Source organism: Ensifer sp. NPDC090286, assembly GCF_044769565.1.
GTDB lineage: Bacteria > Pseudomonadota > Alphaproteobacteria > Rhizobiales > Rhizobiaceae > Ensifer.
In genome coordinates, this window is the sequence record NZ_JBIVYF010000002.1 from 631,738 (window position 1) to 687,740 (window position 56,003).

Consider the following 56,003-nt stretch of genomic DNA (forward strand, 5'->3'; position numbering starts at 1 on the left):
GGTCTGGCAGTGGACGCCTTTTGTCATCCTGATGCTGCTCGCCGGATTGCAGACGCTGCCTGACGATGTCTATGAGGCGGCGGCTCTCGAGAACGCCACGCCGTGGCAGCAGTTCCGCGACATCACCTTCCCGATGCTGTTGCCGATCTCGGTCGCCGTCGTCTTCATCCGGCTGATCGAGAGCTACAAGATCATCGACACGGTCTTCGTCATGACCGGCGGCGGCCCCGGGATCTCGACCGAGACGCTGACGCTCTTTGCCTATCAGGAAGGCTTCAAGAAGTTCAATCTCGGCTACACATCGGCGCTTTCCTTCCTGTTCCTGATCGTCATCACCGTCATCGGCCTCGTCTATCTGGCGATCCTCAAGCCCTATCTGGAGAAGCACAAATGAGCGTGCGCACTCTCAAGGGAAAACGGCGCTGGCTGGCGCTCGGCGGCTGCCTCGTCTGGCTCGCCATCACCTTCTTTCCGCTCTACTGGGTGCTGATCACCTCGTTCAAGACGCCGATCGCCGTCGTCGGCGGACCGACCTATCTGCCCTTCGTCGATTTCGAGCCGAGTCTCACGGCCTGGAGCGAGCTTCTGTCCGGCCAGCGCGGCCAGTTCTTCAGCACCTTCTGGGCATCGACGATCATCGGTCTTTCGGCATCGATCGCCGCCACCTTCATCGGGGCGATGGCGGCCTATGCGCTGGTGCGCTTCACCTTCCGCTTCAAGCTGCTCTCGGCGCTGATCTTCGTGGCCATCGCCTTTGGCGGCTTCCTTCTCGGTCGCCACGTACTTGGCTACGGCCAGGGCATTTCGCTGATCTACTCTTTCGTCGCGGCACTGGCGCTTGCGATCATTTCCAGCCGTTTCCGTCTGCCCGGACCGGAACTCGGCAACAACGACATCGTCTTCTGGTTCGTCAGCCAGCGCATGTTCCCGCCGATCGTCGCGGCCTTCGCGCTCTACCTGATGTACACGGAGATGGGCAAACTCGGCTTCAAGCTGGTCGACAGCTATATCGGCCTCACCTTCGCCTACATCGCCTTCTCGCTGCCGATCGTCATCTGGCTGATGCGCGACTTCTTCGAGGCGCTGCCGATCGAGGTCGAGGAAGCCGCGATGGTCGACAATGTGCCGTCCTGGCGGATCTTCTTCGGGATCGTCTTGCCGATGTCGAAGCCGGGGCTGATCGCCACCTTCATGATCACGCTCGCCTTCGTCTGGAACGAGTTCCTGTTTGCGCTGTTCCTGACCAATTCCAAGTGGCAGACGCTGCCCATTCTCGTTGCCGGCCAGAACAGCCAGCGTGGCGACGAGTGGTGGGCGATATCCGCTGCCGCGCTTGTCGCCATCATCCCGATGATGGTCATGGCCGGGCTTTTGAGCCGGCTCATGCGCTCCGGCCTGCTTCTTGGAGCGATCAAGTAATCAACCGCTTTGGCATGAATTCATTCAACAGGAGGATAGAATGAGGAAATTGCTACTGGCATCTGCATCGCTTGCCGCGCTCGCGTTGGGGAGCGCGGGAACGGTGCTCGCCGCCTGCGATCCGGATTACACCGGCGTCGAACTGACGGCGACCACACAGACCGGCCCCTACATCGCCTCGGCGCTGCAGCTTGCGGCCAAGGGCTGGGAAGAAAAGACCTGCGGCAAGGTCAAGGTCGTCGAGTTCCCGTGGTCGGAACTCTATCCGAAGATCGTGACGTCGCTGACGTCGGGCGAAGACGCCTTCGACGTCATCGCCTTTGCCCCGGCCTGGGCGCCCGACTTTACCGACTTCCTGTCGGAAATGCCGGCCGACATGCAAAAGGGTGCCGACTGGGACGATATCGCCCCTGTCTACCGCGAACAGCTGATGGTCTGGAACGGCAAGGTGCTGTCGCAGACGATGGACGGCGATGCCCATACCTATAGCTACCGCATCGACCTCTTCGAGAATGCCGACAACCAGAAGGCCTTCAAGGCGAAGTACGGTTACGACCTGGCGCCGCCGAAGACCTGGAAGCAGTATCTCGACATCGCCGAATACTTCAACCAGCCGACCAACAACCTCTGGGGCACGGCCGAAGCCTTCCGCCGCGGCGGCCAGCAGTTCTGGTTCCTGTTCAGCCATGTCGCCGGCTATACCAGCCACCCGGACAATCCGGGCGCCATGTTCTTCAATCCGGAGACGATGGATGCACAGGTCAACAATCCCGGCTGGGTTCGTGGCCTGGAGGAATACATCCGCGCCTCCAAGCTTGCGCCGCCGAACGCGCTGAACTTCTCCTTCGGCGAGGTCAATGCTGCCTTTGCCGGTGGCCAGGTGGCGGAATCGATCGGCTGGGGCGACACCGGCGTCATCGGCGCCGACCCGAAGCAGTCGAAGGTGGCCGGCAATGTCGGCTCGGCGTCGTTGCCGGGATCGGACGAGATCTGGAACTACAAGACCAAGAAGTGGGACAAGTTCGACCACGTCGTCCAGACCTCGTTCATGGCCTTCGGCGGCTGGCAGGCGGCAGTTCCCGCAACCTCGACCAAGCAAGAGGCAGCGTGGAACTACATCCAGTACCTGACGAGCCCGGCGGTCTCCGGTCAGGCGGCGATCACCGGCGGCACCGGGGTCAACCCCTATCGCATCTCGCACACGACCAATCTCGATCTCTGGTCGAAGATCTTCTCCGAGCGTGAAGCGAAGGAGTATCTCGGCGCGCAGAAGGAGGCGGTGACCGCCAAGAACATCGCGCTCGACATGCGTCTGCCCGGCTACTTCTCCTACACCGAAGTGCTGGAAATCGAGCTCTCCAAGGCGCTGGCCGGCGAAGTGACGCCGCAACAGGCGCTCGATAGCGTCGCCGAGCAGTGGAACAAGCTGACCGACGAGTTCGGCCGCGACAAGCAGCTCGCCGCCTATCGCGCGTCGATGGGCTTGCCGCAGCAATAACAGGACCGCGCCCGCCCCGAGACGATCGGGGCGGGCTCCAATTTTCCCGGACGAGACCGGGCACCGTCAGCATCAGAGGCTACAGCATGTCACAGGTCCGATTGCAGCAGATCACCAAGTCCTTCGGGAGCGTCACCGTCATTCCGCCGCTCGATCTCGACATTGCCGACCGCGAGTTCGTGGTGCTTGTCGGTCCTTCCGGCTGCGGCAAGACGACGACGCTCCGGATGATAGCCGGCCTTGAGACGGCAACCTCGGGTTCGATCCGGATCGGCGACCGCGACGTGACAGACCTTAGGCCGGGCCTGCGCAACTGCTCCATGGTGTTTCAGAACTACGCGCTCTATCCGCACATGACGGTCGCCGAGAACATCGGCTACGGCATGAAGGTGCGCGGCACGCCGAAGGCGGAGATCGACAAGGCGGTGGCGGACGCCGCCCGCATCCTCAATCTCGGCGCCTATCTCGCGCGCAAGCCAAGCGCGCTGTCGGGCGGCCAGCGCCAGCGTGTCGCCATCGGCCGGGCGATCGTGCGCCAGCCGGATGTCTTTCTGTTCGACGAGCCCTTGTCCAATCTGGATGCCAAGTTGCGCATTGAAATGCGCACGGAAATCAAGCTGTTGCATCGGCGTCTTCAGACGACCGCCGTCTACGTCACGCACGACCAGGTGGAAGCGATGACCATGGCCGACCGCGTCGTCGTCATGAACCAGGGCCGCATTGAACAGGCGGCAGATCCGATCACGCTTTACGAACAGCCGGCCAATCTTTTCGTCGCGGCCTTCATTGGCGCGCCAAGCATGAATTTCCTCGAGGGGCGGCTGGAACGCGGCGATGGCGGGATGCAGTTCATCGCGGATGGCGATGTGGCGGTTGCTATCCCGGAAAGCCGTGCCGAAAAGCTCGGTGCATATGTTGGCAAGGCCGTCGTGCTCGGCATCCGGCCGGAACATACGATGGCGACGGACGCCAATGCGCCGACAGTCAGGCTGACCGTTCGCGATATCGAACCACTTGGCCCGCATACGCTGGCGCTCGGCCGGGTGGGGCCCGCAGCCTTCACGGCGCAGGTTCACGCCGCGTCACGCATCGGCCCCGAAGACCAGATCGCGGTGCCGATCGAGGCGGAGAAGATGCACTTTTTCCTGAAGGAAACCGGTGGGGCGATTGGCCGCTGACCGGGAAATGGCCGAAGGCGATGACGCCTCCGGCCTGCTGTCTTACTTCTTCTCGGCGCGTGCTGCGGCGAGGAAAGCGAGCTTTGCCGGCAGTTCCAGATGCTTGGAGAGTGCCACGCGCTCGGGCGTGTAATGATGCTCGACGTCGAGGCAGTTGACGGTGCCGAGCAGCTCGCCGCCGACGACGACCGGGATGTTGGCGACCGAGCCGCAGCCGAGCGACCAGATGGTTTCGTGGTCGCCGAAGACCTTCGAGATGTCGACGATGGTGTTGGCGACAAAGGTCTGGTGCGCCTTGTGCACGATGTCGAACCAGCTATCGTAGCGGATCGGCTTGGTGCCCGAGGTCGGATACTCCTCGGGATGCGAGGTGTAGGCGCGGCGGGCGACTTCATTGACCATGTCGACGGTCATGATGGTGAAGAGCTTGGCGCCGATCACCTGGCGGCTAAGCGTCTGCAATGCGGTCCATACCGTATCGGCATCGGTGGCTTTGGCAATCGCCGCGTCGAATTCCGCCAGCGCGGCAGCGATCTGTTCACTGTTCATGCTATGTCCTTGGGGTTACTCGATATCTTAGAAGGGGACGGACGAGAAATCGTCACTGTTGTCCCATCCTAGTTGGCATGCGCGGCGCTGATCTGCATCAGTTCACGCGAATAGGGATCCTTGAGGTCGCCGCGCTTGAGGTCGGCGACATCGGCAATCTCGACGATACGGCCCTGGCGCATGACGGCCAGGCGATCGCAGAGGAAGGAGACGACGGCCAGATTGTGGGTGACCATCAGGAAGGTGAGGTTCTGCTCGCGCCTGAGGCGCTTCAACAGGTTGAGGATTTCGGCCTGGACCGAGACGTCGAGCGCCGAGGTCGGCTCGTCGAGCAAAAGCACCTTCGGCTTCAGCATCAATGCACGGGCAATCGCGACGCGCTGGCGCTGGCCGCCCGAGAGCTGATGCGGGAAGCGGAAGCGAAACTTGCGGTCGAGGCCGACCGAGGTCATGACCTCTTCGATGCGCGCACTGCGGTCGCCGATTCCGTGGATCGTCAGCGCTTCGCCGAGCGTCGCGTCGACCGTCTTGCGCGGATGAAGCGAGCCGTAGGGATCCTGGAACACCATCTGGCACTGGCGCGAGAAGGCGCGGTCTATGCCATGGCCGCGTGGTGCGCCGAGCACGGTGATCTCGCCTGTCCACTCCGGCGCGAGGCCGGCGATGGCCTTCAGCACGGTCGACTTCCCCGAGCCGCTTTCGCCGACAAGGGCGAAGCTCTCGCCGTCGGCGATGTCGAGATTGACGTCGTGGGTGATCTGCACGTCGCCGTAGGAGATGTCGAGGTTTTTCAGAGAAAGCGCGGTCATGCCTTGGCCCATGCGCTGCGGTCGAGCACCGGCAGCTCGTCCCGTGTTTCATCAAGGCGCGGGATCGAGGCGATCAGCCCGCGCGTGTAGGGATGCTTTGCTGCCATCAGTTCGCCGGCCTTGCATTCCTCGACCACCTCGCCGGTGTTCATGACGAGGATGCGGTCGCAATAGCTGGAGACGAGGTTGAGGTCGTGGCTGATGAAGATCAGCCCCATGCCCTTGCGCTTCACCAGTTCGTCGATGATGTCGAGCACCTGCGCCTGGACGGAAACGTCGAGCGCCGAGGTCGGCTCGTCAGCGATCAGAAGGTCCGGCTCGGGGATCAGCATCATTGCGATCATCACGCGCTGGCCCATGCCGCCGGACACTTCGTGCGGATAGAGCTTGGCGACGCGTTCCGGATCGGCGATGCGCACCGATTCGAGCATGGCGAGCACGCGGTTGTTGACCTCGCGGCGCGGCAGCTTCTGGTGCGTCAGCAGCGCCTCAGCGATCTGCTCGCCGATGGTCATGACCGGGTTCAGCGAGAACTTCGGGTCTTGCATCACCATCGAGATGCGGGCGCCGCGGATGGCGCGCATCTGCCGCTCGGACTGCTTCAGGAGGTCGACACCGTCGAAGACGAGCTTGTCGGCTGTGACGCGACCCGGCGCCCGGATCAGTTGCAGGATGGAGCGGCCGGTCATCGACTTGCCGGAGCCGCTCTCGCCGACGATGCCGAGGCGCTCGCGGCCGAGGGTGAAGGAGATGCCGCGCACCACTTCGAGATCACCGCGGGGCGTCGGGAAGGTGACGCGCAGCTTTTCGACTTCGAGAAGATTGCTCATCAGCGTTGCTCCCCGCTCTTCGGGTCGAGCACGTCACGCAGGCCGTCGCCCAGGAAGCAGAAGCCGAGGCTGACGAGAATGATGGCAAAACCCGGCATGGTCGCAACCCACCACTGGTCGAGAATGAACGAGCGGCCGCGCGAGATCATCGCCCCCCATTCGGGAAGCGGCGGCTGGGCGCCAAGTCCGATGAAGCCGAGACCGGCGGCCGTCAGGATGATGCCGGCCATGTCGAGCGTGACGCGCACGATCATCGAGGAGGTGCAGAGTGGCAGCACATGGCCGAGATTGACGCGCAGGCTGGAGGCGCCGAGCAGGCGCACCGCCGAGATGAACTCGGAGTTCTTGAAGGTGAGCGTTTCGGCGCGCGCCACGCGGGCGTATCCGGGCCAGGAGGTGATCGCGATGGCGATGATCGCGTTCTCGATGCCGGGGCCGAGGGCTGCGACGAAGGCCAGCGCCAGGATGAGCTTCGGCAGCGACAGGAAGATGTCGGTGATGCCCATCAGGATACGGTCGACCCAGCCGCCGAAATAGCCGGCGGCAACGCCGATCACCAGGCCGGCAGGGGCTGCGAGCACGGCAACCAGCGTGACGATCGCGAGCGTGATGCGTGAACCGTAGACGACGCGGGACCAGATGTCGCGGCCGAGCTCGTCGGTTCCCATCCAGTGGGCAGCGCTCGGCGGCAGCAGGCGTTCGCCGAGCGACTGGCGCAGCGGATCATGGGTGGCAAGCCACGGCGCAAAGAGCGCGGTCAGAACCAGAACGAGGATGATGACGGCGCCGACGACGGCGAGCGGATTGCGCATCAGCGCGCCGAAGATGCGGTAGAAGCGCCCGAGGCGCGCCTGCATCGGCGAAGCGGGGCTGTCGTCGATCAGCCATTCACGAAGTGCGGTCATGGTCGCTCCTCCCTTAGCGTGCACGCGGATCGAGCACGCGGTAGAGCACGTCCGAAATCTTGTTGATGCCGATGAAGACCGCGCCGATGACGAGGGTCGAGCCGAGCACGGCCGCCATGTCGGCGTTGAGCAGGGCGACGGTCAGGTAGTTGCCGATGCCGGGCCAGGAGAAGATCGTCTCGATCATCACGGAGCCTTCGAGCAGGCCGGCATAGGAAAGCCCGATGACGGTGATCAACGGCACGCGGATCGGCCGGAAGGCATGGCGCCAGATGACGAGGCGCTCCGGCACGCCCTTGACCCGTGCGGTCGTCACATACTCCTGGCTCAGCTGGTCGAGCATGAAAGAGCGCGTCATACGGGCGATGTAGGCGAGCGAGAAGAAGCCGAGGCAGGAGGCCGGCAGGATCAGGTGCCAGACGGCGTTGCGGAAGATCTCCCATTCGCCGGCGATGATGCTGTCGATGAGGATCAGGCCGGTCACGGGCGACACCATGCCGTCGTAAAAGATATCGACACGGCCGGGCCCGCCGACCCATTTCAGCTTCGCGTAGAAGATCGCCAGGCCGACGAGACCTAGCCAGAAAGCGGGCACCGAATAGCCGAGCAGACCGATGACGCGGATGCCCTGGTCGAGCCAGGAGCCCCGGCGGGCGGCGGCAAAAACACCGAGCGGCACGCCGATGAGAACGCCGAGGATGATGCCGAGCGTCGCCATTTCGAGCGTCGCCGGGAAAACGCGGGCGAGGTCCTCGATCACGGGCTTGCCGGTCGAAACGGAGGTGCCGAAATTGCCGGTGGCGACATCGCCGACATAGCTGACGAACTGAGTGATGAGCGGCTGGTCGAGGCCCATTTCCTGGCGGACGCGCTCATAGACGGCGACGGGTGCGCGGTCGCCGACGACTGCCAGGACCGGGTCGATCGGGACAATGCGGCCGATGAAAAAGGTGATGGCGAGCAGGCCGAGGAAGGTTATCGCAAGCGTAACCAGGAAGCCCATGAACGAGAAAAGGCGCTGGCGTGCCCGGCTGGGCCGAGCGGCGCGTCGTACAGGCGCTGCTGCTGTGGTGCTGTTGTTTGCCACGTGGCGATTCCATCCCTCTTCGCTTGCGGTCTGAATTGTCGATACCGCAAAAATTCGCTTGGAGTATATAAATAAGTTTGCTTAAATCAAAAAAATTTTACTGGGCGGAAACGGGAGGAATAACCGCTGTGAGCGATCCGTCTGAGGATACGCAAGCCGCCTCGGGCAAATCGGCCGGGGCAGGGCAGCCGAAGGTGGGCGCGCTGGTGCGTGCGCGCCGCCGGCAGATGCATATGACATTGCAGGCGCTCAGCGATGCGGCCGGCGTTTCGGTCGGCTATCTCAGCCAGATCGAGCGCGATCTCGCCATGCCGTCACTCGGCACGCTGGCGCAAATAGCCCAAGGGCTCGGCGCCGAACTCAACCATTTCATCCTTGCCCCGGCGATCGACACAGGGCTCTCGCGTGCCGAAGGCCGCATGGTGTTTTCGGTCGGCGGCTCGCCCGTTTCCTACGAGCGCATCGGTGCGGATTTTGCCGGCAACCAGCTGTCGAGCTTTGTTATCACCATTCCGCCGGGGCATCGGTCCGAGGTCTTCAGCCACGAGGGCGAAGAGCTCGTCTACATGCTCGAAGGCGAAATCCTGTTCGGGCTCGACGGCGACGACACCATGCTTTCGCCCGGAGACGGTCTGCATTTTCGCGGCATCCAGCCGCATTACTGGTGGAACAAGACTGACAGGCCCGTGCGGCTGATATGGACCGGCACGCTGCCGCTCTTCCGCCTGCGCGCCCCCCAATCCAACGAGACCGGCGGGCCGCAATCGGCGCTGAAGCCGGCACCCACAAAAACCAAGCCTCATCGAAAATAGGAGAATGATGATGAGAATGTTCAAGGCCGCGGTCTTCGCGGCGTCCCTGATGATGAGCGTGGCGCCGGCCGCACTCGCCGAAACGCCAGCGGATGTGCTGGTCGTCGCCCAGAATATCGACGACATCGTCAGCATCGATCCGGCCGAGGCTTACGAGTTTTCCTCGGGCGAGTACGTTACCCAGACCTATGACCGCCTGGTGCAGTACGATGCGCCCGACGTGAAGAAGCTGGCGCCGGGTCTTGCCTCCGAATGGACGGCCGACGATGCCGCCAAGACGATCACCTTCACGCTGCGTGATGGCGTCACCTTCTCCTCGGGCAACCCGCTGCGCGGCGACGACGTCGTCTACTCCTTCAAGCGCGTCGTCGTTCTCAACAAGGCGCCGGCCTTCATTCTGACGCAGCTCGGCTGGACCCCTGAGAACATCGACAAGATGGTGACCGCCGACGGCAACAAGGTCACGATCAAGTACGAAGGCGACTTCTCGTCGGCCTTCGTGCTCAACGTTCTCGCCGCCCGCCCGGCTTCGGTCGTCGATGCGGAAACCGTCAAGGCCAACGAGGCTGACGGCGACTTCGGCAATGCCTGGCTGAAGGCCAATTCGGCTGGTTCGGGTCCGTTCGTTCTCAAGGCCTTCCGCGCCGGCGAACTCTTGAACCTTGCCAGCAACCCGAACTACTTCGGCGGCGCTCCGGCAATCAAGGGCGTCATCATCCGCCACGTGGCCGAAGCCGCGACCCAGCAGTTGATGCTGCAGACCGGCGACGTCGACATGGCGAAGAACCTGACGCCGGACCAGGTGTCGGGTCTCGAAGGCAAGGACGGCGTAAAGGTCGAATCCTACCCGCAGGCCGCCGTGCACTTCCTGTCGTTCAACCAGAAGGACGCAGCCCTGCAGCCGCCGGCCGTCTGGGAAGCTGCGCGTTACCTCGTCGATTACAAGGGCATGACCGACAGCTTCCTCAAGGGCCAGATGGATGTTCACCAGGCCTTCTGGCCGAAGGGCTTCCCGGGTTCGCTCGATGAAACGCCTTACAGCTACGACGTTGAAAAGGCGAAGAAGATCCTCGCCGATGCCGGCATCAAGACGCCGATCAAGGTGACCCTCGACGTCATCAACTCGACGCCGTTCACCGACATGGCGCAGTCGCTGCAGGCCTCGTTTGCCGAAGCCGGTATCAACTTCGAAATCGTCCCGGGCACCGGCAGCCAGGTCATCACCAAGTACCGCGCCCGCACGCATGAAGCCATGCTGCTCTATTGGGGCCCGGATTTCATGGACCCGCATTCGAACGCCAAGGCCTTCGCCTACAACGAAGACAATGCCGACGACAAGTACCAGTCGACGACCACCTGGCGTAACGGCTGGGCGGTTCCGGCCGAACTCAACGAGGCGACCAAGGCAGCCCTCAAGGAAGCCGATCCCGCCAAGCGCGACGCGCTTTACGTCGACCTGCAGCGCAAGGTGCAGGAAAAGTCGCCGATCGTGATCATGTTCCAGGCTGCGACCCAGGTCGCGATGAAGGACAAGGTTGAAGGCTACGTCAACGGCGCCACCTCCGACTTCGTCTTCTACCGCCTGGTGAAGAAGAACTGATCGGCCAGCGATCGCCCTTGCGCCGATGAGAAAAAGGCGCACATATCAAAACGCCCTGGGTCTTCCGGCCCGGGGCGACGTGTTTCTACCGATTGGTTTGATCAAGTTCTGGGAAGGTTTGCGAAATGGCGGATGTGAAGGTGAGAACGCGGGAAACCGGTGCGACGGCGGTCGTCGGCAAGACCGGCTTTCCGCATGTGACGTCGGTGACCGGCGGCGAACTCGATATCGTCACCGGCCCGTCGCAGGCCGGCTACGGCCCGCTCGACCTGCTCTATGCGTCGCTCGCAAGCTGCCTGGTGCTGAGCGCCCGCATTGCCGCCAGCCGATTTGGCGTGCTCGACCGGCTGACGGAAGTGAGCGCCAAGGTGACCGGCGAGAAGGCCTATGACGAGCCCTCCCGTGTGGCGAAGTTCAACATCGTCTTCGATATCAATGGCGATTTCGACGACACGGTCCGCCATGCGATCGCGGAAGCGGCCGAAAACGAAATCTGCACCGTCAGCAACACGATCCGCGGCAATCCGGAATTCGTCACGACGTTCGGCCACTGACCTTCGGGGTCTCCAGATCTAAAACAAAAAAAGGGCTGGCTGCCATTGGCAGCCCGCCCTTTTTTGATGCATCCACTGCTGAGACCCATTCAGGCCGGTTGCGGGGTGAGCGCCTCCGGTTGGCGCCGGCCGATGGTCAACACCAAGAGGGCTGCGACGATGCAGAGCATACCGGCCGCTATCAGGGCTGGCGTATAGGTCTCCAGCGACGTGCGGCTGGCCCCGGCGAGAAAGGTGGCGCTGGCGGCTCCGAGCTGATGACCGGTGAAAACCCAACCGAAGACAAGGGCGGCGCGCTCCGGTCCGAAGCGTTCGGCCGAGAGCTTCACGGTCGGCGGCACGGTCGCGACCCAATCCAGCCCGTAGAAGACCGCAAAGATCGACAGCGTGTAGATGTTGAAGCCGCTGAACGGCAGGAACATCAGCGACAGGCCGCGCAGACCATAGAACCAGAAGAGCAGCCAGCGGTTGTCGTAACGATCCGACAGCCAGCCGGAGCCGATGGTGCCGATCAGGTCGAACACGCCGATCAGTGCCAGCAGGCTTGCCGCGGCAACCGGGGCAATACCAACATCGCCGCAGATCGAAACCCAGTGGGTCTGGATCAGTCCGTTGGTGCTGAAGCCGCAGACGAAGAAGGTGGCAAACAGCACCCAGAAGGTGTTGGTCCTGGCGGCGTCGACGAGCGCCCGGATCGGTGCGATCAGCAGTTCCCCGAAGCTCTTCGCCTTTGGCGGTGTCGGAGCCATCTGCTTCGAGCCGAAGGGCGCAAGGCCGAGGTCGCCAGGGCGATCCTGCATGAAAAGCAGGACCAGCGTGAAGGCCGCAAGCAGGATAACGATGATCAGCGTCAGCGCCGAGCGCCACCCGATCGTTTCGGTGAGGGATGCAAGAAGCGGTAGGAAGACGAGTTGCCCGGTGGCGTTGCTGGCGGTCATCAGCCCGACGACGAGCCCGCGTCGCTTGTCGAACCAGCGCGTCGCGACCGTGGCCCCGAGCACAAGCGCCGTCATGCCGGTACCGACGCCGAGCACTACGCCCCAGATAGCGACCAGGTGCCAGAGTTCCGTCATGTAGAAGGAGGCGGCGATTCCGGAGATGATCAGGATCAGTGCCGTGGAGACGACCGGGCGCACGCCGAAATGGTTCATGAAGGATGCAGCGAACGGACCGAGCAGACCGAAAAGGCAAAGCCGGATGGCGAGCGCCAGCGAGATTTGCGCATTTGTCCAGCCGAATTCAGTCTCGAGCGGCTTGATCAGTACGCCGGCCGAGCCCATGGCGCCGGCGGTTGACAGCATGACCAGAAAGGTGACGGCGGCGACAGCCCAGCCGTAATGGATATTGCGTCTGGCAAGATAACGCGCAAGCGCCGGACCGAGCATCGTCGATTTCCTTCTGTCTATGTTTTCGGGCATGCGATAGCGCTGCGCGGGCGGTTGGGAGCGCAGGTCGCAGATTGAACCGTTGTTGGCAGTATTCTTCCGGTTCCGGGCAGCGCAGGCTGCCTGGATCATCCTGGCCAAAAGTCGCAGACTGCGACCAGAAAGTTGATCTGGAAACGAGGCGCTAAAGCGCCAGCAGCAGGTCCTCCAGCTGGGCGGTGGCGTCGGCTCCCAGCCGACCCTCGATCTCGTCCTGGGCGGCCTGCCAGAGCGGTGCGGCGTCAGCCAGTATCCGGTGGCCGCTCTCGGTCAATTCGACGATGGCCTCCCGCTGGTCCTTTCCGCTTCCCGTCGCGGCCAATCCCATTCCCTCCAACACCTTGACGTTGCGACTGACCGTTGATCGCTCGAGTTCGATCTTCCGGCCAAGCTCGGTCATCGAGATCGGTTCATCGCGCGCGATGTGCCGAAGCAGGCTGAACTGAGCAAGGTTGAGGCCAATCGGATGAAGTGCATCGTCATAGACGGATGTCACTCTCCGGGTGGCTTTGCGTAGGAGGGCACAGTAGCAACGAGACATTATGTGTGTATATACACGCAAATGATTGACGTCAAGCGTTCCGTGGCGCGAGGCACTGTTCGGAGCGATTAGCGGTTCAAGCGAAACTGAAGAACGTGGTTGGGATAAGCCTGGTCGCCGATGATGAAATGGGTTTCTCCTGCCCTCTCAAAACCGTTCGCGAGGTAGAAGGCCGTGGCCTTTTCATTTTCAGCGTTCACTGCCAGCCACGTGCTTGGCTGGTCAGTGTCCCGGCAGAATTGCAGGCCGGTTTTCAGGAGAGCTTTCCCGAGGCCGCGACCATGGTGGCGGGGTTGGACGTAGAGCGTCGTGATTTCCAGGTCGGAGGCGATGCCCACCGGCGCTTGCGAATTCGCCGACATGTGCAAGAAGCCGTCGATGCCGACGGCGTTCTGCGAAACCCAGACGGTCTCGTTGCCGTCGCGCAGGATCTCTTCGAAGCGCGCGGTGGTAAACTGCTCCAGCGCATAGTCGGCAAAGAATGCGTTGACGCCTTCCCTGATGTACGTGTGCAGCCAGACTTCCAGGCTGATCGCCGCAAGACTGGAGGCATCCGCCATGGTCGCGCGTCTGATCGTCGTCTCGTTCGTCATGCGGCTCTTCTCGGTCTCAATCGACGAAAGCTTCGAGTTCTTTGTCGAACTCGACCTCGACGACGTTGTTGAAGAGCGCCGTCGCTACCATGATGCCGGCGAAGGCGACGAGGTCGACCAGCGCCTTGGCGTTGTAGCGCGCCTTGAGGCCCGTCCAGATTTCCTCCGGAACGGCATTGCTGTCGGCGACGATCGCGCGACCGAAGGCGATCAGGCGCTGTTCGTCTTCGCTCGGCACGACCGTATGAAAATCGATGCCGGCATTGGCAAAGGCGCGGCGGAAGAAGCCCATGGCGATCGGCGACTTCATCGCTTCCGAGATGGAATGGGAGAGGAACCAGATCGCCCGGTCGTCGAGGGCCGGGCGCAGTTCCTCGCGCAACGTGAACCATTCCGCATAGATGCGGTGCGCGACCGGTGAATGCAGGAGCGTGCGCTTCATGTTGGTCATGCGGCCGCGTACGCGGACCTCCTCGTCATGCGCGGCGCGGATATCGTCGGAAGCGGTGTCGTAGTCGATCTGGGGGATATGGCTCATTATCATGCCTGTCTTGGTGGCGCGAGCTGCGCAGATGATGGTTAGAAGCGTTAGACGGTGCTGAGCAGGATGCTCGTTTCGCTGTTCGACACGCCGTCGACGTCGCGCACTTCGCGCAGGATGCGATCGAAATCGCTGAGGCTGTTGGCGCGGATTTCGGCGACCAGGTCCCAGCCGCCATTGGTGGTGTGCAGCGCATAGAGTTCGGGCAGGCCGCGCAGGTACTTGATCACCTTGGTGGTGTTGCGGCCGCTCACCTCGATCATCATGATCGCACGGATGGCGCGATCGTCATAATCCTGCCGCACGCGCAGGGTGAAGCCGAGCACCGCCCCGCTCTCGAGCAGCCGGTCGATGCGAGTCTGCACGGTCGCCCTCGATATGCCGAGCACGGCCGCGATCTTGGAGTAGGGCGCGCGGCCGTCTTCTCGCAGGAGCGAGATGAGCTGGTGATCGAGGTCATCGAAGATATGCATGAAAGATGTATATTACGATTGCGCAAATTGCTCAATATACCGTTCAATTTTGCGCAAGTTTAAAATTTCAACTCACTTCTTGCAAGCCTACGCTGACTTCATCGAATTTCTCCGATGGAGTTTTAAACGTGGTTCAGTATGTCGGTGTCGGCAACGTAATCGAGCTGGTCAAATCGATCGGCATTGAGACGTTCCTTGTGGGTCTTGCGGAATATATCGAGGACGATTTCCGCCGCTGGAACGCATTCGAGAAAACCCCGCGGCTTGCGAGCCACTCGAAGACGGGTGTCATCGAGCTGATGCCGACCTCCGATGGCGAGCATTACGGCTTCAAATACGTCAACGGCCACCCGAAAAACCCCAATGTCGGCCTGCAGACGGTGACCGCCTTCGGCGTTCTCTCCGATGTCAGCACCGGTTACCCCTGTCTCGTTTCCGAGATGACGATCATGACGGGCCTGCGCACGGCGGCGACATCGGCGCTGGCCGCGAAGTACCTCGCTCGTCCCGACGCCCGCTCGATGGCGATCATCGGTCTCGGTGCCCAGTCCGAATTCCAGGCGCTCGCCTTCCGCGCGCTGCTCGGCGTCAAGCGGCTGCAGGTTTTCGACATCGACAGCGAAGCGGCGACCAAGTTCTGCAACAACCTCGCGGATATGGACTTCGACATCGTCGTTGCAGCCACCGCGGAAGAAGCCGTTGCTGGCGCCGACATCATCACGACCGTCACGGCCGACAAGCGCAACGCCACGATCCTCTCCGACAACATGGTCGGCGCCGGCGTGCACATCAATGCGGTCGGTGGCGATTGCCCCGGCAAGACTGAACTGCAGGGCGATATCCTGCGTCGCGCCGAAGTCTTCGTCGAATATCCGGAGCAGACCCGTATCGAAGGCGAGATCCAGCAGATGGCGCCGGACTTCCCGGTCACCGAACTCTGGCAGGTGATTGCCGGCGAGGCCGAAGGCCGTCGCTCGAGCGCCCAGATCACCATCTTCGATTCCGTCGGCTTTGCCACCGAGGACTTCTCGGCGCTGCGTTTCCTGCGCGACAAGATCCAGGGCACCCCGTTCTATACCGAGCTCGACCTGACGACGCAGCCCGAGCATCCGCGCGATCTCTATGGCCTGTTCCGGCAGCAGCCGACGGCCCCCGTCGAGCGGAGCGCTGCGTAAGATGAAGAGACTGTCCGTACAGGCGCCGAAGGGCGTCGTGATGATCCGTCCGCACCATTTCGGCCCGAACCCGATGACGGCCGAGGACAACGCCTTCCAGGCAACCGACGCGGCGCGCCAGCCATCGGCAATCGCCAAGGAGGCTTATGACGAAGTCAGCCGCATGGCTGACGGGCTCGCCGACGCCGGCGTCGCGGTTCACCTTTTCGAAGACGAAACGACGACGCGTCCCGACTCGGTCTTCCCGAACAACTGGTTCTCGACCCACTCGGGCGGTCACGTCGCGATCTATCCGATGTATTCGGAAAGCCGCCAGAGCGAGCGCCGCGCCGACATCATCGAGATGCTGAAGAACGAGTATCGTGTTCAGGACGTGATCGACTATTCCGGCCTCGAAAAGGACGGCGTCTATCTCGAAGGCACCGGCGCCATGGTGCTCGACCACATCGGCCGCGTCGCCTATGCCGCCCGCTCCAACCGCACCAATGAAGTGGCGCTGGAACGTTTCTGCACCCACTTCAATTTCGAGCCGATGATCTTCGGCGCGGTCGATCGCCAGGGCAACTCGATCTACCACACCAACGTGCTGATGTGCATCGGCACCGAGTTCGCGCTGATCGGCACGAGCATGATCCCGGATGCGGCCCGCCGCCAGGAAATCTGCGCCCGCCTGGAAGAGACCGGCCGCCAGGTCATCGACCTGACGCTGGAGCAGATCGAAAACTTCGCCGGCAATGCCATCGAACTCGATGGGGCCGACGGCCGCGTCGTCGTCATGTCGGCCCGCGCACTCGCTTCGCTCCGCTCCGACCAGATCAAGGCGCTGGAGGTCTCGGCGCGTGTTCTCGCCTTCGACGTTCCGACCATCGAGCTTGCCGGCGGGTCCGTGCGCTGCATGCTCGCTGGCGTTCACCTGTCCCGTCGGGAAAACGTGAACAAGCAACCGCTTTACGCCGCCATGTCCGATCGCTAGAAGCACCTCATCCAAGCCAAAGGTATTACAAATGTCGCAGTCACGCCCTGTCTACCAGTTCAACAACATCATCGTGCGCACCCCGTCGAAGTCGGTCGTCAACGGCCTGCGTGCCGACGATCGCGGCAACCCGACCTTTGAGGGCGTGAAGGCTGAACACGACGCCTACATCGCGGCGATGAAGGATGCGGGCGTGAAGGTCACGGTGCTGCCGGCGCTCGAAGCCTTCCCGGACTCGATCTTCGTAGAGGATCCGGCGCTGGTCTTTACCGAAGGCGCGATCCTTTTGCGTCCGGGTGCTGAGACGCGCGTCAAGGAAACGCCGGAGATCGAGCCGACGCTGCGCGCCATGTTCGAGACCGTGCTCGACCTGCCGGGCGAAGGCTTTGCCGACGGCGGCGACGTGCTGACCACCCGCGAAAGCGTGATGATCGGCCTTTCGGCCCGCACCAACAAGGTCGGCGCCGAAGCCCTTCAGGCTTGCCTGACGAAGCTCGGCCGCAAGAGCGAGATCGTCGCGACGCCGGAAGGCGTGCTGCACTTCAAGACCGATTGCTCGCTGCTTGATGACGAGACCGTGCTGTCGACCGCGCGCCTTGCCAAGTCCGGTGCGTTTGAGCGTTTCAAGCAGGTGATCATTCCAGAGGGCGAAGAGCCTGCGGCGAACGCACTGCGCGTCAACGACGTCGTCATGGTCGGCTCGGACTTCCCGCGCACGATCGAGATGCTCGACAAGCTCGGCTACAAGGTCGTGCCCATGAAGACGACGGAGATCGGCAAGATCGACGCAGGTCTGTCCTGCATGTCGCTGCGCTGGTTCAGCAACACGCTCTGATCCGACGCAATCCCCGAGGAGGAACATTATGAAGACGTTGAAGACCGCCCTGTTCGCAGGGATCGCCCTTTCCATGGCTGCTGGCAGCGCCCTTGCCGAGGACACGCTGCGCCTCGGCATGACGCCGGAGCCTTACATGCCCTTCACCCAGGTCAACGCCGGCGGTGAGTGGGAGGGCCTGGAAGCCGATCTTTCCCGTGCGCTTTGCGAGAAGATGGCCGTCAAGTGCGACATCAACCAGATGGCCTGGGACGGACTGATCCCGTCGCTCAAGGAAAACAAGATCGACTTCATCATCGGCGCCTTCTCGATCACCGACGAGCGTCGTCAGGTCGTCGATTTCTCGGCCCCGTACTACACCGAGGGCACGTCTTTCGTCGGCTCCAAGGGTGATACCAGCGAGATCAAGACAATCGACGCGGCCGATGGTTCCGGCAAGATCATCGATCCGGCAAGCGTCGAGGGCAAGATCATCGGCGTGCAGGCGTCGAGCGTCCAGTCGGCCTATGTCACCAAGTACCTGACCGGCGCCGAAGCCAAGAGCTACGATACCGCCGACAATTCGGTCGCAGACCTCATTGCCGGCCGCGTCGACTACGTGCTGATCCCCGATCTCTATATCCAGACGTTCCTCAAGACGCCTGAGGGTGCGGACTACGAGGTCAAGGTCGAAGTGCCGAAGAACGTCACGCTCGGTGAAGGTGTCGCCTATGCCGTGCGCAAGGGCGATGCCGCAACGCTCGACAAGGTCAATGCCGGCCTTGCTGCCCTGGAAAAGGACGGCACGACGCAGAAGCTCGTCGACAAGTGGATCTTCGGCAAGAAGTGATCGCATGACTTGGAAGCCGGCGGCGGTCTTGGATCGCCGCCGGCCTCGATCGCCAAACCGGCCGCAGCGTCGGGGCACCATCGCAGCAGGCGCGACAGCATCTTCCCGACCTGAGGGCGGGCGGCGCCGGGGCTGACGAGACACTCGGGAACAGGTAACGACGGATGGACTATTACTGGCAATTGCTTGCCTGGGGCGGCGAGGGCTGGGGCGACGACTTCGCCTGGGGCCTGCTGATGACCTTGCAGGTATCCGTGGTCGCCTATGCGGTTGCGGTTCTCTTCGGTTTCCTCGGGGCTGCCGGTAAACTGTCGAAACACCGCGTCCCGCGGTTTCTCGCCGACATCTACACGACGGTCGTGCGCTCGCTTCCTGAGCTGCTCGTCATCCTGCTTCTCTATTTCTCGGTAGCAAGCGGCGCCGAACGGCTGTTGAAACACTTCGGCCTCGTTGCCGAGAGCTTCCAGTTCAGCCCGTTCTGGGCGGCCATCATCGCGCTCGCCTTCGTTTCCGGCGCCTTCATGACCGAGGTGCTGCGCTCCGCCTTCCTTTCGGTGCCGCCGGGCCAGATCGAGGCGGCGGTCTCGATCGGCATGTCCAGGCAGAAGATCTTCACCCGTATCGTCTTCCCGCAGATGATGCGCCACGCGGTTCCCGGCATGGGCAATCTCTGGCTGTCGATCACCAAGGAAAGCGCCATCATCAGCGTGCTCGGCTCCTTCAGCGAGCTGCTCTACACCGGCTATCGCGCTGCAGCCGGCACCAAGCAGTACATCTTTTTCTATGGGCTGACGGCCATCCTGTTCCTGGCGATCACGCTCGTTTCCGTGCTGGTGATCGCTCAGATCGAACGCCGCCTCAACCGGGGGCACCACTGATGGATACGATCTCCAACGTCCTCGGTTTTCTACCGGCGCTGCTCAAGGCCACTCCGCTGACGCTGCTGCTGACGGCCGTCGCCGGCGTCTTCGGTCTGGTCATCGGCACCCTCGTCGCGCTCGCCCGGCTTTCCGGCCGCCGTATCCTGTCGGTGCCGGCCTATGTTTTCACCTTCGCCTTCCGCGGCACGCCGCTGCTCGTGCAGATCTATCTGGTCTACTATGGCCTTGGGCAAGTCCTGCCCGGCACCTGGGTGCGCCACAGTTTCCTTTGGCCCTATCTGCGTGATGGCCTGTGGTATGCGATCTTTGCGCTCAGTCTCAACCAGGCGTCCTACAATGCCGAGGTTATCCGCGGCGCGATCAAGGCAATCCCGCGCGGACAGATCGAAGCGGCAAAATCGATCGGCATGCGCTCGTCGATGATCCTTCGCCGCATCACCCTGCCGCAGGCATTCCGCTCCTGCCTGCCGGTGCTGACGGGCGACCTGATCATCTTGCTGAAGACGACGTCGCTCGCCTCGACGATCACCGTGCTTGAGGTGATGGGCACCGCCCGCATCCTGCAGCGCCAGTCGCTGTTGACCTTCGAGCCGCTGATTGCCGCCGGCATCATCTATTTCACCGTCGTCTTCATCCTGACGCGCATCATGGGCGTCGTCGAGAAGCGGCTCACCCGCTACCGCACGGCGAAGGCATAAGAGGAGGCGCGCCAAGGCGCGCGAGAGGAACGAACATGGTCGCATCAGCGCTTTCGGTGAAGAACATTCACAAGAGCTTCGGGTCCGTCGAGGTGCTGAAAGGCGTCTCCTTCGAGGCAAAGTCCGGCGACGTCATCTCGCTGATCGGCAGCAGCGGCTCCGGCAAGAGCACGCTTCTGCGCTGCATCAACTATCTGGAGACGCCGGACGAGGGCGAGATCTCCGTCTCGGGCGAGGTGATCCGCACAGTCAAAGGCAAGGACGGCAAGTTCCATGCCGTCGACAAGCGACAGCTCGAACATATCCGCACCCGTCTCGGCATGGTGTTCCAGAGCTTCAATCTCTGGTCCCACAAGACCATCCTTGAAAATATCATCGAAGGGCCGATCCATGTGCTCGGCATGACGAAGAAGGATGCGATCGGCGAAGCCGAGCTCTTGATGGAAAAGGTCGGCATCACGCCGAAGCGCGATCACTATCCCAACCAGCTCTCCGGCGGCCAGCAGCAGCGCGCGGCAATCGCCCGGGCGCTGGCGATGAAGCCCGAGGTGATGCTTTTCGACGAGCCGACCTCGGCGCTCGATCCGGAACTCGTCAACGAGGTGCTGCTCGTCATCAAGAAGCTCGCCGAAGAGGGCCGCACCATGGTGATGGTCACCCATGAAATGTCACTCGCCCGTGATATCTCGAGTGAAGTGATCTTTCTGCATAAGGGACTGGTCGAAGAACGCGGCGCGCCCCAGCAGATGATGCGCGATCCGCAATCGGCGCGGCTGCGCCAGTTCCTGCAGATGGCTTGAGGAGGCCGAAATGCGCGACGCCAATTTTTCCGAATTCCTGCCCGAGCTCGTCGACATCCGCCACACGCTGCACGAAATGCCCGAGATCGGCCTTTCCGAGGTGAAGACCTCCGAGTTCGTCGCCGGCCTCTTGCAATCCTGGGGCTTCGAGGTCACCCGGGGTCTTGCGACAACCGGCATCGTTGCGACGCTGAAGCGCGGCAACAGCAACCGCGCCATCGGCTTTCGCGCCGATATGGACGCGCTGCCGATGCAGGAAGAGACCGGCCTTGCCTATCAGAGCAAGCATCCGGGCGCGATGCACGCCTGCGGCCATGACGGCCACACCAGCATGCTGCTCGGCGCGGCCTGGGCGCTGTCGAAGGACGAGAGCTTCAACGGCACGGTTCACCTGATCTTCCAGCCGGCCGAGGAGAATTTCGGCGGCGGCAAGCTGATGATCGAGGACGGCCTGTTCGAGCGTTTCCCTTGCGAACGGGTCTATGCGCTTCACAATTGGCCGGGCCTTCCGGTCGGCCAGTTCTCCAGCCGCGCCGGCGCCATGGCGGCATCGATCGACGTGCTGACGCTGACCATCAAGGGCAAGGGCGGCCACGGCGCGCAGCCGGAACTGACGGTCGACCCGGTCGTCGTCGGTTCCAGCGTCGTGATGGCGCTGCAGACGCTGGTCTCGCGCAACGTCTCGCCGCACCAGCCGTCCGTATTGACGGTCGGCTCGTTCCAGGCGGGTTCCGCTTCCAACATCATTCCGGATACTGCGGTGCTGGAAATCAGCATGCGCGCCATGGACCCTGTCGTCCGCAAGCAGTTGCAGGAGCGTGTCGAGCAGATCGCCCGCCTGCAAGCGGAAAGCTACAACGCCGAAGCCGTCTTCGACTGGCAGGTCGGCTATCCCGCGACGATCAACGATGCCGAGGCGGTCGAGGACGCGCGTGCGGTGATCGCCGACACGTTCGGCGCGGATGCCTATATCGAGTTGCCTGAGCCGCTGATGGGCAGCGAGGACTTCTCGTTCCTGCTGGAAAAGGTGCCGGGCGCCTATGTGCTGATCGGCAACGGCGACAGCAGCGGGCTGCACACTACCCGCTACGATTTCAACGACGACATTCTTGAGCGCGGTGCGACCTATTTCTACCAGCTCGCACGCGCAGCGCTCGTTTAAGCGCGCGGCGTCAAACGCCCGGCCGCTCAGGTGGCCGGGTGAAGGTCGCCGAAGACCGTCGGGATCAGCTCCGACACGGTCGGGTGGATATGAACCGCGTGCGTAATTGTCGTGTAGGGCTTGCCGGCATACATGACGTCGAGGATGCTCTGCACCGCCTCGTCGCCGCTCGTTCCGAGGATCGAGGCGCCGAGGATCTCCTTGCTTTCGGCGTCGACGATCACCTTCATGAAGCCTTCGGTTTCTCCCTTTTCCACGGCGCGGCCGACACGGGTCATCGGTCGCGTGCCGATGAGCAGCTTGCGCCCTGATTTGCGCGCCTCGGTTTCTGTCATGCCGGCGCGGCCAAGCGGCGGATCGATGAACAGGCCGTAGGTCGAAATGCGGTCGCTGACCTTCCGCGCCTCGCCGTCGAGCAGATTGGCGGCGATGATCTCGAAGTCGTTATAGGCGGTGTGGGTGAAGGCGCCACGGCCGTTGCAGTCGCCCATCGCGAAAATATGCGAGACGTTGGTTCTGAGCGTCTCGTCGACTTCGACATAGCCGCGAGCGTCGGTCTTGACGCCGGCGCGGTTAAGATCGAGATCGTCGGTGTTCGGCCGGCGGCCGGTCGCGAGCAGCAGGTGGGAGCCGACGATCTCGGGTGCGCCCGCCGTGCAATCCACGCCGGCGACGACATCGTCACCGCTCCTGGCAAAACGGATGCACTCGGCATTGAGGCGAAACTGGATGCCCTCCTTCTCCAGGATCGCGAGAATGGCGTCGGAAACGTCCGTATCCTCGCGGCCGATCAGCCGCGGCCCCTTCTCGATCACGGTGACTTCGGAGCTGAAGCGACGGAACATCTGCGCAAACTCGAGCCCGATATAGCTGCCGCCGACGACGATCAGGTGGCGGGGCAGGGTGTCGAGATCCATGATCGAGACGTTGGTGAGATACGGTACGTCCGCGACACCAGGGAAATCCGGGGTCGCGGCGCGCCCGCCGACATTCAGAAAGATCTGGTCGGCCGAGAGCAGCGCGTCGCCGACCCGGATTTCATGCGGGCTTTCGAAGCGCGCGTGGCCTTCGAAGACCGTGCAGTTCTCCATGCCTTTCAGCCAGTTTTCGATGTTTCCGCGGGACGTGAACCGCACCGTGTCCTTGCGCGCCATGACGCGGGCAAAGTCGATGGTGACGGGGCCGGTCGTCACGCCATAGTCTGCGCCCCGTCGCGCCAAATGCGCAGCATAGGCGCTCGCGACCATCGCCTTGGTCGGCATGCAGCCGGTGTTGACGCAGGTGCCGCCGAAGTGCTTGCGCTCGATCAGGGCGACGGTTTTGCCGGCCGCCGTGAGCCGCCCGGCAAGCGATGGGCCGGCCTGGCCAGCGCCGATGATGATAGCGTCGAAATGTTTCGTCATGAGACCGAGGACACCACCCAGAGTGCGAGGAGAACGGCAACAGCATCCTCGAGAAGGGCGATCGGCAGGTCCTTGCCGCCGATGGCCGCAACGAGGCGCTTGCGCGCTTCATAGCCGCCGAGCGTTCCGATAATTGCACCGATGACGCCGGCAACCAGTCCGGGGAGCATAGCACCTCCGACCGTGCCAAGCACGGCGCCGCAGAAAGCGCCCGAAACGATGCGGGCGCCGAACTGCTGGGGCACCTTGCGGCTTGGCGTGCTCGGCAACTGATCGCCGACGAACTCCACGAGCGCCAGAAGGCCGACGATGTAGGGCGTGAACCGGAACCCCATGAAGGCTGCCCAGGTGCCGCTGAGCGGCAGCCAGCCGGCGGCTGCGCCAATGCTGACGGCGGCGGGTGCGGTCATGGTGCGCAGGCCGGCAACCACGCCGATAAGCAGCGCGAGAAGATAGATCGACATGAATTCCCCGAACGTTCGCCGGGCGAGCCCGGCCGTCAGCCCCAGACGGGTCGGGTCGGGCGGCTTCGCGACCAAGAATGAAAGCAGTTGTTTTTGGCGGGCCGCAATCAGAGTGGCCGACAATGCCGGCCTTTGCAATCGCGCAATCACCGGCGGGTTCTCTTAGTCTATGCTTTCGATCGTCTTAGTCGTCGGCGAGATTATTCACCTGCTACAGTCTCTGCGTGCAACCCTATTTTTTGCCGGGGCCTGACATATATGGAATGCCTTGCCCCGACGGAGCGGGCGTTCCGTGATCAAACTTGCGGAGCGAAACTCGAGGAGAGACCCATCATGCGCCTGACCAGACTGCTTATCGGAACTGCCCTTGCCTTCACGCTGACTGCTGCCGCGGCGAGTGCCGATGTGGTCGTGTCCTCGAAGATCGACACGGAGGGCGGTGTGCTCGGCAACATCATCCTTGCGGTGCTCAACGCCAACAACATCAAGACGGTCGACCGCGTCCAGCTTGGGGCGACGCCGGTCGTGCGCAAGGCGATCACCGCCGGCGAGATCGACATCTATCCGGAATACACGGGCAATGCCGCCTTCTTCTTCGAAAAGGCCGACGATCCGGTCTGGAAGGATGCGGCCAAGGGCTATGAGACGGCCAAGAAGCTCGACTACGACGCCAACAAGATCGTCTGGCTGACGCCATCGCCGGCCAACAACACCTGGGCGATCGGCCTGCGCAAGGAAGTGGCCGACGAAAACAAGCTGAAGACGCTCAGCGATTTCGGCAAATATGTCGCCGGCGGCGGTAAGCTCGTGCTGGCGGCGTCGTCGGAGTTCGTGAATTCGGCCGCCGCACTGCCGGCGTTCCAGACCACCTACGGCTTCACCTTGAAGCAGGACCAACTTATCACGCTTTCCGGCGGTGATACCGCGGCAACGATCGCGGCCGCGGCAAACCAGACCAACGGCGCGAATGCGGCCATGGTCTATGGCACCGACGGTGGCATTGCGCCTTCAGGCCTCGTCGTGCTGGAAGACGACAAGGCGGTGCAGCCCGTCTATCAGCCGGCTCCCATCATCCGCGAGGCCGTACTCAAAGAAAACCCGCAGATCGAGGAACTCTTGAAGCCGGTGTTCGAGAAGCTGGACCTGGTGACGCTGCAGGAACTGAACGGCCGCGTGCAGGTCGGCGGCGAACCGGCCAAGGCGGTCGCCGAGGACTTCCTGAAGAAGAACGGTTTCCTGAAATAGGTTGACGGACACCCGGGACGCTGGTCGGATGGCCGGCGTTCCGGGATAGGCCTGCAGGTGCCGGAGACGCGCCGGCACAGGCGGGGAGGGAATGTGGTTTGAAAGCACTCCGCTTTGACAAGCTCGGAGCGATCATTGCGGCCCTGGCGCTCGGCGGCGCCTTCATCGCACCTTTTGCAACGTTTCGTGCCAATCGTATCGTCGCCGGTGAGGTCAAGTCGGTGGCCGACGCCCTGCCTGCGGGCTGGAGTACAGTGCTGCTGGCCATCGTGGTCTGCGCGGTCGTCGTCGCGCTACTGCGCTCGCCAGCCGCACTGCGTCTCGCTGCGGCCTTTGTCGCGCTCGCCACGCTGGCGCTCGGAATCGGCGTTGCCGCCACGCATCTGACGCCAGAAGCCAACACTTATGCCCGGGTGTCGCCCGCTTCGGGCTTCTGGATCATGCTTTTTGCCTTCGGGCTGCTCGCCGCTGACGCCTTGACGCGACTGCGCCCGGCGCCTTTCGTGCGCGTCGCGGTGCTCGTCGCCGTGCTTGGCTTTATCGGGATACTCTTGCTTTCCGGTACTTGGGACGGTCTTTCCATCCTGAAGGAGTATGCGAGCCGGGTGGACACATTTTGGGCCGAAGCCCGCAAGCACGTGACCCTGGCGCTCGGCTCGCTCGTCGCCGCGACCCTCGTCGGTATCCCGCTTGGTATCCTCTGCCACCGGGTCACGCGACTGCGCGACGGATTGCTCGGCGTGCTGAACGCGATCCAGACGATCCCGTCGATTGCGCTCTTCGGCATTCTCATCGCCCCGCTCGGCTGGATCGCCCTCCATGTGCCGGGCGCCGCCGCGATCGGCATTCGTGGCATCGGCGTCGCCCCGGCCTTCGTTGCGCTCTTTCTCTATTCGCTGCTGCCTGTCGTCGCCAACACCGTCGTCGGACTGGCCGGCGTTCCGCGGGACGCGAACGACGCCGCGCGTGGCATCGGCATGACCGATTGGCAACGGCTGGTCGGCATCGAATTTCCGCTGGCCTTTCCGGTGATCCTCACCGGCATCCGTATCGTGCTCGTCCAGAATATCGGCCTTGCGACCATCGCTGCGCTCATCGGCGGCGGCGGCTTCGGCGTCTTCGTTTTTCAGGGCGTCGGCCAGACCGCGATGGACCTCGTTCTGCTCGGTGCCGTCCCGACGGTCGTGCTGGCGTTCGCCGCGGCGATCGTGCTCGACGCGGTCATCGAGATGGCCACACCCAACACCAGGCAGGCAGAGGCCGCATGATCGAGATCGAGAACATCACCAAGCGTTATGGCGAAAGCACCGTTGTCGACGACGTCAGCCTGACGATCGCGCCGCGCACGGTCACGGTCGTCGTCGGCACCTCCGGCTCTGGCAAGACCACGCTTCTGCGCATGGTCAACCGGCTGGTCGAGCCGACCTCGGGCACAATCCGCCTCGACGGCGAGGACAATCGTTCGCTACCGGGTTATGAGTTGCGCCGGCGGATCGGCTACGCGATCCAGGGGCACGGTCTGTTTCCCCACCGCACCGTCGCTCAGAACATCGCGACCGTGCCGACCTTGCTCGGATGGGAACGCGCGCGCATCGATGCGAAGGTGGAGGAACTCCTGCGCCTTTTCCAGCTCGATCCTGCCGATTTCGGTCCACGCTTCCCACACGAACTTTCCGGCGGCCAGCAGCAGCGTGTCGGCGTTGCCCGGGCGCTTGCGGCCGAACCCAAGGTGCTGTTGATGGACGAGCCCTTCGGAGCGCTCGATCCGATCATCCGTGCCAAGGCGCAGGACGACCTGCTTGCCATCCAGAAACATTTTCAGACGACGATCATTCTCGTCACCCACGATATGGAAGAGGCCTTTCACCTGGCCGATCGCATCGCAGTCATGGACAAGGGCAAAGTGGTGCAGTACGCGACCCCCGCCGAAATGCTGCTGAAGCCAGCCACCCCCTTTGTCGAAAGCCTGATTGGGGCGGGCGAACGGCCCTATCGTCTATTGGCGATCGCGCCGGTTTCGAGCGCAGTGGAGCCTGGGGCCGCCGAAGGCGCGCCGATTTCGAGCGACGCCAGCCAAAGGGAAGCCCTGGCCGAACTCCTCTGGTCCGGACGAGATGCGCTGCCGGTGGCAGGTCCAGACGGCGCCGTGATCGGCAGGGTCAGTCTCAAGGGGCTGGCCAAACGCGCGGCCGGTCCAGCCTGATGCCGAAGGTCGCCACCCTCATTCGCATCGCGGTTTTCATGGCTCTGGTCGCGTTCCTGCTGCAGCCCCATTGGTTCGAGCCGCTGCTGCGACCGCTGGTGCAGGACAACGCCCCTGTCATCTACAACCAGGGAAGCCTGCTGCAGCTGACGTTCCTGCATCTGCGCACTGTGGCGCTGGCGGTAGCAGCGGCCGCGCTGGTTGCGCTTGCGCTTGCCATTCTGGTCACGCGTACCTCCGGAGCGGAATTCTTGCCGCTCTCGCGCAGCTTGGTGAACATCGGGCAGACTTTTCCGCCCGTTGCGGTGTTGGCGCTCGCGGTTCCGATCTTCGGCTTCGGCGAAAAGCCGACGCTGATTGCGCTCTTCCTCTACGGCCTGTTGCCGATTTTCGAGAATGCGCTGACGGGGCTGACGACCTTGCCTCCGTCGGTCATGGAGGCGGCGCGCGGTGCCGGCATGACGAGCGGCCAGCGGCTTCTCAAGGTAGAGCTGCCGCTGGCGATGCCGGTGATCCTGGCCGGCATCCGGCTTTCGGTCGTCATCAGCCTCGCAACCGCGACGATCGGATCGACGGTCGCCGCAAAAACGCTTGGCGAAGTGATCATCGCCGGGTTGCAGTCGAACAACCTTTCCTTCGTCGTTCAGGGTGGCCTGATCGTCGCAACGCTTGCGGTGCTTTTGCACGACGGGTTGCAGGCGGCGGAGAGGAAGCTTGCCGCGCGCATGGGCCGCTGAAGCCGCCTCACGGAACGGCCCAAGGAACGTTCGCCATTCATCGGCGTGCCAAGCCGCAGCACCGTGCTAGAATGGACGATGCTTTATCGAGGGGCCAGAAGTCCTGTCGTCAGGGATGCCGGCGGATTTGTCGCCAGGCTCAACATGCCCGGATGGCTGCTGCCCTGGCCGCGCGATCATGGCTATGGCCCTCTGGCGATGGTCGTGGAATCGATGCTTTCGCCGGGTCGGCTGATCGCCATGCACGAGCACCGCAACGACGAAATCCTGTCCTGGGTGCCGGATGGCGTCATGCGCCACAACGACCGCTCGATCGGCGAACTGGTCATCGACAGCGGACACCTGATGGTGATGAATGCGGGCACGTGCTTCTGGCATTCCGAAGAGACGTTGCCTGATGATCCGCCGCTCAGGATGCTCCAGATCCTCGTGCGCCCGCATAGTCTCGATCTGCCACCGAACATCCAGCATGGGCCGATTGCCGCCGGGGCGGTCAACGAGTGGCGGCATCTTGTCGGGCCGGAAGGTGGGAAGGCTCCCTTCTTCGTCCGCAGCGCCATCGACATTTTCGATCTCCGGCTCGAGGCCGGGGCAGGGACTGCATTTCCCCGAGTGGCAGGCCGTCACCTCTATTTCTACGTCTTCTCCGGTGCAATACAGGCGGGTCGAGCCAGTTTCTGCGCGACGGAGCAGGGTCTGTTCCCCTCCGATGAAGGCTTGGGCCTTGTCGCCACCCGCGACGCAATGGTCGTTGCGTTCCTGATCGAGCCGGATGCGCCTGTCGCGAGACGAGGGACGGTGGGCGACCACCGAAAGATCCCGCCGCCCTATCTGGCCCGACCCTTGCTCAGGCTTCTGCGCTGGCGCGACCGCCTGGTCGGAAAAACATGAGCCGTGAAAAAGATCGTTCCGCAACGTGCAGTGGTCTGGACCGCTTTCCTCCGGCCGTAGAGTTGCGCTGTGTGCACTCTCTTTAGTTGTCCATGAAATGCCTGCTTTGTCAGCATTTGCCTGAGATATGAAAATGAATTTCACAATTTTACGAAATATGCGGATTTGAGTTGACGGCCTGAAAAAACTGTCCCAGTCTGCGAAAATAAATTACGCCAAAAGGCAGGGGAACAGGACGAGCATGAAAGTTGGCATCATCGGACTCGGATTCCGTTTGGGTTATCTCGGCTATGTCTTCAAGGCCATGGACGAGAGCTTCGAAATCGCCGGATACGTCGATCCGAATCCGGCCGGTCTGGCCACGCTCACCGAAAAAGGCATCTCTCCCGGCAAGGCCTATGCAACACCGCAAGAGCTGATCGCCAACGAGAAGCTCGATCTCCTGATGATCGGCTCGCCCAACCACATGCACCTCGATCATATCCGGATCGGCCTCGAAGCCGGCCTGAAAGTCTTCAGCGAAAAACCGATCGTGACGACGATCCAGGAGAGCCTGGAACTCGCAGCGCTCATGGCGAAGTTCGGTCATGAGCGGCTGATGGTCGGTCTCGTGTTGCGCTATGCGCCCATGTACCGCGATCTCCGCCAGGCGCTTGCCGAAGGCAAGCTTGGCCAGGTGGTCTCGATCGAGGCATCCGAGCATATCGAGCCCTATCACGGCGCCTTCTTCATGCGCGACTGGCGCCGCTACGAGCGCTATTCCGGCAGCTTCATGCTGGAAAAATGCTGCCATGACCTCGACCTCTACAATGGCGTCGTCGGTGCTCGCCCGGAACGTGTCGCGAGCTTCGGTGGCCGCAAGAGCTTCATCCCCGCCAACGACCCGGCCCGCGAAGGCATCAACGACCTCGAACTCTTCCACCGCAAGCCGAGCGGCTGGATGGGGTCTGACAAGGTCTTCGACAGCGACGGCGACATCATCGACTACCAGGTTGCGATCGTCGAATACGCCAACGGCGTCGGCATGAACTTCCACACCAATCTGAACGTGCCGGATCAGTTCCGCCGCTTCTGCATCATGGGTTCGCGCGGCATGGCCGAGGGCGATTTCATTCGCGGTTACTTCGACGTGCACGAGATGCTGACCGGCAAGAAGGTCATCGAGAACAAATACAAGGCAACCGAACTGTCGCAGCACTACGGTGCCGACGAGCAGATGGCGACCGATATCATCGGCCATGTCCGCGACGGCCGGCCGCTGCCGGTTTCGACGCGCGATGCGCTGGAAGCCGGCATCCTGGCGCTCTCCATGGACGAGGCCCGGCGCAAGAAGAGCGTCATAGACCTCCGGCCCATCTGGGACCGCTTCGACGAAGCCCTGCATTCCCGCGCGGCGTAAGGGGAGGCGACGGATGAGTGTTCAACGCAGCACAGTCATCTTCGCCTGGATCCTGCTTCTTCCTGCTGTTCTCTACGTCACGGTGATTGTCGCCTATCCGCTGGTCGACACCTTCATCCTGTCGTTTACGGACGCGTCGCTGAAGAAGACGACCAATTGGGTCGGCTGGACCAACTACGACAAGATCTTCAACGAGACCTTCGCCGAGGTCATCTTCCGGACCTTCGTCTGGACGTTCTTCTCGGTGTCGATAAAGATGATCATCGGCGTTTTCGGCGCAACGATGTTGAACGCAGCCGTGCCCGGCCGGGCGCTGTTCCGCCTGCTCACCATGCCGCCATGGATCGTGCCGATGGCCATCGGCATTTTCATGTGGGGCTGGATGTACAACGGCCAGTTCGGCATGATCTCCGGTGTCCTGCAAAATTTGGGCGTCGTCGATGGACCGGTCGCGTTCCTGGCCCGCGGCGAGACCGCGTTCTGGGCAACCATCGTCACCGACGTCTGGATCGGCGTGCCGCTGGTCACGCTCTACATGCTGGCGGCGATGCAGGCGATCCCGCAGGACCTCTACGAGGCCGCCTGGACCGACGGGGCAGGGCGCTTCTATCGCTTCCGCCGCATCACGCTGCCGCTGCTCGTACCGTCGCTGATCACCATGTCGATGCTGTCGCTGATCGCGACCTTCAATTCCTTCGACATCATCTGGATCCTCACCCAGGGCGGGCCCAACGGTGAGACGACGACGATGATCATCGACACCTATCGCACCGCGATCGGGTCGAAGAAATATGGCGAAGGGGCGGCGCGCGCGGTGCTGATCTGCATCTTCCTGTCGATCTTCTGCTTTGCCTATTTCCGGGTCACGAGCCGCCTTTCGCAAGGGGAACAGAAATGAGCCAGCCGGCCCTGATCAACCGTTACCGCTGGTACGAGCTCCTTGGCATCTATGCCGGCATCTTCGTCTTCCTCACCTTCATCCTGGCGCCCTTCGTCGAAGGGTTCCTGGTGTCGCTGAAGCCGCTGGGACTCCTGTTCTCGTCGCCCTATCGTTTCTGGCCGGAAAACGGGTCGTTTACCGCCTACTACACGATGTGGGTGAGCGTGCCGGGCTTTGCTCGCTACATCTTCAACTCCTTCTTCATTTCCACCATCGTCACGGCGATCGTGCTGGTGCTCGTCATTCCCGCGGCTTACGCCTTTGCCCGCTTCAATTTTCGCGGCGCCGGCGTGCTTCTCGGCGCGTTCCTTGCCGTCAACATGTTCTCGGGCGCGGTGCTGCTCATTCCGCTGTTCCGGCTGATGCGCACCTTCGGCGTGCTCAACACCTATCTCGCCATGATCGTGCCGGGCGTCGCCTTCCTGATCCCGTCGGCGATCTGGCTCCTGCGCACCTACATGATGCGCATCCCGCGCGAGCTGGACGAGGCTGCCTTCGTCGACGGCGCCAGCCACTTCTACACGCTGCGCCGGGTGATCCTGCCGATCGCCATGCCGGGCATCACCGTGGTGGCGATCACCACCTTCATCGGCGCCTATGCCCAGCAGTTCATCTACGCGCTGACCTTCAATTCCAAGAGCGAATTCATGCCGCTGCCCGTCGGTCTCTTTGCCTATTTCGGACGCCAGGAAGTGGTCTGGAACGAGCTGATGGCCGCGAGCTTCGTCGGCATCGCGCCGGCCGTCGTCGTGATCTTCCTCTTGCAACGCTATCTCGTCAGCGGGCTGACCGCGGGCGCGGTGAAACAATAAGACTTAAGTCAACCACCAGAGAACGGGAGCATAAAAACGTGTCTATCCAATTCAAGACGGGGGTGCTCGCCCTTGCCCTGCTCGGCTCGACCGCGCTCGGCGCCGTGACCGCCAAGGCGGCCGACCAGGAGATCAGCTGGATCTACTGCGGCGACACCATGGATGCGGTGCATGAGAAGTACATCAAGCAGTGGGAGGAGAAGAACCCGGGCTGGAAGGTGACCCCGGAAGTCGTCGGCTGGGCCCAGTGCCAGGACAAGGCAACGACGCTCGCTGCCGCCGGCACGCCGGTCGCCATGGCCTATGTCGGCTCGCGCACGCTGAAGGAATTTGCCCAGAACGACCTCATCGTACCGGTGCCGATGACGGAAGACGAGAAGAAGACCTACTATCCCAACATCGTCGATACCGTGACCTTCGACGACAACCAGTGGGGCGTTCCGATCGCATTCTCGACCAAGGCGCTTTACTGGAACAAGGACCTGTTCAAGCAGGCTGGTCTCGATCCGGAAACGCCGCCGAAGACGTGGGCTGAAGAAATCGAATTCGCCAAGACGATCAAGGAAAAGACCGGCATCGCCGGTTATGGCCTGCCGGCCAAGACCTTCGACAACACGATGCACCAGTTCATGCACTGGGTGTATACCAACAACGGCAAGGTCATTGACGGCGACAAGATCGTCATCGACAGCCCGCAAGTGCTCGCAGCGCTGCAGGCCTACAAGGACATCACGCCTTTCTCGGTCGAAGGCGCCACCGCCTACGAACAGAACGAAATCCGTGCCATCTTCCTCGACGGCAAGGTCGGCATGATCCAGGCTGGCTCGGGTGCCGCAACGCGTCTGAAGGAAACCAAGGTCAACTGGGGCGTTGCGCCGCTGCCGCTCGGCCCGGAAGCCAAGGGCGAGGGCACGCTGCTCATCACCGACAGCCTGGCGGTCTTCAAGGGTTCGGGCGTCGAGGAGAAGGCGATCGAGTTCGCCAAGTTCATCACCTCGCCGGGTCCGCAGGGCGAATATGAACTTCAGGGCGGCGCCGGCCTGACGCCGCTTCGTCCGTCGCCGATGGTTGACGAATTCGTCAAGAAGGATCCCTACTGGAAGCCGTTCATCGACGGCATCGCCTATGGTGGTCCCGAGCCGCTCTTTACCGACTACAAGGGCTTCCAGAACGTCATCATCGAGATGGTCCAGTCGGTCGTGACCGGCAAGGCCGAGCCGGCCGACGCCTTGAAGAAGGCGGCTTCCAGCCTCGAAGAGTACAAGTAAGGCCACCGGGGCCGCGCGCCGACAAGATCGGTTCGCGGCCCCACCTAACTCTGCTATAAATGAGCCGCTTCTCGCCGGTGGCCGGAGACAGTTTCTTGGGACAGCTCAATCTCAATCGGGTTCAGAAATTCTACGGGACGTTCGAGGTGCTGAAAGGCATTGATCTCGAAGTCAGGAACGGTGAGTTCGTCGTTTTCGTCGGACCCTCCGGTTGCGGCAAGTCGACCTTGCTCAGGATGATCGCCGGTCTCGACGAGACCAGCTCGGGGGACATCCTGATCGAGGGCAAACGCGTCAACGACCTGCCGCCGGTCAAGCGCGGCATTGCGATGGTCTTCCAGTCCTACGCGCTTTATCCGCACATGAGCGTCTTTGAGAACATCGCCTTTCCGCTGCGCGTGGAAAAGATGGCCGAGGAGAAGCTGAAGGCAAAGGTGGAGCATGCGGCGCGCATCCTGCACCTCGACCAGCGGCTGCAGCAAAAGCCGGGCATGCTATCGGGCGGTCAGCGTCAGCGTGTCGCGATCGGGCGGGCGATCGTGCGCGAGCCGAAGATCTTCCTCTTCGACGAGCCGCTCTCCAATCTCGACGCGGCGCTTCGCGCCGACATGCGCATCGAGCTGGCGAAACTGCACCGGCAATTGCGGGCAACGATGATCTACGTCACGCACGACCAGGTCGAGGCGATGACGATGGCGGACCGGATCGTCGTTCTCAATGCCGGCCAGATAGCCCAGACCGGCGCGCCGCTCGAGCTCTATCACAAGCCGGCCAACACCTTCGTTGCCGGCTTCATCGGCAACCCGAAGATGAACTTCCTGCCGGTCACCTGCAAGGGCGTCAGCGACGCGGGTGTCGAGGTCGATTACAAGGGGCAGTCGGTGGTCGTTCCGGTCGTGCCGCAAGCCGGCCTCGCCGGTCGGACGCTGACACTCGGGGTTCGTCCGGAACATATCGTGCTCGGCGCCGGGGACCTGACGCTCAAGGTAACGCCGACGGTCATCGAACGTCTCGGTGCCCACACGGTTGCCTATGCCGCGATCGGCGGAGAAGGTGAGAACTTCTGCGCCATGTTGCCGGGAACGGCAGCGATCCAGCCGGAACAAACTGTGCAGGCCGGTATCCGTACGCCCGATTGCCACCTCTTCGACGAGGCCGGCATAGCGCTCGAACGTCGCGTCGAGTTGACCGACATCGATATGGGCGTGCTCAACCCCGCGGCTGCCTGAAACCAGGGGCCAGGATCACGGTCGCGTCCGATCAGGGCGCGGCCAGTGTTTTGTGGCGTGGCTGGATATCCGGCAGTTCTGTCTGTAACAATCGCCCGTCGCTGGCGCCATTCCTCCTGTTCAAAGGCGATCAAGCGCACTCGGATAGGGCATCATGACGCTTGGCCGCTATACGGAGCTTCCTCATCTCGTTGACGCCAATGCCGGGATCGAAGCCGTCTGGGCGTCTGTCAGCCGCAACGAAGGCAGTTATCGGGTCCTGCCGGATGGGCGATGCGACATCATCCTCAGGTTTGCGCTCAAGGCTTCGCCAATCCGCGACCTGATGCCGATCGTGACCGGTCCAACGACGGGCTATTACGATGTCCCCTTGGAACCCGGCACCGCCTTCGTCGGCGTGCGGCTGAGGCCCGGCCATTTTCAGAGAATTCTCGGGCTGGAGCCGATCCGGTTGCACGGCGCCGCGCTGATCGGCGCGGCCGCTCTGGGCCAATGGCCCGACCTCGCCGCCCTCTGCGCACCGGCATTGGACCAGCAGGAACTTGCCGGTCGGCTGGTGCGGTTCGTCCGCAAGTGCGATGCCGAGAGTGACTTTGAGGTGACACCGCTCAGCCGTAACATCATAAGCGCGCTGCACGCTTCCGGCGGTCGGTTGCGCATCGCCGAGCTCGCCGCGATGCACGGCGTCTCCGAGCGCACCGCCAGGCGCATCCTCCTTCACGCGACGGGTCTCACGCCGAAGGCGTTTGCAGCGATCATCCAGTTTCATCGGGCCCTGCGTCTTTTGCGCGATCACCGCCTCAGCCCCGCCGATGCCGCGTTCGAGGCCGGCTTTGCCGACCAATCCCACATGACCCGGGTCTTCCAGCGCCTCGGCGGGTTCTCGCCGGCGCGCTTGCCCGACGTCACGCTGGTGACGATCTCGGACTGATGTCCGAATTGTTCAAGAACGGAGCCCGGCAATGAACGATGATCGCCGGTAACTGTTCGCGATGCTTCGGGTGTACGCTTCGCGCGTGGCCGATCTCGGCGGCGGGCAAACCTTGGAGACGAAACCATGACTGTCCGTTTCGGATACACGATCCTCTATGTTCCCGACGTGCCGGCAACGGTCTCGTTCTATGAGGCGGCGTTCGGTCTGAAGCGAAGGTTCGTGCATGAAAGCAACCTCTATGCGGAGATGCAGACCGGTGAGACGGCTCTGGCCTTTGCCAGCGAAACCATGGCGGAGCTGAATGGCTTTGCCGTTCGCGCGAACCGCAAGGGTGACCTCGCTGCCGGTTTCGAAATCGCGCTTGTCTGCTCGGCGCCGCAAGAGGCCTATGAGATGGCAGTCTCTGCCGGAGCATCGCCGGTGAAGCCGCCAGAAGAAAAGCCGTGGGGGCAGGTGGTCGGCTATGTCCGCGATCTCAACGGCTGCCTTGTCGAGCTCTGCTCCGCGATGCCCGCCTAGCGGCCCGGCATGACCGCGCAACCCACGAACGCCATAACTCGGGAGGAACCCGCCTGTGCGCCCGACCACTGCCTCGCCCTGTATCACGACCAATCGGATTGCCGCGTCGCGAGACTTTTACCAGACATATTTCTCTGCGCGGCTGACCTTCGACTGCGGCTGGTACATCAGCCTGGAACTGGGCCAGGGCCTGTCGCTGCAATTCATGGAACCGCAACAGGGGCAGCCCGTGTGCAACACCGAAGGCCTCACCTACAATCTCTGTGTCGAAGACGTCGATGGCGAGTATCGCCGGATCACGGCGGCAGGGCTTGCCGCGGCATTGCCGATCGAGGATCACCCTTGGGGAGATCGAGGCTTTGCGGTGAAGGACCCGAACGGCGTGCTGCTCTACATCTACTCCAACCGCGAACCCGCGCCGGAGTTCAGGCCGTTTGTCATCGCTTCGGGTGCCGCATGACCGATGACCGGATCCAGGCCCTTCTGCGGGAGATCGAGCTTCATCGCGGCGATCAGGTCGCGATCGTCACCCGACTGCGGGAAATCGCGCTCGCTTCAGGCCCTGCGGTCAATGAAGAGGTGAAGTATGGCGGTATCCTGTTTTCGTCCGGTGAGAGCTTCTGCGGCGTCTTTTCCTACGCCCAGCACGTGACGCTGGAATTTAGCCGGGGCGCCGCCTTGCCCGATCCACATGCCGTCCTGGAAGGCTCGGGCAAGCTTCGCCGCCACATCAGGCTCCTGAGCCCGGCGGATATAGATGAGAAACACGTCGCACAGTACATCGAGATGGCCCGCCAGGCCGTCGATCGCTGAAGGAGCGATCGCGCCCGGCGACGCTGCCGCAAATCGTCAGGCCGCGCCCTTCTCGGTTGCGTGCGGGTTCTCGACCTTCGGCCAGATATTCTTCGGCGCGCGCTTGTAGTCGGTCCTGGCCGGATTGTTCGGGTAGGGCGTGCCGGCCGAGCAATAGAGGATCTCCGCCGCGATCTTGGAGAACGAGGCGTAGAAGTGGTTGGTCGACTTGATGACCAGGATCTTCTTTTCCGTCGGGTCGATGCCCATCACCGAAAACAGGCTCGGGTCGAAGCTTTGCGCCCGGGTCGAATTGAGGATGATGTCGATACCCTTGAAACGGATGTGAGCCGCATCTCCGAAGGGGGCGAAGCTCTCGCCGAAGCGCATCTCGGCATTCCGCACCAGCTTGACCACCTTGACCGTGCCATCGACCGGATTGCCGGTCCCCGGCGCCGACTTGGCGCCAAAGCGCAAGGGGATTTCGGCGCCTTCGCCCGCCGCCATGCAGATCTGCACCGCCATCGGATCCCAGATCGTGCCGACCGCAACGTCGGTTGCGCCGCGGGCGAGCAATTCTTCAAGCAGCACCGTCGCGTCGCCGGCCGTGCCGCCGCCCGGGTTGTCCCAGACATCGGCGATGACGACGGGCCCTCTGGTTGCCGCGAGCGCCTCGTCGACCGCCTGCTTCTCGTCGATCTGCGGCATGATGAAGGTGCCGCGGTGGGAGAAGAGTTCGAGACCCAATTCCCGCGCGAGGCTCGCGCCTTTCTCCGGCTTGCCGTTGGTGACGGCAAGCAGCTTCGTTCCCATTTCCGGGACGTCGCCGGCCATGAAGCCGTGGATCACAGAAAGCGAAAGCACGTCGGCGTCTTCCTTCTCGATGCGCATCAGCTTGTCGACGAAGGAGCGCATCGGATCGCGTGAGGTCGGATAGACGTCGATCATCCGACAGTCGAAGATCGACATGACGGGCGTGATGCGGCCTTCGAGCGTGTCGACGGCGATCTTCCAGAGATCCTCGGCCCCGTCGACGAAGTCGGTGTGCGGGAACTCCTTGAAGTAGACGAAGAAGTTCGATGCGGCGGCGCGCTTGGCGGTCAGGTGGCTATGGGGGTCGAGTTCGGCGCAGACGAGGATATCGGGGCCGACGATCGCGCGCACGCGCGTCAGCAGGTCGCCTTCGGGGTCTTCGTAGCCATCGGCGACCATGGCGCCGTGCAGGCCGAGCACGACGGCGTCGACGGGCATGGCGGCGCGCAGCTGGACGAGGATTTCGTCGCGCAGGCCCTCATAGGTCTCGCGGTTGACGAGGCCAGCCGGGTCCGCCCAGGTCGCGGTTCCCTCGATCAGGTCCCAGCCCTTCTCGGCGCAGACGCGCCGGCCGACGGTGATCGGCGCCGTGCAAAGCGTCGGCGTCTCCGGGTGTTCTCCCGGCGGAGCGTAGAGCGAGGCTTCGAAGGCCCTGCGGTCGATGCAGATCGGAGAGAAGGTGTTGGTCTCGGTCGCAAGCGCCGCTGTGAAGATCCGCAATGCCGTTGCCTTTTCTATCGCGTCACGCCCGCAGCGCCGCTCATCCGGCCGGATGTGCGAAAGCCGCTGCAAGCTCTAAGTCTGGCGCATGATTTTTCCCGGACGGGTGACGGTCCAGGAAATTATGCGGAAGCCGTGCCCATCGGGTTTGGCAGGTAGCCGGTAAAGCCGGCGATCTTCCAGCGTCCTTCATGCAGGCGGCAGTAATAGACTGTCTGCCATTTCAGGATATCGACGCTGCCGTCCGTCTTCTTCAGGCTGCCGTCGAACTTCTTGCGCGCCAACGCCTGCTCGCCGTTGATCTCGATGTCCTCGAGCGTCGTCGTGGTGAAGATCGCAGTGCGCGGATCCTCGGCGAAGCTCTGTGTCGCAAAATCCTGCGCCTGGCGCAGCCACTCTTCGCGATAGGCGGCGAGCGACGGGAACGTCAGTCGCCAATTGTCCGGATTGGTTTCGCGGCGGCCGTCGATGCCGATGAAGCTCTCTCCGACGAAATCGTCTGCAACCATCGACCAGTCGGCTGCCAGAAAGGCAGTGATGTCGCGGGAGACCAGCATCTCCCAGATCGAGTGGCGTGCAGCATCGGAAGAGGGGAATGGATTGAGAAAAGGATCCCGCATATTCGCGCCCTGGATTGAAATTCTTTTCATGAATGGTGTTTTTCGCTAGCCAAATTCAGCTTTCTATGGTCACTTGTCAACGATCAAAGAAAATAATTTGCAAGAAGGCTCAAGATGACGATCAAGCGCTATGGTGCGGAACAGGTCGGCGCTGGCGGCGAACCTTTGCCCTTTGCGCGCGCTGTCGAGGCGGACGGCTGGCTCTATGTCTCCGGTCAGGTCGCCATGGAAAACGGCGAGATCATCGAGGGCGGGATCATTCCCCAGACCCACAAGACGATCGCCAATGTGATGGCCATCCTGACGGAAGCCGGCTACGGCCCGGAGCACGTAGTGCGTTGCGGCGTTTGGCTCGACGATCCCCGGGACTTCTGGACATTCAACAAGATCTACCAGGAGTACTTCGGCGCGCATCCGCCGGCACGGGCCTGCGTCCAGTCGTCGATGATGGTCGATTGCAAGGTCGAGATCGACTGCGTGGCCTATAAGCCGAAGGAAGGCTGATCCTGGAGCGGGAGCGGTTTTCGGTCTGCAGCCCGCTCTCATTCGTGATCCGAAGCAAGGCGTAAGCGGGCGATGGACATCTTCGCGACACTGCAGGAAGAAAAAGGGCGGCTCTCCCAATCGGAAAACCGCATTGCCGATATTCTCCTGAACGACTTCGAGTTCGCGGTAAACGCCTCCATCATCGAGCTCGCGGGCAAGGCGGACGTTTCGCCGCCGACGGTCACCCGCTTCTGTCGCCGGCTGGGCTGTGACAGTTTCTCCGACTTCAAGGTGCAGCTTGCGCGCACCGCCTATATCGGCATGCGCTACCTGAAGCCCGAGCCGAAGAGCCGCGAGACCGGCGACGTCGCCCAGGACATCATCACCAAATCGCAGAACGCGCTGTTCTTGCTGCATCGTTCGCTCGATCTGGCCGCGATCGAACAGGCGGTCGAGCGCATCGCCTCAGCGGAAATGATCTACGCCTTTGGTTCCGGTGGCAATTCGTCGATGATCGCCGGCGAACTTCAAAACCGGCTCTTTCGCTTCGGCCTGCGCATCACGTCCAGCTCTGATCACAGCATGCAACTGATGATGACGGCGGCGGCCCGGCCGACGGACGTGCTGATCGGCTCCTCCTTTTCCGGCCGCAACGCCGAACTGGTGCGCGCCTTCACGCTCGCCCGCGAACTGAAAGTGCCGACCATCGCGTTGACGCAGAGCGGCAGTCCGGTGGCCAACGCTGCCAGCATCACTGTTCCGGTCGACCTGCCCGAGGGCAACAACATCTACCGTCCCACCTCCACCCGCATCGCCTACCTGGCGCTGCTCGACATCCTCTCCAGTCTCGTCGCCTACCGGGTTCAGCCGCAGGCAACGGCCACACTTCGGCGCATCAAACAGCAACTGGTGACGCACCGCGACGGTGACGACCGCCAGTTGCTCGGAGACTGACGTGCCGCGAAAGGTCAACGCATGACGCAATCTCTCGCGATCGTCACCGGCGCCGCCGGCGATATCGGCCGTGCCATCGCCCGCAAGCTTTCCGAAGACCATGACGTGGTCCTGCTCGTCGACATCGATGCGGAGGCCGCCGAAAAGGCAGCAAGGGCGCTAGGCGACGAGAAGCGCTTCGTCGCCGTCGCCTGTGACGTGACCAACGCCGAAAGCGTGGCGGCGATGGCAGCGAAGGCCGCGGAGAAGGGCGCCGTCCGCACCCTCGTCAACAATGCGGGTGCCGCCCGAGCCGTCAGCCTGCACGACACCACGCCGGAGATCTGGCGCATGGACAATGCGCTGAACCTCGAGGCAGCCTTCCTCACCTTTCGCGCCGTCGAGGACATGCTGAAAGAGACCCACGGTTCGGTCGTCAACATCGCCTCGGTCAACGGCATGAACGTCTTCGGCCACCCGGCCTATAGCGCCGCCAAGGCTGGCCTCCTGCACCTGACGCGACTGATCGCGGTCGAATACGGCAAGTTCGGCATCCGCTCGAATGCGGTGGCGCCCGGTACGGTGCGCACCCAGGCCTGGGAGGCGAGGGCGGCATCGAACCCGGACGTGTTCGAAGAGGCGCGCCGCTGGTATCCGCTGCAGCGCATCGTCAATCCCGATGACGTCGCCAATGCCGTGCACTTCCTGGCAGGCCCGCTCGCGGCCGCCATTTCGGGCGTCTGCCTGCCTGTCGATTGCGGTCTGACCGCCGGACAGGCGGAGCTGGCCCGCACGTTCTCGCAATCAAGCCACTACTGACATAAGCATTCTGGAGGATGAGCATGCACCCGGTTTCCTACCGTCTCGAGGCGTCCTGGCAGCCGGATGGCGGGCCGTTCGGGCGGTTTACCTTCACGCTGTTCAATTTCTCCGGAGCGCCGCTTTCCGGTTTCAGGATCGTCTATACCTCGCTCACCCGGGTGATCGATCCCAGGGCCTGCGACAATGCCGTATTCCTGCGCCGCAACGCCAATTTTCACGAATTCGCGCCGCCAGCGGGGCTGACGATCGAAAACGGTGAGAGTTGGAGCTTCACTGTCAGCGGCCTGCACCGCAATGCGCGCCATTGCACTGATGGAGCCAAGTCCGCCTATCTGACGCTTGCCGATGGCCGGCACGTGCCCGTCGCTGTCTCCGATCTGTTGCTTGAAAATGCCGTCAGTGAGCCACCGCCGGTGCGGTTGCCGGCAGGTAAACTCGACCAGCCCTATGCGTTGCAGCCCTGGCCGGCGAAGCTTGAGCTTCGTGCTGGAGACGGATTCCCCGTCGTTCTCTATCCGGCGGTCGGCGCGTCGGGCGAGGATGTCGCAGCCATCGATACGGTTCTGGCGATGTACCACCGCCTGTTTGCGGCGGGTCACGCCCCCTTCAGCCTGGCGGCCTCAAAGCAGGGGCGGGCGATTGTCTTTGCCGCCGACGCTGGTCTCAAGGCCGAGGCCTATCGGCTCGACTTTTCCGAGACCGAAATTCGCCTCAGCTTTGGCGGCAGCGCCGGCCGGCAATATGGTTTGACCAGCCTGGTTCAGCTTCTGGACGGGGCACGCAACCATCCGGACAAGTTCCGCTTTCCGGCGAGCGGCACAATTTCGGATGCGCCGCGTTACAGCTGGCGCGGTTGCCATCTCGACGTCTCCCGCCAGTTCTATCCGACGGCGGATGTGGCGCGGCTGATCGACATTCTCGCTTGGTTCAAGCTCAACGTTTTCCATTGGCATTTGACCGACGACGAGGCCTGGCGCCTGGAGATCAAAGCCTACCCGCAACTGACGACGCTTGGCGTGTTGCGCGGGCCGGATGAGCCGCTGTTGCCGCAACTCGGCAACGGTGCTGAGCCCGTCGGCGGCTTCTACAGCCAGGAGGACGTCAAGGCGATCGTCGCGCAGGCGACGGCACTGCATGTCGATGTCGTGCCGGAGATCGACATCCCCGGCCACAGCACGGCGACCCTGGTGGCGCTGCCGGATCTGACCGACGGCCAGGAGGCGCCGGAGAGCTACCACTCGGTTCAGGGCTATCCGAACAACGCGCTCAACCCGGCCGTTGCCTTCACCTACGAGTTTCTGGAGAAGGTCCTCGACGAGATGGTCGAGCTTTTCCCGAGCGCCTACATTCATATCGGCGGCGACGAAGTGGCGAACGGTTCGTGGCTCGCTTCGCCGCTGGCCAAGAAGCTGATGGAGCAGGAGGGCATCTCCGGCACCTTCGCGCTGCAGTCCTATTTCTTGAAGCGGGTGAAGCAGATGCTGACGGCGCGTGGCCGCAAGCTCGCCGGCTGGAACGAGGTGGCGCATGGCGGCGGTGTCTCGACCGAAGATACGCTGCTGATGGCCTGGGAGCGACCGGAGGTCGGTATCGAGCTCGCCCGCGAAGGCTATGATGTGGTGATGACCCCCGGCCAGGCCTATTACCTCGACATGGCGCAGGCCGACGCCTGGCAGGAGCCGGGCGCAAGCTGGGCCGGTACGGCGACACCTGCGCATACCTATGGCTACGAGGCCGAGGGCGAGTTCCCGGACGAATTGAAAGCGCGCCTCAGAGGGGTGCAGGCCTGCATCTGGTCCGAGCATTATCTTTCGCGCGGCTACTTCAACCGTCTCGTCTTCCCGCGGCTTCCGGCGATCGCCGAAGCGGCATGGACACCGAAGTCGGCGAAGGACTGGCTTCGCTTTGCGGCCATCGCGCCGCTTAGCCCGAACCTCTGAGGGGAACGCCCATGCGCATCGCCGTTGGTGGGATCCATACCGAATGCAGCACCTACTCGCCTGTCCTGATGACGGAGGAAGATTTTCGCGTGCTGCGCGGACAGGCGCTGCTGGACGCCGAATACTTCGGATTTATGAAGGCCGAAGGCGTCGAGCATCTGCCGCTGCTGCATGCGCGCGCCGTTCCGGGTGGCCCAGTGTCGCGTCCGACCTACGACGCTTTCAAGGCGGAGTTTCTCGACAAGCTGCGTGAAGCCCTGCCAATCGACGGCCTCTATCTGGCCATGCACGGCGCCATCAAGGTCGATGGGATGGACGACGCGGAAGGCGACTGGATCTCCGCCGCGCGCGCCGTCGTCGGTCCCGATTGCCCGATTGCGGCCAGTTACGACCTGCATGGCAATGTCAGCCAGAAGATCATCGATCAGCTCGACATCTTTGCGGCCTATCGAACAGCGCCGCATATCGACACGCCGGAGACCATGACCCGTGCCTGGTCGATGCTCGTCTCGGCGCTGAGAGACGGCACGCGTCCAGGAATCGCCTGGGCACCGGTTCCGGTCCTGCTTCCCGGCGAATGCACATCGACCGAGGACGAGCCGGCAAAGTCGCTCTACGCGCAATTGCCCGAAATGGATAAGCGGCCGGGCGTTCTCGATGCCAACCTGATGGTCGGTTATGTCTGGGCCGACGAGCCGCGGGCGACCGCCTGTGCGGTGGTAACAGCCACCGATAGAGCGGCGGCCAAACGGGCAGCGGAGGAGATTGCCGCCGGCTACTGGTCCGAACGTCGAAACTTCCGCTTCGGTCCGGTGACGGGGCCACTGAACGAAATGCTCGATATCGCCGAGCGGGCAACGACGACGCCGATCATTCTTGCGGATTCCGGCGACAACCCGACCGGCGGCGGCGTCGGCGACCGCGCCGATGTGCTGAAGGCGCTGCTCGCCCGCGGCTGGCGGGGCGCCTTGATTGCCGGTATCACGGACCTGCCGGCGGTCGAAGCCTGCTTTGCCGCCGGTACCGGCGAAACGTTGATGCTCAAGATCGGCAGCAGCCTCGATCCGGCAAGCCCCCGCGCAGAAATGCTGGCTGAGGTCGTCACGCTGGACGATCCCGGGCCTGCGAAAGAACGGCAGGCGGTGGTGCGTGTCGGCGCGATCGATGTGGTCATCGCGGCACGCCGCAGGCCCTACCACAACATCGGGGATTTCCGGCGGCTGCGCCTGGATCCCAAGGCCGTTCGGCTGCTCGTCGTCAAGTCGGGCTATCTTTCGCCTGAACTGGCGCCGATCGCCAACCCCAACCTGATGGCCCTGACTGACGGGGTCGTCAATCAGGACATACAGGGCCTCGCCAGCCTGCGCCGTGAGCGACCGGCCTATCCGTTTGACCAGGACTTTGCCTTCGAACCTGTCGCCCGCTTTTCGGCGCGTTGGTCGAGCGGCGCCTGAGACATGTTTCGCACTTTCCCTCCCCGATTTCCGGGTAGGGCTTTCCTCAAAGCGCCGCGCGTCGTTCGACCCGCAAGAAGCGCTGAAACACCTTGGCCTTCCGCATAACACCGTCCTTAAATCGATCACAATTTAAGCGATTGTGCGATATCCTCCACCCGCTTCGCGGATACATTCTAGAATGACCTCCACCATTCTCAGCGCCATGCGCAACCCGGCCATGCGGATCAGCATGCTGGCAATCTTCCTGTTCGGGTTTGCCGGTGCGGCCACCTCGCCCTATCAGTCCGTCGTCGGTATCAACGAGCTCGGGCTCAGCGACGCTGTCTATTCGCTGCTGATCCTGCTTGCCTCGACGGTGAACGTCATCGTCAGCGTTTCGATCGGCATTCTGGCCGATCGCGTCGGCAACTATCGGCTTCTGATGTCGACGGCGATCTTTTTCGGCGTTGTCGGCTACGGCATCGTCTATGTGCTCCCGCACCAGATGAGCTTCGTCGTCAGCGTCCTCTTGCTGCTGCCGATCTACGGCGCGGTCTATACGCTGCTTTTCGCCAATGTGCGCAGTATTGCCCGACGGATGAACGGCCATGACGCTGCGTCGCTGACGACGGGCGCCCGCGCGGCCATATCCGTGTCCTGGGTTCTGGTTCCCGGATTGGTCGGCTTTGCGCTCGCCGGCGGCGACAGCATGTTGCCGGCCTATCTGCTCGCCTGCCTCGGCTGCCTCGCCAACCTGCTGATCGTCTATTTCAAGCTGCCCAACGAAAGCGGGGCTGACGCATCGCTCGGCAAGCGGCTTTCGTACTGGACGTCTTTTCGGGAGATCCTGGCGCCGCGGATTTTCCTGCGCGTGATCGCGGTTGCGATCATCACCTCGTCGCTGCACGTCAACGCCGCCGTGCTGCCCCTGATCATGACCGACGAGATTGGCGGCAGCGTCACCGATATCGGCATCATCGTCGGTATCGTCGCCTTCCTCGAAGTCGTGTTCATCTTCGTCTGGGCGCGCATCCAGCTGAGCCTCGTGCCATTCAAGGCGCTGGCGCTCGGGACCGCGATCTATATCGGCTACATGGTGCTGCTCGGCTTCTCGACCGCGACCTGGCAAATCTACGCGCTCACGCTGATCAGCGCCTTTGGCGCCGCCGCGTTGATTACCATCCCGATCAGCTACCTCCAGGACCTGATTGCCGACCGACCGGGATTGGGAAGCTCGCTGCTTGCGGTGAACCTTTTCCTGAGCGGCGGTCTTTGTGCTGGGCTTTTTGCACTCGGCACGCGGATCAGCGATTACTCGGGCACGGCCCTGCTTGGCGGTGCCGGGGGCCTTGCCGGGCTGGTGCTGCTGCTCGCGCTCGACGGCGATAAATCAGGGAAGAAAACAGGCCGGCGTTCGTGAGTCAGTCCCAGGGCTCGTCGACAAAAGTGCAGGTGAACTTTGTCTGGTTGTCCTGGAGACATCTCTTCTTCTGATCGGCGAGGATCATGATCCTTGCGAAGAAGCGCGAAAAGTCGGCCTTGCTGGAGGTAAAGGTGGCGATCCCCAGAGCGTGCGCCTGGGCCTGCGCCACGCAGGTCGCCAATTCCTGGTCGGGGACATCGCTGTTTGCAACGATGACGGCTCGGTCAAACCGTCCTTCCGCAGAATAGTTCACGGCGGAAGCGCAGTTCGGTACGCCAGTTGCCGCAGTATCGTTCAGTAGGCGCTCGTAATAGGCGTCGAAGCCGAAGTCTTCAATTTTGCTGACGTCGACCCGCCCATTCTTGACGACGTCCTTTCTGAAGATCACGCCGATGGTGTTTCTTCCAAGGCCCGGTTGAGCCTTGGTCTCAAGTCCGGCGGCCATGGCGATCATTTGAATTGTCGAGAAGACCACGTCCCTCTTCTTGGTCTCCCCTTGGCTCATGCCGACGCCGATAAACTCCGGGAAGGCGGTAAAATGCCGTTCGCCGTTGCGAACAGGGCCGAAGAAACTCACGGTCTGAGCGAGCGCGGACGAGGCAACAAAGACGCTCGCAAGAAGCCCGGTGGCAAACATCAGATGTCTAATGGTTCTTCTCCTGTTCGTGCCTAACGCATCAAGCCTTCTCGTCAAAGCCAGCGCGCGCGTGAGCGAACGGAGACGTCCTGCAACGCGTCGCGGGCAATGCGATGGCATCTCGATTTTTCTAGCATTGCTATCAACGGCTGCAAGCCGCCGGAGTCAGGAAGACGCACTCCTGACGCCGGTCTCATCAAAAAGTGATAGGGGCGCCTTTCGGCTCCCCTATCTGTAGGTCCTTGATTATGTCGGTCGGAAGCGGCTCAGTTGCCGAGAATGCCCGGCAGGCGCAGGCCTTTTTCCTTGGCGCAATCGAGCGCGATCTCGTAGCCCGCATCAGCATGGCGCATGACGCCGGTTGCCGGGTCGTTCCAGAGTACGCGCTCAAGCCGCCTGGCCGCATCATCCGTACCATCGGCGCAGATGACGACGCCCGAATGCTGCGAGAAACCCATGCCGACGCCGCCGCCGTGGTGCAGCGACACCCAGGTGGCGCCCGATGCGGTGTTGAGCAGAGCGTTCAGAAGCGGCCAGTCGGAAACGGCGTCCGAGCCGTCCTTCATCGCTTCCGTCTCGCGGTTCGGCGAGGCGACCGAGCCGGAATCGAGATGGTCACGGCCGATGACAACAGGCGCCTTCAGCTCGCCGTTCCTGACCATTTCGTTGAAGGCGAGGCCGAGGCGGTGGCGATCACCGAGGCCAACCCAGCAGATACGCGCCGGCAGGCCCTGGAAGGCGATGCGCTCGCGCGCCATGTCCAGCCAGTTGTGCAGGTGCTTGTTGTCGGGCAGCAGTTCCTTGACCTTGGCGTCGGTCTTGTAGATGTCTTCCGGATCGCCCGACAGAGCCGCCCAGCGGAACGGGCCGACGCCGCGGCAAAACAGCGGACGGATATAGGCCGGCACGAAACCCGGGAAGGCGAAGGCGTTTTCGAGGCCCTCTTCCTTGGCGACCTGCCGGATGTTGTTGCCATAGTCGAAGGTCGGGATGCCCATGTCCTGGAACGCGATCATCGCTTCGACATGCTCGCGCATCGAGGCGCGCGCTGCCTTTTCGACCGCCTTCGGGTCGCTTTCGCGCTTGGCCTTCCATTCGGCCATCGTCCAGCCCTTCGGCAGGTAGCCGTTGACCGGGTCGTGCGCCGACGTCTGGTCGGTGACCATGTCCGGGCGGATGCCGCGACGGACCATCTCCGGCAGGATCTCGGCGGTGTTTCCGAGCAGACCGACGGATTTCGCTTCGCCGTTCTTCGTCCAGCGGGCAATGATCTCCATCGCCTCGTCCAGCGTCTCGGCCTTCTCATCGAGATAACGGGTGCGCAGGCGGAAATCGATCGAGTCCGGATTGCACTCGACGGCAAGACACGATGCGCCGGCCATGACGGCGGCGAGCGGCTGGGCGCCGCCCATGCCGCCGAGGCCGCCGGTCAGCACCCACTTGCCCTTGAGATTGCCGCCGTAGTGCTGACGGCCGGCTTCCACGAAGGTTTCGTAGGTCCCCTGCACGATGCCTTGGGTGCCGATATAGATCCACGAGCCGGCGGTCATCTGGCCGTACATGGCGAGACCTTTCTTATCCAGCTCGTTGAAATGGTCCCAGTTCGCCCAGTGCGGTACGAGGTTGGAGTTGGCGATGAGAACGCGGGGCGCATCCTTGTGGGTGCGGAACACGCCGACCGGCTTGCCGGACTGCACCATCAGGGTCTCGTCGTCGTTGAGGTCCTTCAGCGTCTCGACGATCTTGTCGAAGTCGGCCCAGGTGCGCGCCGCGCGACCGATGCCGCCATAGACGACCAGCTCGTGCGGGTTTTCCGCGACGTTCGGGTCCAGATTGTTCATCAGCATGCGCAGCGGCGCTTCGGTCAGCCAGCTCTTGGCGTTGAGCGTGGTGCCCTGAGGGGCGCGCACGTCGCGAATGTTGTGGCGCGGATTGTTGATGGTCATGCCTCGCTCCCTGTCAGTGTCTTGAGGTCAAATGCTGTTGTTTCGATGCGGTTCAGGATCGCTCCCAGCGGCTTTCGCAAAAGGGCAGATCGTGCAGCGTCGAGCGCGAAAGGCGGCTCTTCGGCGGCGAGATGGGTCGATTGCGCGAGCTCCATCTGGATCGCGTGCACGCCGGTTTCCGGGCGGCCATAGTGGCGGGTGGTCCAGCCGCCCTTGAAGCGGCCATTGAGAATGCTGCTGTAACCTTCGGCACCGGCGGCGATTTCGGCCGTCGCCTTCTCGATTTCGGGCGCGCAGGTCTTGCCCATGTCGGTGCCGATGTTGAGATCCGGCAGCTTGCCTTCGAACAGGAACGGGATGTGCGAGCGGATCGAGTGGCAGTCATAAAGCACGACCACGCCATGGATTGCCTTCACCCGCTCGATCTCGGCGGCAAGGGCCGCGTGATAGGGCGCATGGAACGCCTGGAGACGCTCGGCGATATCGGCTTCGGTCGGCGCTTCTCCATCCTTCCAGATCGACTTGCCGTCGAAATCCGTTTCCGGGATCAGCCCGGTCGTGTTCTGACCGGGGTAGAGGCTGACGCCTTCGGGATCGCGGTTGGCGTCGATTACGTAACGGTGGAAGGTGGCGCGAACGACGGTCACCTCGGGCAGCAGGCCATCATAAAGCCGATGGATATGCCAATCGGTATCGGCGAGGATACGGCCGTTGTCGTTCAGCCGATCCCAGACCGCCGCCGGCACGTCGGTGCCAGTATGCGGAAAGCCGAGGATGACCGGCGAGTTGCCTCTCTTGACTTCGACGACAGCCATCTCAAGCCTCCAGGCTTGGCAGGATGCCGGCGGAGACGGCGGCGTTTAGTCGGCCCGAGGCGATGAGGTCGCCGGCGGCCTTGAGGTCGTTGGCCATGTAGCGATCCTCTTCGATCGTCGGCGAGACGGCGCGAAGGGCGGCGGCGGCCTTCTGCAATTCGGGGCTGGTGGCGAGCGGGGCGCGGAATTCGACGCCCTGGACGGCGGTCAGTGCTTCGATGCCGACGATCGAGAACAGGTTTTCGGTCATCTGCAGCAGGCGGCGCGCGCCGTGGCAGGCCATGGAAACGTGGTCTTCCTGGTTGGCCGACGTCGGCGTCGAGTCGACCGAGGCCGGATGCGAGAGTTGCTTGTTCTCGGACATCAGGGCCGCCGAGGTGACCTCGGCGATCATCAGACCGGAGTTCAGGCCCGGCTTCTTGGCGAGGAAGGCGGGCAGGCCGTAGGAAAGGGCAGGGTCGACGAGCAGCGCGATGCGGCGCTGCGAGATCGCGCCGATCTCGCAGACGGCAAGGGCGATCTGGTCGGCCGCAAAGGCGACCGGCTCGGCATGGAAATTGCCACCGGAAACAACGGAATTGTCCGAAAGAACCAGCGGGTTGTCGGTGACGGCGTTGGCTTCGGTTTCAAGCACGCGGGCGACTGAGCGCAGGAGATCGAGGCAGGCGCCATCGACCTGCGGCTGGCAGCGGATGCAGTAGGGATCCTGCACCCGCTCGTCGCCCTCTATGTGGCTTTCGCGGATGGCCGAGCCGGCAAGCAGCGCCCGCAGGGCGGCGGCGGTATCGATCTGGCCGCGATGGCCGCGCAGCGTATGGATATCCGGGTGGAAGGGCGCGGACGAACCCATGGCCGCATCGGTCGACATGGCGCCGGTGACGAGTGCCGCCTGTGCGGCACGGTGGGCGCGGAAGAGGCCGGCGAGCGCGAGCGCCGTCGAGGTCTGGGTGCCGTTGATCAGCGCCAGGCCTTCCTTGGCGGCAAGCACCACCGGCTTGAGGCCGGCAGCGGTCAGCGCTTCGGCGCCGGACAGGCGGCGGCCTTCGAAGTAAGCTTCGCCGTGGCCCATCATGACTGCGGCCATGTGGGCGAGTGGCGCGAGGTCGCCGGAGGCGCCGACGGAACCCTTTTCGGGGATAACGGGGATGACGCCCTTTTCGAGCATGGCTTCGATCAGCCGCACCAGTTCGAGGCGGACGCCGGAGGCGCCGCGGCCAAGCGAGACGAGCTTCAGCGACAGGATCAGGCGAACGACGTTTTCGGCCAACGGCTCACCGACGCCGCAGCAATGCGACAGGATCAGGTTGCGCTGAAGCGTCGCGACATCGGCGCTGTCGATCTTGATCGAGGCGAGTTTGCCGAAGCCGGTGTTGATGCCGTAGACCGGGGCGTTGCCGGCGACGATTTCGGCAATGCGGCGCGCGGCCTTGTCGATGCCGGCATCAAAAGACGGATCGAGGCGGGCCGGCTCGCCGGTCCAGTAGATGGTTTCGAGGTCGCGGAGGGGCACGGAGCCCGGGTGTAGAGTGATGGTCATTGACCGGTCCTTTGCCCTCTAAAGATGCGTTCATGAAGCGGATTGAAGCCGATGCGGTAGACGAGCTCGGCCGGATCCTCGATGTTCCAGATTGCCAGATCGGCGGACTTGCCGACTTCGACCGTGCCGGTTTCGGCCAGCAGGCCAAGCGCGCGGGCGGCTTCGCGCGTTGCACCGGCAAGGCATTCGGCCACCGTCAGCCGGAAGAACGTCGCCGACATGTTCATGGTGAGAAGCAGCGAGGTCAGCGGAGAGGTACCGGGATTGCAGTCGGTGGCGATCGCGATCCGCGCGCCGGCATCACGCAAGGCCTGGACCGGCGGCAGGCGCTCTTCGCGCAGCGCATAGAAGGCGCCGGGCAAGAGCACGGCGACCGTGCCTGACTTCGCAAGAGCTGCAGCGCCTTCTGCGTCGAGATATTCGAGGTGGTCGGCCGAGAGCGCGCCGTAAGAGGCCGCGAGCTTTGCGCCACCAAGGTTGGAGAGCTGTTCTGCGTGCAGCTTGACCGGCAGGCCTAGTGTCTTGGCGCGGTCGAAGACGCGGGCGATCTCGGTGGTCGAAAAGGCAATGCCCTCGCAGAAACCGTCGACCGCATCGACAAGGCGTTCGGAATGCGCTGCGTCGAGGCCGGGCAGCACGACCTCGGTGATGTAGTCGCCGTTGCGGCCCTTGTAGTCCGCAGGCGTTGCGTGTGCGGCGAGATAGCTCGTGACAACGCGCACCGGCCGCAGCGTTTCGAGTTTGCGGGCGGCGCGCAGCATGTTGAGTTCGGCCGTGACGTTGAGGCCGTAGCCGGATTTGATTTCGACGGTCGAGACGCCTTCGGCAAGAAGTGTGTCGAGGCGCGGCAGGGCGCTTTCGACAAGCTGGTCGACGGTCAGTGCATTGGTTGCCTTGACCGAGGAAACGATGCCGCCGCCGGCGCGGGCAATTTCTTCATAGGTGGCGCCTTCGAGGCGCATCTGGAATTCGCGGGCGCGGTTGCCGCCGTGCACGAGATGGGTGTGGCAGTCGATGAGGGCGGGCGTCATGACGCGGCCCTGGCAGTCCGTCGTTTCGAGTCTGCGTGCGAGTTCGGCGGGCAGCCCGTTCTCCGGCCCGGCATAGGCGATCCGCCCATCGACTACCGCCACGGCCGCATTCTCGACGAGGCCAAGACCGTCAACGGATTCGCCAAGCGTCACGAGGCGCACATTGCGCCAAATGCCGGATGCTGGCTTGCGGGTCGAGAATTCGTTCATCAGGTCGCCTCCACTGGATATAATGTATATACATATTAGTTTGCTCCACAAGGGGAAATTTATGGAGCCTGCGGAAAAGGAAAGGGCGCTCGGCCGAGCGAAGCGGAGCGGGAGCTTTGAGAAAATGGCCGTAGAACTCTGATTTCTCTGGAATTTCTTCTCGCGGGTTCGTCATCACGGCAGGTAAAAAGAAAAGGCTCCGAACCCTGAGGTTCGGAGCCTTCGCCTGTCCTTGGAATGGAGATCGCGATGCGTGCCCGCGACTCGCAAGCCTGCCGGGCCGCGAACGTGGTTCACGCTAAACCGCGTGATCCGCCTTTGCGCGCAGCCGTTCGACCACCTCGACGAAGCGGTTTCCGGCAATGTCGAGGCGCCCGCTGTTGTCGATGACGCTGACATCGGGGCCTGAGGTGACGTCAGGCGCCTGGCGGCTAAGGCGTCGCAAAACTTCCTCTTCACTCTCGCGACCGCGCTCGGCAAGCCGTTTTGCAAGCACCGGCGTCTCGGCTGTGACAACGACGACGGCGATCTCGCCGAAGGCTTCGCGGAACGCCGGCAGGGCACCGCGGCTGCCATTGACGATCGCCGTCATGCCGTCCCTGACATTCCTGAGCACGACGGCGGGGATGCCGTATTTCAGCCCATGCGCATCCCAGAAGACGGCGAAGGCGCCGTCCTTCTGCATCTCGACGAACTCGTCTTCCGAGACGCTTTCATGCACTTCACTGCCGGCATCCGACGGACGGGTGATGACGCGGCGGACGAAATGCACGTCGTGACAATCGGCAAAGTGCCGAGCGGCGAAGCCCATGACGCTGTCCTTGCCGGCGCCGCTCGGTCCGACGACGACGACGAGCGCGCCGCCCTTTTCGGTCGCGCTCATGCGACACGCCGTCCTTCGCGCCAGACGGAGCGCACGACCGGGATGCCTTCCTTGCGGTGCACGCGGGCGATATCGGCGCGAAGGCCAACCGCGATGCGACCGCGGTCATCGAGACCGACGGTGCGCGCCGGCGTCGACGTCACCATGGCGATTGCCTTCGGCAGGTCGACGGCATCGAGTTCGTCGGAGAGCACGAAGGGGGCGTGGATCAGGCTGAACGGCACATAGTCCGACGACAGCACGTCGAGCACGCCGCGCTCGGCGAGATCGCGGGCGGCGATGTTGCCGGAGTGTGACTTGCCGCGCACGATGTTCGGCGCGCCCATCAACACGCTGAGACCCGCGCGGTGCGACGCCTCGGCGGCCTCGAAGCTCGTCGGGAACTCCGCAAGCTTGATACCGAAGCCGATCGATTCCTCGACGTGGTCGACGGTGGCGTCGTCATGGCTGGCGATGGTGATGCCGCGGGCCGCACAGGCCTCGGCGAGCGCGGTGCGGTGCGGACCGGCATATTTGGCCGACAATGCCTGCTGCCGCTCGACGAAGCGCGCGAATTCCTCGTCCGAGTAGCCGCGCTTGGCTTTGTAGTAGAGCGTGTACTGGTCCATCGTCTGGAACTGCCGCTGACCCGGCGCATGGTCCATCAGCGAGACCAGCTTGACCTGCGGGTCGTTCTGGAAGTCCTCGTAGTGATCGAGCACGTCGGAGGTCGAGACCTCGCAGCGCAGGTGGATCAGGTGATCGGCGCGCAGGCGCCCCTCTTCCTTGGCCTGTGCCAGCGCGTCGGCCATGCTGCGCATCTCGCCCTTCTGGAAGCCGCCGTCCTCGTCGGAGCCAAGACGCAGGCAGTCGAAGACCGTGGTGATACCGGAGGTGACCACCTGGGCATCATGGGCCTGGATCGCCGCGATCTTCAGCCAGCGCACGCCGGGGCGCGGCGAGTAATGGGCTTCGAGGTGGTCGGTGTGCAGTTCGATGAGGCCGGGGATCAGATAGTCGCCTTCGAAGTCCTCGCCGCTGGCAACCGTGCCCGCGGAGATATCGGCAATCTTGCCGTCGCGGATCAGCACCGAACCATCGAGGATGCTATCCTCGAGGACGATGCGGGCGTTGGTCAAAACCTGTTCTTTGCTCATCTCATGCGATCTTTCGTTGGGTGTCGCTGCCGAGCGGCAGCAGGGAGCGGACAGTAAAGGGTGCGCCGCGCTCCGGTTCGACGAAGAGCGCGACTGACGTAACGTGAAGTGGCTTGCCGATATGCTCGGCAAAGTTGGTTTCGAGCGCGGTACGCATCACGCCGCTGGTTTCCGTGGGTACCGGGCCGGTTAAGGTAAGGTGGAACTGGAACTCTTCGAAAACATAGGGATAGCCCCATTCTCTGAGGTAGCGCCTCTGGCGCTCCGGCAGGCTGTTTGGCTTTCGGCGGGCAAAGTCGGCGTCCGACAGCGGCGCGCGGAACGGGTCGAAGCGGTGAACGGCGTCTTCCGCCAAATCTTGCAGGTCGGCGCAAGGCGCGGACGGCACGAGGGCGAAGAACGGGCCCAACTGGTGCAGCACGATCTCGGGGATCTCGAACGGGTCGAGGTCGGCGGCAAAGCACTCGAAAATACTGAGAAGCTCGTCTTCGTCCCGGCCTTCGGCAAGTTCGAAAGGCGCCTTCAGCGTGCCGTGAAAACCGTAGCGCCGCGGGTCGGCCGTCAGTGCGCGTTGCGTTTCTTCATCAATCCCGGTGATCGTCGGAAGCGTGAGGTCTTCGCCGGTAAAGGCATCGCGCCCAAGCCAACGGGACGCGACCTGCGACAGCCGGCTGTCCGCCGGCGGCGCGAAATAGATGGCATAACGCACGGTCTTCACTTTCTTGTAGCGACCGGTCCGCCAGGGCGGCGGGTCGATTGTTTGCGGGATGCGATGCGCAGCTAACCGATTTCCATGACAACATCATGATGGCGGACACGCAAATGCTTGGCTGTCGTCAATGTGCCTTGCTGCCCATCAGGCGCGAACGGCACGCGTTCGAGATGCTGTCGAAAATAAAGACAACCAGCAAGATCAGAAGCACCATATAGGCGACATTTTCCCAATCGGAATTGGTACGCATCGCTTCCCAGAGTTTGAGCCCGATGCCGCCGGCGCCGACGGCGCCGATGATCGTTGCTGAACGGGTGTTCGATTCCCAGAAATAAAGCGCCTGGCTGGCAAAGACCGGCAACACCTGCGGAAGCACGCCGAAGCGTTGCACCGCAAGCGGCGTCGCCCCGACCGACTTCACCCCCTCGCGCTGCTTGTCATCGATGTTTTCCAGCGCTTCGGAATAGAGTTTTCCGAGCGTACCGGTGTCGGTGAAGAAGATCGCCGAGATGCCGGCAAGCGGTCCGGGGCCGAAGGCGCGGGTGAAGAACAGTGCCCAGATGAACATGTCCACCGATCGCAGGAAGTCGAAGAAGCGCTTGACCACCTGGTTGGTCAGGAAACTCGGGGTGATGTTGCGGGCGGCCAGGAAGCAGAGCGGGAAGGCGATCAGCGATGCAAAGAGCGTGCCGACGAAGGCCATGACGACGGTCTGCAGCAACTTCGTCCAGACATCCAGATGCTGCCACTCGGCGTTATAGAGGATGTTGTTCCAGGCAAGCGACAGGTTGGAACGGGCCGGATCGATGCGCTCGCCTGATGTGACGAGCGAGGCGACCTCGCCATAGCTTTTGCCGAAGAAGGGCGAGTTGGTGTCGAAAAGGAAGTTCGCCCAGCCGAA

58 protein-coding genes (2 of these 58 only partly in view) are annotated in these 56,003 nt (G+C 62.9%); 35 read left to right on the forward strand and 23 right to left on the reverse strand.

Features of this window, described 5'->3' with window-relative positions:
- The 4 genes from ACIQUG_RS13075 to ACIQUG_RS13090 form a co-directional block, all read left to right on the forward strand.
- Positions 1-394: the final stretch of a carbohydrate ABC transporter permease gene (locus ACIQUG_RS13075; protein WP_402322020.1), read on the forward strand. It extends 482 nt beyond the left edge of the window; the window shows 394 of its 876 coding nt (coding positions 483-876); its start codon lies off the left edge, out of view; it ends in the stop codon at positions 392-394.
- A complete protein-coding gene (locus ACIQUG_RS13080) occupies positions 391-1,419 on the forward strand; it encodes a carbohydrate ABC transporter permease (RefSeq protein ID WP_402322023.1) in 1,029 nt (342 codons plus the stop codon). The genes ACIQUG_RS13075 and ACIQUG_RS13080 overlap by 4 nt, the downstream gene beginning before the upstream one ends.
- 40 nt (positions 1,420-1,459) lie before the next feature.
- Positions 1,460-2,917 carry an extracellular solute-binding protein gene (locus ACIQUG_RS13085; RefSeq protein ID WP_402322026.1) on the forward strand — a complete coding sequence of 486 codons (1,458 nt, stop codon included), beginning with the start codon at positions 1,460-1,462 and terminating at the stop codon, positions 2,915-2,917.
- 86 nt (positions 2,918-3,003) lie between these two features.
- Positions 3,004-4,095 (forward strand): ABC transporter ATP-binding protein, encoded by a 1,092-nt coding sequence (locus tag ACIQUG_RS13090; protein ID WP_402322029.1) that lies wholly within the window; start codon positions 3,004-3,006, stop codon positions 4,093-4,095.
- Between the two features lie 42 nt (positions 4,096-4,137).
- Here the strand turns inward: ACIQUG_RS13090 and ACIQUG_RS13095 are convergent, their stop codons facing one another.
- The 5 genes from ACIQUG_RS13095 to ACIQUG_RS13115 form a co-directional block, all read right to left on the reverse strand.
- The gene (locus ACIQUG_RS13095; protein WP_192449675.1) at positions 4,138-4,644 is read right to left on the reverse strand and encodes a GAF domain-containing protein; all 507 of its coding nucleotides are present in this window, start codon (positions 4,642-4,644) and stop codon (positions 4,138-4,140) included.
- A gap of 68 nt (positions 4,645-4,712) precedes the next feature.
- Positions 4,713-5,453 (reverse strand): ABC transporter ATP-binding protein, encoded by a 741-nt coding sequence (locus ACIQUG_RS13100; RefSeq protein WP_192449676.1) that lies wholly within the window; start codon positions 5,451-5,453, stop codon positions 4,713-4,715.
- Entirely contained in the window at positions 5,450-6,283 is an 834-nt protein-coding gene (locus ACIQUG_RS13105; RefSeq protein ID WP_402322034.1) for an ABC transporter ATP-binding protein, read from the reverse strand. Before ACIQUG_RS13105 ends, ACIQUG_RS13100 begins: the two co-directional genes overlap by 4 nt.
- Positions 6,283-7,188, reverse strand: coding sequence for an ABC transporter permease (locus ACIQUG_RS13110; RefSeq protein WP_402322037.1), 906 nt, complete (start codon positions 7,186-7,188; stop codon positions 6,283-6,285). The genes ACIQUG_RS13105 and ACIQUG_RS13110 overlap by 1 nt, the downstream gene beginning before the upstream one ends.
- Before the next feature lie 13 nt (positions 7,189-7,201).
- A complete protein-coding gene (locus ACIQUG_RS13115) occupies positions 7,202-8,191 on the reverse strand; it encodes an ABC transporter permease (protein ID WP_402323028.1) in 990 nt (329 codons plus the stop codon).
- Positions 8,192-8,403: 212 nt separating this feature from the next.
- Here ACIQUG_RS13115 and ACIQUG_RS13120 point away from each other — a divergent pair, with 212 nt between their 5' ends.
- From ACIQUG_RS13120 to ACIQUG_RS13130, 3 genes are all read left to right on the forward strand, one after another.
- Positions 8,404-9,087: a helix-turn-helix domain-containing protein gene (locus tag ACIQUG_RS13120; RefSeq protein ID WP_402322041.1), complete on the forward strand. Its 684-nt coding sequence runs from the start codon at positions 8,404-8,406 to the stop codon at positions 9,085-9,087.
- Between the two features lie 10 nt (positions 9,088-9,097).
- Positions 9,098-10,687, forward strand: a complete 1,590-nt coding sequence (locus ACIQUG_RS13125) for an ABC transporter substrate-binding protein (RefSeq protein WP_402322043.1) — start codon at positions 9,098-9,100, stop codon at positions 10,685-10,687.
- A gap of 125 nt (positions 10,688-10,812) precedes the next feature.
- Complete coding sequence (locus ACIQUG_RS13130) at positions 10,813-11,241, forward strand: OsmC family protein (RefSeq protein ID WP_402322046.1); 429 nt, start codon at positions 10,813-10,815, stop codon at positions 11,239-11,241.
- Positions 11,242-11,330: 89 nt separating this feature from the next.
- Here the strand turns inward: ACIQUG_RS13130 and ACIQUG_RS13135 are convergent, their stop codons facing one another.
- The 5 genes from ACIQUG_RS13135 to ACIQUG_RS13155 form a co-directional block, all read right to left on the reverse strand.
- Positions 11,331-12,626 carry an MFS transporter gene (locus ACIQUG_RS13135; RefSeq protein WP_402322048.1) on the reverse strand — a complete coding sequence of 432 codons (1,296 nt, stop codon included), beginning with the start codon at positions 12,624-12,626 and terminating at the stop codon, positions 11,331-11,333.
- A 184-nt stretch (positions 12,627-12,810) separates the two neighbouring features.
- The gene (locus ACIQUG_RS13140; RefSeq protein ID WP_402322051.1) at positions 12,811-13,206 is read right to left on the reverse strand and encodes a MarR family winged helix-turn-helix transcriptional regulator; all 396 of its coding nucleotides are present in this window, start codon (positions 13,204-13,206) and stop codon (positions 12,811-12,813) included.
- Positions 13,207-13,274: 68 nt separating this feature from the next.
- The gene (locus ACIQUG_RS13145; protein WP_402322054.1) at positions 13,275-13,799 is read right to left on the reverse strand and encodes a GNAT family N-acetyltransferase; all 525 of its coding nucleotides are present in this window, start codon (positions 13,797-13,799) and stop codon (positions 13,275-13,277) included.
- Between the two features lie 16 nt (positions 13,800-13,815).
- Positions 13,816-14,337: a hypothetical protein gene (locus tag ACIQUG_RS13150; protein WP_402322057.1), complete on the reverse strand. Its 522-nt coding sequence runs from the start codon at positions 14,335-14,337 to the stop codon at positions 13,816-13,818.
- Between the two features lie 50 nt (positions 14,338-14,387).
- Positions 14,388-14,813, reverse strand: coding sequence for an Lrp/AsnC family transcriptional regulator (locus ACIQUG_RS13155; RefSeq protein ID WP_043613515.1), 426 nt, complete (start codon positions 14,811-14,813; stop codon positions 14,388-14,390).
- Positions 14,814-14,905: 92 nt separating this feature from the next.
- On the opposite strand from ACIQUG_RS13155, the gene ACIQUG_RS13160 reads away from it, so the two are divergent.
- From ACIQUG_RS13160 to ACIQUG_RS13195, 8 genes are all read left to right on the forward strand, one after another.
- A complete protein-coding gene (locus ACIQUG_RS13160) occupies positions 14,906-15,988 on the forward strand; it encodes an ornithine cyclodeaminase (protein ID WP_402323029.1) in 1,083 nt (360 codons plus the stop codon).
- A gap of 1 nt (position 15,989) precedes the next feature.
- Positions 15,990-16,961, forward strand: coding sequence for a citrulline utilization hydrolase CtlX (gene ctlX / locus ACIQUG_RS13165; RefSeq protein ID WP_402322061.1), 972 nt, complete (start codon positions 15,990-15,992; stop codon positions 16,959-16,961).
- Between the two features lie 31 nt (positions 16,962-16,992).
- A complete protein-coding gene (locus ACIQUG_RS13170; RefSeq protein ID WP_043613513.1) occupies positions 16,993-17,796 on the forward strand; it encodes a dimethylarginine dimethylaminohydrolase family protein in 804 nt (267 codons plus the stop codon).
- A 28-nt stretch (positions 17,797-17,824) separates the two neighbouring features.
- Positions 17,825-18,625: a transporter substrate-binding domain-containing protein gene (locus ACIQUG_RS13175; protein WP_077964471.1), complete on the forward strand. Its 801-nt coding sequence runs from the start codon at positions 17,825-17,827 to the stop codon at positions 18,623-18,625.
- A gap of 164 nt (positions 18,626-18,789) precedes the next feature.
- On the forward strand, positions 18,790-19,503 hold the full coding sequence (locus ACIQUG_RS13180; protein WP_043613509.1) for an ABC transporter permease: 714 nt from the start codon (positions 18,790-18,792) through the stop codon (positions 19,501-19,503).
- Positions 19,503-20,204: an ABC transporter permease gene (locus ACIQUG_RS13185; protein WP_402322066.1), complete on the forward strand. Its 702-nt coding sequence runs from the start codon at positions 19,503-19,505 to the stop codon at positions 20,202-20,204. The genes ACIQUG_RS13180 and ACIQUG_RS13185 overlap by 1 nt, the downstream gene beginning before the upstream one ends.
- 35 nt (positions 20,205-20,239) lie before the next feature.
- Positions 20,240-21,004: an ABC transporter ATP-binding protein gene (locus ACIQUG_RS13190; RefSeq protein ID WP_402322069.1), complete on the forward strand. Its 765-nt coding sequence runs from the start codon at positions 20,240-20,242 to the stop codon at positions 21,002-21,004.
- Positions 21,005-21,014: 10 nt separating this feature from the next.
- Positions 21,015-22,166 carry a M20 aminoacylase family protein gene (locus ACIQUG_RS13195; protein ID WP_402322072.1) on the forward strand — a complete coding sequence of 384 codons (1,152 nt, stop codon included), beginning with the start codon at positions 21,015-21,017 and terminating at the stop codon, positions 22,164-22,166.
- Positions 22,167-22,192: 26 nt separating this feature from the next.
- Here ACIQUG_RS13195 and ACIQUG_RS13200 read toward each other — a convergent pair whose 3' ends face one another.
- Together ACIQUG_RS13200 and ACIQUG_RS13205 are read right to left on the reverse strand one after the other, a co-directional pair.
- A complete protein-coding gene (locus tag ACIQUG_RS13200) occupies positions 22,193-23,569 on the reverse strand; it encodes an FAD-containing oxidoreductase (protein WP_402322075.1) in 1,377 nt (458 codons plus the stop codon).
- On the reverse strand, positions 23,566-24,033 hold the full coding sequence (locus ACIQUG_RS13205; protein WP_402322078.1) for a DUF4126 domain-containing protein: 468 nt from the start codon (positions 24,031-24,033) through the stop codon (positions 23,566-23,568). The genes ACIQUG_RS13200 and ACIQUG_RS13205 overlap by 4 nt, the downstream gene beginning before the upstream one ends.
- A 333-nt stretch (positions 24,034-24,366) precedes the next feature.
- On the opposite strand from ACIQUG_RS13205, the gene ACIQUG_RS13210 reads away from it, so the two are divergent.
- The 14 genes from ACIQUG_RS13210 (at position 24,367) to ACIQUG_RS13275 (ending at position 37,023) form a co-directional block, all read left to right on the forward strand.
- Positions 24,367-25,278: an ABC transporter substrate-binding protein gene (locus ACIQUG_RS13210; protein WP_205236654.1), complete on the forward strand. Its 912-nt coding sequence runs from the start codon at positions 24,367-24,369 to the stop codon at positions 25,276-25,278.
- 98 nt (positions 25,279-25,376) lie between these two features.
- On the forward strand, positions 25,377-26,546 hold the full coding sequence (locus tag ACIQUG_RS13215; protein WP_402322081.1) for an ABC transporter permease: 1,170 nt from the start codon (positions 25,377-25,379) through the stop codon (positions 26,544-26,546).
- A complete protein-coding gene (locus ACIQUG_RS13220; protein ID WP_402322084.1) occupies positions 26,543-27,481 on the forward strand; it encodes an ABC transporter ATP-binding protein in 939 nt (312 codons plus the stop codon). The genes ACIQUG_RS13215 and ACIQUG_RS13220 overlap by 4 nt, the downstream gene beginning before the upstream one ends.
- On the forward strand, positions 27,481-28,218 hold the full coding sequence (locus ACIQUG_RS13225) for an ABC transporter permease (protein WP_402322088.1): 738 nt from the start codon (positions 27,481-27,483) through the stop codon (positions 28,216-28,218). The genes ACIQUG_RS13220 and ACIQUG_RS13225 overlap by 1 nt, the downstream gene beginning before the upstream one ends.
- A gap of 78 nt (positions 28,219-28,296) precedes the next feature.
- On the forward strand, positions 28,297-29,109 hold the full coding sequence (locus ACIQUG_RS13230; RefSeq protein WP_402322091.1) for a pirin family protein: 813 nt from the start codon (positions 28,297-28,299) through the stop codon (positions 29,107-29,109).
- 241 nt (positions 29,110-29,350) lie between these two features.
- Positions 29,351-30,508, forward strand: a complete 1,158-nt coding sequence (locus tag ACIQUG_RS13235; protein ID WP_043613483.1) for a Gfo/Idh/MocA family protein — start codon at positions 29,351-29,353, stop codon at positions 30,506-30,508.
- 13 nt (positions 30,509-30,521) lie between these two features.
- Complete coding sequence (locus ACIQUG_RS13240; RefSeq protein ID WP_402322095.1) at positions 30,522-31,406, forward strand: carbohydrate ABC transporter permease; 885 nt, start codon at positions 30,522-30,524, stop codon at positions 31,404-31,406.
- Positions 31,403-32,260, forward strand: coding sequence for a carbohydrate ABC transporter permease (locus ACIQUG_RS13245; protein ID WP_402322098.1), 858 nt, complete (start codon positions 31,403-31,405; stop codon positions 32,258-32,260). The genes ACIQUG_RS13240 and ACIQUG_RS13245 overlap by 4 nt, the downstream gene beginning before the upstream one ends.
- A gap of 38 nt (positions 32,261-32,298) precedes the next feature.
- A complete protein-coding gene (locus ACIQUG_RS13250; RefSeq protein ID WP_402322101.1) occupies positions 32,299-33,528 on the forward strand; it encodes an ABC transporter substrate-binding protein in 1,230 nt (409 codons plus the stop codon).
- Positions 33,529-33,623: 95 nt separating this feature from the next.
- The gene (locus ACIQUG_RS13255; RefSeq protein ID WP_402322104.1) at positions 33,624-34,757 is read left to right on the forward strand and encodes an ABC transporter ATP-binding protein; all 1,134 of its coding nucleotides are present in this window, start codon (positions 33,624-33,626) and stop codon (positions 34,755-34,757) included.
- A 154-nt stretch (positions 34,758-34,911) separates the two neighbouring features.
- Positions 34,912-35,688, forward strand: coding sequence for a helix-turn-helix domain-containing protein (locus ACIQUG_RS13260; RefSeq protein WP_402322107.1), 777 nt, complete (start codon positions 34,912-34,914; stop codon positions 35,686-35,688).
- 126 nt (positions 35,689-35,814) lie between these two features.
- Positions 35,815-36,210, forward strand: a complete 396-nt coding sequence (locus ACIQUG_RS13265; RefSeq protein WP_402322109.1) for a VOC family protein — start codon at positions 35,815-35,817, stop codon at positions 36,208-36,210.
- A 55-nt stretch (positions 36,211-36,265) separates the two neighbouring features.
- Positions 36,266-36,670, forward strand: a complete 405-nt coding sequence (locus ACIQUG_RS13270; RefSeq protein WP_402322112.1) for a VOC family protein — start codon at positions 36,266-36,268, stop codon at positions 36,668-36,670.
- Entirely contained in the window at positions 36,667-37,023 is a 357-nt protein-coding gene (locus tag ACIQUG_RS13275) for a DUF1801 domain-containing protein (RefSeq protein ID WP_402322115.1), read from the forward strand. The genes ACIQUG_RS13270 and ACIQUG_RS13275 overlap by 4 nt, the downstream gene beginning before the upstream one ends.
- A 36-nt stretch (positions 37,024-37,059) precedes the next feature.
- Here the strand turns inward: ACIQUG_RS13275 and ACIQUG_RS13280 are convergent, their stop codons facing one another.
- Both ACIQUG_RS13280 and ACIQUG_RS13285 read right to left on the reverse strand, forming a co-directional pair.
- Positions 37,060-38,535: a M81 family metallopeptidase gene (locus ACIQUG_RS13280; RefSeq protein WP_402322118.1), complete on the reverse strand. Its 1,476-nt coding sequence runs from the start codon at positions 38,533-38,535 to the stop codon at positions 37,060-37,062.
- A gap of 122 nt (positions 38,536-38,657) precedes the next feature.
- Complete coding sequence (locus ACIQUG_RS13285; protein WP_043613464.1) at positions 38,658-39,155, reverse strand: hypothetical protein; 498 nt, start codon at positions 39,153-39,155, stop codon at positions 38,658-38,660.
- A gap of 114 nt (positions 39,156-39,269) precedes the next feature.
- Here ACIQUG_RS13285 and ACIQUG_RS13290 point away from each other — a divergent pair, with 114 nt between their 5' ends.
- From ACIQUG_RS13290 to ACIQUG_RS13315, 6 genes are all read left to right on the forward strand, one after another.
- Positions 39,270-39,659: a RidA family protein gene (locus ACIQUG_RS13290; RefSeq protein ID WP_402322121.1), complete on the forward strand. Its 390-nt coding sequence runs from the start codon at positions 39,270-39,272 to the stop codon at positions 39,657-39,659.
- 72 nt (positions 39,660-39,731) lie between these two features.
- Positions 39,732-40,595 (forward strand): MurR/RpiR family transcriptional regulator, encoded by an 864-nt coding sequence (locus ACIQUG_RS13295; RefSeq protein ID WP_043613460.1) that lies wholly within the window; start codon positions 39,732-39,734, stop codon positions 40,593-40,595.
- A 21-nt stretch (positions 40,596-40,616) separates the two neighbouring features.
- Positions 40,617-41,393: an SDR family oxidoreductase gene (locus ACIQUG_RS13300; RefSeq protein ID WP_402322124.1), complete on the forward strand. Its 777-nt coding sequence runs from the start codon at positions 40,617-40,619 to the stop codon at positions 41,391-41,393.
- 23 nt (positions 41,394-41,416) lie between these two features.
- Positions 41,417-43,336: a beta-N-acetylhexosaminidase gene (locus ACIQUG_RS13305; protein WP_402322127.1), complete on the forward strand. Its 1,920-nt coding sequence runs from the start codon at positions 41,417-41,419 to the stop codon at positions 43,334-43,336.
- An 11-nt stretch (positions 43,337-43,347) separates the two neighbouring features.
- The gene (locus ACIQUG_RS13310) at positions 43,348-44,790 is read left to right on the forward strand and encodes a M81 family metallopeptidase (protein WP_402322130.1); all 1,443 of its coding nucleotides are present in this window, start codon (positions 43,348-43,350) and stop codon (positions 44,788-44,790) included.
- 181 nt (positions 44,791-44,971) lie between these two features.
- A complete protein-coding gene (locus ACIQUG_RS13315) occupies positions 44,972-46,192 on the forward strand; it encodes an MFS transporter (protein WP_402322133.1) in 1,221 nt (406 codons plus the stop codon).
- Position 46,193: 1 nt separating this feature from the next.
- Here the strand turns inward: ACIQUG_RS13315 and ACIQUG_RS13320 are convergent, their stop codons facing one another.
- The 9 genes from ACIQUG_RS13320 to phnE form a co-directional block, all read right to left on the reverse strand.
- Positions 46,194-46,832 carry a hypothetical protein gene (locus ACIQUG_RS13320; protein ID WP_043613450.1) on the reverse strand — a complete coding sequence of 213 codons (639 nt, stop codon included), beginning with the start codon at positions 46,830-46,832 and terminating at the stop codon, positions 46,194-46,196.
- A 266-nt stretch (positions 46,833-47,098) separates the two neighbouring features.
- Positions 47,099-48,772 carry a urocanate hydratase gene (gene hutU / locus ACIQUG_RS13325; RefSeq protein ID WP_402323030.1) on the reverse strand — a complete coding sequence of 558 codons (1,674 nt, stop codon included), beginning with the start codon at positions 48,770-48,772 and terminating at the stop codon, positions 47,099-47,101.
- Positions 48,773-48,774: 2 nt separating this feature from the next.
- Positions 48,775-49,593: an N-formylglutamate deformylase gene (hutG, locus tag ACIQUG_RS13330; RefSeq protein WP_402322138.1), complete on the reverse strand. Its 819-nt coding sequence runs from the start codon at positions 49,591-49,593 to the stop codon at positions 48,775-48,777.
- A gap of 1 nt (position 49,594) precedes the next feature.
- Positions 49,595-51,130, reverse strand: coding sequence for a histidine ammonia-lyase (gene hutH / locus ACIQUG_RS13335; RefSeq protein ID WP_402322140.1), 1,536 nt, complete (start codon positions 51,128-51,130; stop codon positions 49,595-49,597).
- Positions 51,127-52,371: an imidazolonepropionase gene (hutI, locus tag ACIQUG_RS13340; protein WP_402322143.1), complete on the reverse strand. Its 1,245-nt coding sequence runs from the start codon at positions 52,369-52,371 to the stop codon at positions 51,127-51,129. The genes hutH and hutI overlap by 4 nt, the downstream gene beginning before the upstream one ends.
- A 298-nt stretch (positions 52,372-52,669) precedes the next feature.
- Positions 52,670-53,254 carry a phosphonate metabolism protein/1,5-bisphosphokinase (PRPP-forming) PhnN gene (gene phnN, locus ACIQUG_RS13345; RefSeq protein ID WP_043613441.1) on the reverse strand — a complete coding sequence of 195 codons (585 nt, stop codon included), beginning with the start codon at positions 53,252-53,254 and terminating at the stop codon, positions 52,670-52,672.
- Positions 53,251-54,390, reverse strand: coding sequence for an alpha-D-ribose 1-methylphosphonate 5-triphosphate diphosphatase (locus tag ACIQUG_RS13350; RefSeq protein ID WP_402322146.1), 1,140 nt, complete (start codon positions 54,388-54,390; stop codon positions 53,251-53,253). Before ACIQUG_RS13350 ends, phnN begins: the two co-directional genes overlap by 4 nt.
- Before the next feature lies 1 nt (position 54,391).
- On the reverse strand, positions 54,392-55,099 hold the full coding sequence (locus tag ACIQUG_RS13355) for a DUF1045 domain-containing protein (protein WP_402322149.1): 708 nt from the start codon (positions 55,097-55,099) through the stop codon (positions 54,392-54,394).
- Positions 55,100-55,226: 127 nt separating this feature from the next.
- On the reverse strand, positions 55,227-56,003 hold the 3' portion of the coding sequence (gene phnE, locus ACIQUG_RS13360) for a phosphonate ABC transporter, permease protein PhnE (protein WP_402322151.1). 741 nt of this gene lie beyond the right edge of the window; only the last 777 of its 1,518 coding nucleotides appear in the window; the start codon falls outside the window, past its right edge; its stop codon occupies positions 55,227-55,229.

Bases quoted from the DNA above. Each gene is read 5' to 3' on its own strand.
- ACIQUG_RS13140 (WP_402322051.1), bottom strand. From the start codon at position 13,206: ATGTCTCGTTGCTACTGTGCCCTCCTACGCAAAGCCACCCGGAGAGTG.
- ACIQUG_RS13150 (WP_402322057.1), bottom strand. From the start codon at position 14,337: ATGAGCCATATCCCCCAGATCGACTACGACACCGCTTCCGACGATATC.
- ACIQUG_RS13135 (WP_402322048.1), bottom strand. From the start codon at position 12,626: ATGCTCGGTCCGGCGCTTGCGCGTTATCTTGCCAGACGCAATATCCAT.
- ACIQUG_RS13305 (WP_402322127.1), top strand. From the start codon at position 41,417: ATGCACCCGGTTTCCTACCGTCTCGAGGCGTCCTGGCAGCCGGATGGC.
- ACIQUG_RS13350 (WP_402322146.1), bottom strand. From the start codon at position 54,390: ATGAGCAAAGAACAGGTTTTGACCAACGCCCGCATCGTCCTCGAGGAT.
- ACIQUG_RS13190 (WP_402322069.1), top strand. From the start codon at position 20,240: ATGGTCGCATCAGCGCTTTCGGTGAAGAACATTCACAAGAGCTTCGGG.
- ACIQUG_RS13285 (WP_043613464.1), bottom strand. From the start codon at position 39,155: ATGCGGGATCCTTTTCTCAATCCATTCCCCTCTTCCGATGCTGCACGC.
- ACIQUG_RS13180 (WP_043613509.1), top strand. From the start codon at position 18,790: ATGGACTATTACTGGCAATTGCTTGCCTGGGGCGGCGAGGGCTGGGGC.
- ACIQUG_RS13125 (WP_402322043.1), top strand. From the start codon at position 9,098: ATGAGAATGTTCAAGGCCGCGGTCTTCGCGGCGTCCCTGATGATGAGC.
- ACIQUG_RS13130 (WP_402322046.1), top strand. From the start codon at position 10,813: ATGGCGGATGTGAAGGTGAGAACGCGGGAAACCGGTGCGACGGCGGTC.
- ACIQUG_RS13095 (WP_192449675.1), bottom strand. From the start codon at position 4,644: ATGAACAGTGAACAGATCGCTGCCGCGCTGGCGGAATTCGACGCGGCG.
- ACIQUG_RS13240 (WP_402322095.1), top strand. From the start codon at position 30,522: ATGAGTGTTCAACGCAGCACAGTCATCTTCGCCTGGATCCTGCTTCTT.
- ACIQUG_RS13200 (WP_402322075.1), bottom strand. From the start codon at position 23,569: ATGACGAAACATTTCGACGCTATCATCATCGGCGCTGGCCAGGCCGGC.
- ACIQUG_RS13245 (WP_402322098.1), top strand. From the start codon at position 31,403: ATGAGCCAGCCGGCCCTGATCAACCGTTACCGCTGGTACGAGCTCCTT.
- ACIQUG_RS13275 (WP_402322115.1), top strand. From the start codon at position 36,667: ATGACCGATGACCGGATCCAGGCCCTTCTGCGGGAGATCGAGCTTCAT.
- ACIQUG_RS13170 (WP_043613513.1), top strand. From the start codon at position 16,993: ATGTCGCAGTCACGCCCTGTCTACCAGTTCAACAACATCATCGTGCGC.
- ACIQUG_RS13210 (WP_205236654.1), top strand. From the start codon at position 24,367: ATGCGCCTGACCAGACTGCTTATCGGAACTGCCCTTGCCTTCACGCTG.
- ACIQUG_RS13110 (WP_402322037.1), bottom strand. From the start codon at position 7,188: ATGACCGCACTTCGTGAATGGCTGATCGACGACAGCCCCGCTTCGCCG.
- ACIQUG_RS13320 (WP_043613450.1), bottom strand. From the start codon at position 46,832: ATGTTTGCCACCGGGCTTCTTGCGAGCGTCTTTGTTGCCTCGTCCGCG.
- ACIQUG_RS13155 (WP_043613515.1), bottom strand. From the start codon at position 14,813: ATGCATATCTTCGATGACCTCGATCACCAGCTCATCTCGCTCCTGCGA.
- ACIQUG_RS13080 (WP_402322023.1), top strand. From the start codon at position 391: ATGAGCGTGCGCACTCTCAAGGGAAAACGGCGCTGGCTGGCGCTCGGC.
- ACIQUG_RS13235 (WP_043613483.1), top strand. From the start codon at position 29,351: ATGAAAGTTGGCATCATCGGACTCGGATTCCGTTTGGGTTATCTCGGC.
- ctlX (WP_402322061.1), top strand. From the start codon at position 15,990: ATGAAGAGACTGTCCGTACAGGCGCCGAAGGGCGTCGTGATGATCCGT.
- ACIQUG_RS13145 (WP_402322054.1), bottom strand. From the start codon at position 13,799: ATGACGAACGAGACGACGATCAGACGCGCGACCATGGCGGATGCCTCC.
- ACIQUG_RS13315 (WP_402322133.1), top strand. From the start codon at position 44,972: ATGACCTCCACCATTCTCAGCGCCATGCGCAACCCGGCCATGCGGATC.
- hutG (WP_402322138.1), bottom strand. From the start codon at position 49,593: ATGGCTGTCGTCGAAGTCAAGAGAGGCAACTCGCCGGTCATCCTCGGC.
- ACIQUG_RS13300 (WP_402322124.1), top strand. From the start codon at position 40,617: ATGACGCAATCTCTCGCGATCGTCACCGGCGCCGCCGGCGATATCGGC.
- ACIQUG_RS13265 (WP_402322109.1), top strand. From the start codon at position 35,815: ATGACTGTCCGTTTCGGATACACGATCCTCTATGTTCCCGACGTGCCG.
- ACIQUG_RS13205 (WP_402322078.1), bottom strand. From the start codon at position 24,033: ATGTCGATCTATCTTCTCGCGCTGCTTATCGGCGTGGTTGCCGGCCTG.
- hutH (WP_402322140.1), bottom strand. From the start codon at position 51,130: ATGACCATCACTCTACACCCGGGCTCCGTGCCCCTCCGCGACCTCGAA.
- ACIQUG_RS13260 (WP_402322107.1), top strand. From the start codon at position 34,912: ATGACGCTTGGCCGCTATACGGAGCTTCCTCATCTCGTTGACGCCAAT.
- ACIQUG_RS13185 (WP_402322066.1), top strand. From the start codon at position 19,503: ATGGATACGATCTCCAACGTCCTCGGTTTTCTACCGGCGCTGCTCAAG.
- ACIQUG_RS13195 (WP_402322072.1), top strand. From the start codon at position 21,015: ATGCGCGACGCCAATTTTTCCGAATTCCTGCCCGAGCTCGTCGACATC.
- ACIQUG_RS13090 (WP_402322029.1), top strand. From the start codon at position 3,004: ATGTCACAGGTCCGATTGCAGCAGATCACCAAGTCCTTCGGGAGCGTC.
- ACIQUG_RS13230 (WP_402322091.1), top strand. From the start codon at position 28,297: ATGCTTTATCGAGGGGCCAGAAGTCCTGTCGTCAGGGATGCCGGCGGA.
- ACIQUG_RS13225 (WP_402322088.1), top strand. From the start codon at position 27,481: ATGCCGAAGGTCGCCACCCTCATTCGCATCGCGGTTTTCATGGCTCTG.
- ACIQUG_RS13290 (WP_402322121.1), top strand. From the start codon at position 39,270: ATGACGATCAAGCGCTATGGTGCGGAACAGGTCGGCGCTGGCGGCGAA.
- ACIQUG_RS13105 (WP_402322034.1), bottom strand. From the start codon at position 6,283: ATGAGCAATCTTCTCGAAGTCGAAAAGCTGCGCGTCACCTTCCCGACG.
- hutI (WP_402322143.1), bottom strand. From the start codon at position 52,371: ATGAACGAATTCTCGACCCGCAAGCCAGCATCCGGCATTTGGCGCAAT.
- ACIQUG_RS13295 (WP_043613460.1), top strand. From the start codon at position 39,732: ATGGACATCTTCGCGACACTGCAGGAAGAAAAAGGGCGGCTCTCCCAA.
- ACIQUG_RS13175 (WP_077964471.1), top strand. From the start codon at position 17,825: ATGAAGACGTTGAAGACCGCCCTGTTCGCAGGGATCGCCCTTTCCATG.
- ACIQUG_RS13085 (WP_402322026.1), top strand. From the start codon at position 1,460: ATGAGGAAATTGCTACTGGCATCTGCATCGCTTGCCGCGCTCGCGTTG.
- ACIQUG_RS13220 (WP_402322084.1), top strand. From the start codon at position 26,543: ATGATCGAGATCGAGAACATCACCAAGCGTTATGGCGAAAGCACCGTT.
- ACIQUG_RS13115 (WP_402323028.1), bottom strand. From the start codon at position 8,191: ATGGGCTTCCTGGTTACGCTTGCGATAACCTTCCTCGGCCTGCTCGCC.
- ACIQUG_RS13310 (WP_402322130.1), top strand. From the start codon at position 43,348: ATGCGCATCGCCGTTGGTGGGATCCATACCGAATGCAGCACCTACTCG.
- ACIQUG_RS13100 (WP_192449676.1), bottom strand. From the start codon at position 5,453: ATGACCGCGCTTTCTCTGAAAAACCTCGACATCTCCTACGGCGACGTG.
- phnN (WP_043613441.1), bottom strand. From the start codon at position 53,254: ATGAGCGCGACCGAAAAGGGCGGCGCGCTCGTCGTCGTCGTCGGACCG.